The sequence below is a fragment of the Gordonia sp. J1A genome, from assembly GCF_055393515.1.
Map to the genome: position 1 here is coordinate 3,714,275 of NZ_AP041607.1, position 54,390 is coordinate 3,768,664.

At 67.8% G+C, this 54,390-nt stretch carries 60 protein-coding genes (2 of these 60 only partly in view); 36 read left to right on the top strand and 24 right to left on the bottom strand.

Annotation, left to right across the window (positions count from 1 at the left end; all coding sequences use genetic code 11):
* Positions 1–348, bottom strand: the 5' end (the start) of a protein-coding gene (locus ACZ5QD_RS17260; protein WP_464366968.1) for an oxygenase MpaB family protein. Its footprint begins 534 nt before the window's first position; 348 of the gene's 882 nt are visible here — the first part of the coding sequence; its start codon is at positions 346–348; its stop codon lies off the left edge, out of view.
* Between the two features lie 91 nt (positions 349–439).
* Here ACZ5QD_RS17260 and ACZ5QD_RS17265 point away from each other — a divergent pair, with 91 nt between their 5' ends.
* On the top strand, positions 440–1,024 hold the full coding sequence (locus ACZ5QD_RS17265) for a TetR/AcrR family transcriptional regulator (RefSeq protein WP_062366235.1): 585 nt from the start codon (positions 440–442) through the stop codon (positions 1,022–1,024).
* Between the two features lie 19 nt (positions 1,025–1,043).
* On the opposite strand, the gene ACZ5QD_RS17270 is transcribed toward ACZ5QD_RS17265, so the two are convergent.
* Entirely contained in the window at positions 1,044–1,700 is a 657-nt protein-coding gene (locus ACZ5QD_RS17270) for a GNAT family N-acetyltransferase (RefSeq protein ID WP_006894206.1), read from the bottom strand.
* Between the two features lie 189 nt (positions 1,701–1,889).
* Between ACZ5QD_RS17270 and fadD8 the strand changes: the two genes are divergently transcribed.
* Together fadD8 and ACZ5QD_RS17280 are read left to right on the top strand one after the other, a co-directional pair.
* Positions 1,890–3,494, top strand: coding sequence for a fatty-acid--CoA ligase FadD8 (fadD8, locus tag ACZ5QD_RS17275; protein ID WP_464367283.1), 1,605 nt, complete (start codon positions 1,890–1,892; stop codon positions 3,492–3,494).
* 122 nt (positions 3,495–3,616) lie between these two features.
* A complete protein-coding gene (locus ACZ5QD_RS17280) occupies positions 3,617–4,741 on the top strand; it encodes a lactonase family protein (RefSeq protein WP_464366969.1) in 1,125 nt (374 codons plus the stop codon).
* A gap of 4 nt (positions 4,742–4,745) precedes the next feature.
* Here ACZ5QD_RS17280 and ACZ5QD_RS17285 read toward each other — a convergent pair whose 3' ends face one another.
* Positions 4,746–5,225, bottom strand: coding sequence for a nitroreductase family deazaflavin-dependent oxidoreductase (locus ACZ5QD_RS17285; protein WP_346076615.1), 480 nt, complete (start codon positions 5,223–5,225; stop codon positions 4,746–4,748).
* A 1-nt stretch (position 5,226) separates the two neighbouring features.
* Positions 5,227–6,390 (bottom strand): steroid 3-ketoacyl-CoA thiolase, encoded by a 1,164-nt coding sequence (locus ACZ5QD_RS17290; RefSeq protein ID WP_045537556.1) that lies wholly within the window; start codon positions 6,388–6,390, stop codon positions 5,227–5,229.
* A 200-nt stretch (positions 6,391–6,590) separates the two neighbouring features.
* Between ACZ5QD_RS17290 and ACZ5QD_RS17295 the strand changes: the two genes are divergently transcribed.
* The gene (locus tag ACZ5QD_RS17295) at positions 6,591–7,817 is read left to right on the top strand and encodes a cytochrome P450 (RefSeq protein WP_081598037.1); all 1,227 of its coding nucleotides are present in this window, start codon (positions 6,591–6,593) and stop codon (positions 7,815–7,817) included.
* Positions 7,814–8,263 carry a nuclear transport factor 2 family protein gene (locus ACZ5QD_RS17300; protein WP_006894212.1) on the top strand — a complete coding sequence of 150 codons (450 nt, stop codon included), beginning with the start codon at positions 7,814–7,816 and terminating at the stop codon, positions 8,261–8,263. The genes ACZ5QD_RS17295 and ACZ5QD_RS17300 overlap by 4 nt, the downstream gene beginning before the upstream one ends.
* Before the next feature lie 471 nt (positions 8,264–8,734).
* Here the strand turns inward: ACZ5QD_RS17300 and ACZ5QD_RS17305 are convergent, their stop codons facing one another.
* A complete protein-coding gene (locus tag ACZ5QD_RS17305) occupies positions 8,735–9,187 on the bottom strand; it encodes a DoxX family protein (protein WP_062366242.1) in 453 nt (150 codons plus the stop codon).
* Between the two features lie 116 nt (positions 9,188–9,303).
* On the opposite strand from ACZ5QD_RS17305, the gene ACZ5QD_RS17310 reads away from it, so the two are divergent.
* Positions 9,304–9,639: a winged helix-turn-helix transcriptional regulator gene (locus ACZ5QD_RS17310; RefSeq protein ID WP_006894215.1), complete on the top strand. Its 336-nt coding sequence runs from the start codon at positions 9,304–9,306 to the stop codon at positions 9,637–9,639.
* A gap of 16 nt (positions 9,640–9,655) precedes the next feature.
* Here ACZ5QD_RS17310 and ACZ5QD_RS17315 read toward each other — a convergent pair whose 3' ends face one another.
* From ACZ5QD_RS17315 to ACZ5QD_RS17325, 3 genes are read right to left on the bottom strand one after another with little or no spacing between them, the layout of a single operon-like run.
* Entirely contained in the window at positions 9,656–10,825 is a 1,170-nt protein-coding gene (locus ACZ5QD_RS17315; protein ID WP_006894216.1) for a thiolase domain-containing protein, read from the bottom strand.
* Entirely contained in the window at positions 10,825–11,868 is a 1,044-nt protein-coding gene (locus tag ACZ5QD_RS17320; RefSeq protein WP_062366244.1) for a thiolase domain-containing protein, read from the bottom strand. Before ACZ5QD_RS17320 ends, ACZ5QD_RS17315 begins: the two co-directional genes overlap by 1 nt.
* Positions 11,869–11,887: 19 nt before the next feature.
* A complete protein-coding gene (locus ACZ5QD_RS17325; RefSeq protein ID WP_006894220.1) occupies positions 11,888–12,904 on the bottom strand; it encodes a Zn-ribbon domain-containing OB-fold protein in 1,017 nt (338 codons plus the stop codon).
* A gap of 55 nt (positions 12,905–12,959) precedes the next feature.
* Here ACZ5QD_RS17325 and ACZ5QD_RS17330 point away from each other — a divergent pair, with 55 nt between their 5' ends.
* Positions 12,960–13,994, top strand: coding sequence for an LLM class F420-dependent oxidoreductase (locus ACZ5QD_RS17330; RefSeq protein WP_006894221.1), 1,035 nt, complete (start codon positions 12,960–12,962; stop codon positions 13,992–13,994).
* A gap of 19 nt (positions 13,995–14,013) precedes the next feature.
* Here ACZ5QD_RS17330 and ACZ5QD_RS17335 read toward each other — a convergent pair whose 3' ends face one another.
* The 3 genes from ACZ5QD_RS17335 to ACZ5QD_RS17345 form a co-directional block, all read right to left on the bottom strand.
* Positions 14,014–14,505 (bottom strand): hypothetical protein, encoded by a 492-nt coding sequence (locus tag ACZ5QD_RS17335; RefSeq protein WP_045537561.1) that lies wholly within the window; start codon positions 14,503–14,505, stop codon positions 14,014–14,016.
* A 102-nt stretch (positions 14,506–14,607) separates the two neighbouring features.
* On the bottom strand, positions 14,608–15,495 hold the full coding sequence (locus tag ACZ5QD_RS17340; protein ID WP_062366248.1) for a class I SAM-dependent methyltransferase: 888 nt from the start codon (positions 15,493–15,495) through the stop codon (positions 14,608–14,610).
* Between the two features lie 47 nt (positions 15,496–15,542).
* Positions 15,543–16,361, bottom strand: a complete 819-nt coding sequence (locus ACZ5QD_RS17345) for a crotonase/enoyl-CoA hydratase family protein (protein ID WP_006894224.1) — start codon at positions 16,359–16,361, stop codon at positions 15,543–15,545.
* Between the two features lie 60 nt (positions 16,362–16,421).
* Here ACZ5QD_RS17345 and ACZ5QD_RS17350 point away from each other — a divergent pair, with 60 nt between their 5' ends.
* Both ACZ5QD_RS17350 and ACZ5QD_RS17355 read left to right on the top strand, forming a co-directional pair.
* Positions 16,422–18,053, top strand: coding sequence for an acyl-CoA synthetase (locus ACZ5QD_RS17350; protein WP_062366251.1), 1,632 nt, complete (start codon positions 16,422–16,424; stop codon positions 18,051–18,053).
* Positions 18,054–18,134: 81 nt separating this feature from the next.
* Positions 18,135–19,268 carry an NAD(P)H-dependent flavin oxidoreductase gene (locus tag ACZ5QD_RS17355; protein ID WP_006894226.1) on the top strand — a complete coding sequence of 378 codons (1,134 nt, stop codon included), beginning with the start codon at positions 18,135–18,137 and terminating at the stop codon, positions 19,266–19,268.
* A 15-nt stretch (positions 19,269–19,283) separates the two neighbouring features.
* On the opposite strand, the gene ACZ5QD_RS17360 is transcribed toward ACZ5QD_RS17355, so the two are convergent.
* Both ACZ5QD_RS17360 and mrf read right to left on the bottom strand, forming a co-directional pair.
* Entirely contained in the window at positions 19,284–19,526 is a 243-nt protein-coding gene (locus tag ACZ5QD_RS17360) for a type B 50S ribosomal protein L31 (RefSeq protein WP_062366254.1), read from the bottom strand.
* Entirely contained in the window at positions 19,523–20,812 is a 1,290-nt protein-coding gene (gene mrf / locus ACZ5QD_RS17365; protein WP_464366970.1) for a ribosome hibernation factor-recruiting GTPase MRF, read from the bottom strand. The genes ACZ5QD_RS17360 and mrf overlap by 4 nt, the downstream gene beginning before the upstream one ends.
* Positions 20,813–20,912: 100 nt before the next feature.
* Between mrf and rpmB the strand changes: the two genes are divergently transcribed.
* From rpmB to rpsR, 4 genes are read left to right on the top strand one after another with little or no spacing between them, the layout of a single operon-like run.
* Positions 20,913–21,149 carry a 50S ribosomal protein L28 gene (rpmB, locus tag ACZ5QD_RS17370; RefSeq protein ID WP_006894229.1) on the top strand — a complete coding sequence of 79 codons (237 nt, stop codon included), beginning with the start codon at positions 20,913–20,915 and terminating at the stop codon, positions 21,147–21,149.
* Positions 21,149–21,316 (top strand): 50S ribosomal protein L33, encoded by a 168-nt coding sequence (rpmG, locus tag ACZ5QD_RS17375; protein ID WP_006894231.1) that lies wholly within the window; start codon positions 21,149–21,151, stop codon positions 21,314–21,316. Before rpmB ends, rpmG begins: the two co-directional genes overlap by 1 nt.
* On the top strand, positions 21,316–21,621 hold the full coding sequence (gene rpsN / locus ACZ5QD_RS17380) for a 30S ribosomal protein S14 (RefSeq protein ID WP_006894232.1): 306 nt from the start codon (positions 21,316–21,318) through the stop codon (positions 21,619–21,621). The genes rpmG and rpsN overlap by 1 nt, the downstream gene beginning before the upstream one ends.
* Positions 21,621–21,812: a 30S ribosomal protein S18 gene (gene rpsR, locus ACZ5QD_RS17385; RefSeq protein ID WP_006894234.1), complete on the top strand. Its 192-nt coding sequence runs from the start codon at positions 21,621–21,623 to the stop codon at positions 21,810–21,812. Before rpsN ends, rpsR begins: the two co-directional genes overlap by 1 nt.
* Positions 21,813–21,815: 3 nt before the next feature.
* On the opposite strand, the gene ACZ5QD_RS17390 is transcribed toward rpsR, so the two are convergent.
* The 3 genes from ACZ5QD_RS17390 to ACZ5QD_RS17400 are packed head-to-tail and all read right to left on the bottom strand — an operon-like array spanning position 21,816 to position 25,657.
* Positions 21,816–23,330, bottom strand: coding sequence for an AMP-binding protein (locus ACZ5QD_RS17390; protein WP_006894235.1), 1,515 nt, complete (start codon positions 23,328–23,330; stop codon positions 21,816–21,818).
* 4 nt (positions 23,331–23,334) lie between these two features.
* On the bottom strand, positions 23,335–24,447 hold the full coding sequence (locus ACZ5QD_RS17395) for an acyl-CoA dehydrogenase family protein (protein ID WP_222110949.1): 1,113 nt from the start codon (positions 24,445–24,447) through the stop codon (positions 23,335–23,337).
* Positions 24,448–24,475: 28 nt separating this feature from the next.
* Positions 24,476–25,657, bottom strand: coding sequence for an acyl-CoA dehydrogenase family protein (locus ACZ5QD_RS17400; protein WP_464367284.1), 1,182 nt, complete (start codon positions 25,655–25,657; stop codon positions 24,476–24,478).
* Between the two features lie 123 nt (positions 25,658–25,780).
* Between ACZ5QD_RS17400 and ACZ5QD_RS17405 the strand changes: the two genes are divergently transcribed.
* The 12 genes from ACZ5QD_RS17405 to ACZ5QD_RS17460 all read left to right on the top strand — a co-directional run bounded on the left by ACZ5QD_RS17405 (position 25,781) and on the right by ACZ5QD_RS17460 (position 37,445).
* Positions 25,781–25,975, top strand: coding sequence for a ferredoxin (locus ACZ5QD_RS17405; protein ID WP_006894238.1), 195 nt, complete (start codon positions 25,781–25,783; stop codon positions 25,973–25,975).
* Positions 25,976–26,057: 82 nt separating this feature from the next.
* A complete protein-coding gene (locus ACZ5QD_RS17410) occupies positions 26,058–26,948 on the top strand; it encodes a 3-oxoacyl-ACP reductase (RefSeq protein WP_006894240.1) in 891 nt (296 codons plus the stop codon).
* A gap of 95 nt (positions 26,949–27,043) precedes the next feature.
* The gene (locus ACZ5QD_RS17415) at positions 27,044–27,808 is read left to right on the top strand and encodes an MlaE family ABC transporter permease (RefSeq protein ID WP_006894241.1); all 765 of its coding nucleotides are present in this window, start codon (positions 27,044–27,046) and stop codon (positions 27,806–27,808) included.
* 3 nt (positions 27,809–27,811) lie between these two features.
* The gene (locus ACZ5QD_RS17420) at positions 27,812–28,663 is read left to right on the top strand and encodes an MlaE family ABC transporter permease (RefSeq protein WP_045536831.1); all 852 of its coding nucleotides are present in this window, start codon (positions 27,812–27,814) and stop codon (positions 28,661–28,663) included.
* Positions 28,664–28,667: 4 nt separating this feature from the next.
* Positions 28,668–29,852 carry an MCE family protein gene (locus ACZ5QD_RS17425; protein ID WP_464366971.1) on the top strand — a complete coding sequence of 395 codons (1,185 nt, stop codon included), beginning with the start codon at positions 28,668–28,670 and terminating at the stop codon, positions 29,850–29,852.
* A complete protein-coding gene (locus tag ACZ5QD_RS17430; protein ID WP_006894244.1) occupies positions 29,845–30,900 on the top strand; it encodes an MCE family protein in 1,056 nt (351 codons plus the stop codon). The genes ACZ5QD_RS17425 and ACZ5QD_RS17430 overlap by 8 nt, the downstream gene beginning before the upstream one ends.
* Complete coding sequence (locus ACZ5QD_RS17435) at positions 30,897–32,168, top strand: MCE family protein (RefSeq protein ID WP_464366972.1); 1,272 nt, start codon at positions 30,897–30,899, stop codon at positions 32,166–32,168. Before ACZ5QD_RS17430 ends, ACZ5QD_RS17435 begins: the two co-directional genes overlap by 4 nt.
* A gap of 1 nt (position 32,169) precedes the next feature.
* Positions 32,170–33,426: an MCE family protein gene (locus tag ACZ5QD_RS17440; protein WP_464366973.1), complete on the top strand. Its 1,257-nt coding sequence runs from the start codon at positions 32,170–32,172 to the stop codon at positions 33,424–33,426.
* On the top strand, positions 33,426–34,679 hold the full coding sequence (locus tag ACZ5QD_RS17445; RefSeq protein WP_464366974.1) for an MCE family protein: 1,254 nt from the start codon (positions 33,426–33,428) through the stop codon (positions 34,677–34,679). The genes ACZ5QD_RS17440 and ACZ5QD_RS17445 overlap by 1 nt, the downstream gene beginning before the upstream one ends.
* Positions 34,679–36,103 carry an MCE family protein gene (locus ACZ5QD_RS17450; protein ID WP_006894248.1) on the top strand — a complete coding sequence of 475 codons (1,425 nt, stop codon included), beginning with the start codon at positions 34,679–34,681 and terminating at the stop codon, positions 36,101–36,103. Before ACZ5QD_RS17445 ends, ACZ5QD_RS17450 begins: the two co-directional genes overlap by 1 nt.
* Complete coding sequence (locus ACZ5QD_RS17455; RefSeq protein ID WP_464366975.1) at positions 36,067–36,843, top strand: YfgM family protein; 777 nt, start codon at positions 36,067–36,069, stop codon at positions 36,841–36,843. The genes ACZ5QD_RS17450 and ACZ5QD_RS17455 overlap by 37 nt, the downstream gene beginning before the upstream one ends.
* Positions 36,843–37,445, top strand: a complete 603-nt coding sequence (locus tag ACZ5QD_RS17460; RefSeq protein ID WP_006894251.1) for a hypothetical protein — start codon at positions 36,843–36,845, stop codon at positions 37,443–37,445. The genes ACZ5QD_RS17455 and ACZ5QD_RS17460 overlap by 1 nt, the downstream gene beginning before the upstream one ends.
* 303 nt (positions 37,446–37,748) lie before the next feature.
* Here the strand turns inward: ACZ5QD_RS17460 and ACZ5QD_RS17465 are convergent, their stop codons facing one another.
* Entirely contained in the window at positions 37,749–38,465 is a 717-nt protein-coding gene (locus tag ACZ5QD_RS17465) for a hypothetical protein (protein ID WP_039866630.1), read from the bottom strand.
* Between the two features lie 116 nt (positions 38,466–38,581).
* Here ACZ5QD_RS17465 and ACZ5QD_RS17470 point away from each other — a divergent pair, with 116 nt between their 5' ends.
* Positions 38,582–39,178: a TetR/AcrR family transcriptional regulator gene (locus tag ACZ5QD_RS17470; RefSeq protein ID WP_464366976.1), complete on the top strand. Its 597-nt coding sequence runs from the start codon at positions 38,582–38,584 to the stop codon at positions 39,176–39,178.
* A gap of 75 nt (positions 39,179–39,253) precedes the next feature.
* Here the strand turns inward: ACZ5QD_RS17470 and ACZ5QD_RS17475 are convergent, their stop codons facing one another.
* Positions 39,254–40,708: an aldehyde dehydrogenase gene (locus tag ACZ5QD_RS17475; RefSeq protein ID WP_464366977.1), complete on the bottom strand. Its 1,455-nt coding sequence runs from the start codon at positions 40,706–40,708 to the stop codon at positions 39,254–39,256.
* A gap of 100 nt (positions 40,709–40,808) precedes the next feature.
* Positions 40,809–41,114 carry an antibiotic biosynthesis monooxygenase family protein gene (locus ACZ5QD_RS17480; RefSeq protein WP_464366978.1) on the bottom strand — a complete coding sequence of 102 codons (306 nt, stop codon included), beginning with the start codon at positions 41,112–41,114 and terminating at the stop codon, positions 40,809–40,811.
* A 48-nt stretch (positions 41,115–41,162) separates the two neighbouring features.
* Here ACZ5QD_RS17480 and ACZ5QD_RS17485 point away from each other — a divergent pair, with 48 nt between their 5' ends.
* Positions 41,163–41,957 (top strand): alpha/beta fold hydrolase, encoded by a 795-nt coding sequence (locus ACZ5QD_RS17485; protein ID WP_045536844.1) that lies wholly within the window; start codon positions 41,163–41,165, stop codon positions 41,955–41,957.
* Here the strand turns inward: ACZ5QD_RS17485 and ACZ5QD_RS17490 are convergent.
* Positions 41,940–42,818 (bottom strand): HhH-GPD family protein, encoded by an 879-nt coding sequence (locus ACZ5QD_RS17490; RefSeq protein WP_039866569.1) that lies wholly within the window; start codon positions 42,816–42,818, stop codon positions 41,940–41,942. The genes ACZ5QD_RS17485 and ACZ5QD_RS17490 overlap by 18 nt on opposite strands.
* On the opposite strand from ACZ5QD_RS17490, the gene ACZ5QD_RS17495 reads away from it, so the two are divergent.
* The gene (locus ACZ5QD_RS17495) at positions 42,817–43,434 is read left to right on the top strand and encodes a carbonic anhydrase (protein ID WP_006894259.1); all 618 of its coding nucleotides are present in this window, start codon (positions 42,817–42,819) and stop codon (positions 43,432–43,434) included. The two genes, ACZ5QD_RS17490 and ACZ5QD_RS17495, sit on opposite strands and share 2 nt — an antisense overlap.
* Before the next feature lie 78 nt (positions 43,435–43,512).
* Positions 43,513–44,268, top strand: coding sequence for a hypothetical protein (locus ACZ5QD_RS17500; RefSeq protein ID WP_006894260.1), 756 nt, complete (start codon positions 43,513–43,515; stop codon positions 44,266–44,268).
* A gap of 10 nt (positions 44,269–44,278) precedes the next feature.
* Here the strand turns inward: ACZ5QD_RS17500 and disA are convergent, their stop codons facing one another.
* The gene (disA, locus tag ACZ5QD_RS17505; protein ID WP_006894261.1) at positions 44,279–45,376 is read right to left on the bottom strand and encodes a DNA integrity scanning diadenylate cyclase DisA; all 1,098 of its coding nucleotides are present in this window, start codon (positions 45,374–45,376) and stop codon (positions 44,279–44,281) included.
* Between the two features lie 20 nt (positions 45,377–45,396).
* Here disA and ACZ5QD_RS17510 point away from each other — a divergent pair, with 20 nt between their 5' ends.
* The gene (locus tag ACZ5QD_RS17510; protein WP_006894262.1) at positions 45,397–45,936 is read left to right on the top strand and encodes a PaaI family thioesterase; all 540 of its coding nucleotides are present in this window, start codon (positions 45,397–45,399) and stop codon (positions 45,934–45,936) included.
* Here the strand turns inward: ACZ5QD_RS17510 and radA are convergent.
* Together radA and ACZ5QD_RS17520 are read right to left on the bottom strand one after the other, a co-directional pair.
* Complete coding sequence (gene radA / locus ACZ5QD_RS17515) at positions 45,921–47,309, bottom strand: DNA repair protein RadA (protein ID WP_464366979.1); 1,389 nt, start codon at positions 47,307–47,309, stop codon at positions 45,921–45,923. The two genes, ACZ5QD_RS17510 and radA, sit on opposite strands and share 16 nt — an antisense overlap.
* Before the next feature lie 132 nt (positions 47,310–47,441).
* The gene (locus ACZ5QD_RS17520; RefSeq protein ID WP_062366282.1) at positions 47,442–48,131 is read right to left on the bottom strand and encodes a copper chaperone PCu(A)C domain-containing protein; all 690 of its coding nucleotides are present in this window, start codon (positions 48,129–48,131) and stop codon (positions 47,442–47,444) included.
* A 280-nt stretch (positions 48,132–48,411) separates the two neighbouring features.
* Between ACZ5QD_RS17520 and ACZ5QD_RS17525 the strand changes: the two genes are divergently transcribed.
* The 6 genes from ACZ5QD_RS17525 (at position 48,412) to ACZ5QD_RS17550 (ending at position 53,937) form a co-directional block, all read left to right on the top strand.
* On the top strand, positions 48,412–48,900 hold the full coding sequence (locus ACZ5QD_RS17525; RefSeq protein WP_006894267.1) for a CarD family transcriptional regulator: 489 nt from the start codon (positions 48,412–48,414) through the stop codon (positions 48,898–48,900).
* Positions 48,897–49,568 (top strand): 2-C-methyl-D-erythritol 4-phosphate cytidylyltransferase, encoded by a 672-nt coding sequence (ispD, locus tag ACZ5QD_RS17530; RefSeq protein ID WP_464367285.1) that lies wholly within the window; start codon positions 48,897–48,899, stop codon positions 49,566–49,568. Before ACZ5QD_RS17525 ends, ispD begins: the two co-directional genes overlap by 4 nt.
* A gap of 15 nt (positions 49,569–49,583) precedes the next feature.
* Positions 49,584–50,048 carry a 2-C-methyl-D-erythritol 2,4-cyclodiphosphate synthase gene (gene ispF, locus ACZ5QD_RS17535; RefSeq protein WP_062366353.1) on the top strand — a complete coding sequence of 155 codons (465 nt, stop codon included), beginning with the start codon at positions 49,584–49,586 and terminating at the stop codon, positions 50,046–50,048.
* Between the two features lie 11 nt (positions 50,049–50,059).
* Positions 50,060–51,454, top strand: coding sequence for a cysteine--tRNA ligase (gene cysS, locus ACZ5QD_RS17540; protein ID WP_464366980.1), 1,395 nt, complete (start codon positions 50,060–50,062; stop codon positions 51,452–51,454).
* Positions 51,454–52,407 carry a 23S rRNA (guanosine(2251)-2'-O)-methyltransferase RlmB gene (gene rlmB / locus ACZ5QD_RS17545; protein ID WP_006894272.1) on the top strand — a complete coding sequence of 318 codons (954 nt, stop codon included), beginning with the start codon at positions 51,454–51,456 and terminating at the stop codon, positions 52,405–52,407. The genes cysS and rlmB overlap by 1 nt, the downstream gene beginning before the upstream one ends.
* 90 nt (positions 52,408–52,497) lie before the next feature.
* Positions 52,498–53,937: a phosphatase PAP2 family protein gene (locus ACZ5QD_RS17550; RefSeq protein WP_233500115.1), complete on the top strand. Its 1,440-nt coding sequence runs from the start codon at positions 52,498–52,500 to the stop codon at positions 53,935–53,937.
* Here ACZ5QD_RS17550 and rarD read toward each other — a convergent pair.
* On the bottom strand, positions 53,897–54,390 hold the 3' portion of the coding sequence (gene rarD, locus ACZ5QD_RS17555; RefSeq protein ID WP_464366981.1) for an EamA family transporter RarD. 427 nt of this gene lie beyond the right edge of the window; 494 of the gene's 921 nt are visible here — the last part of the coding sequence; its start codon lies off the right edge, out of view — the gene reads right to left on this strand; its stop codon occupies positions 53,897–53,899. The genes ACZ5QD_RS17550 and rarD overlap by 41 nt on opposite strands.

Here is a 54,390-nt window from a genome sequence, read left to right on the forward strand (position 1 = left end):
GTACCGCATGTCGTCGTTGCTGATCTCGAACATCTTGTGCATCTGGTTGATCCGGCGAATCGCGGCCCTGCCGTCGGTGCTGTCGAAGCCTTTCAGGAGCGGCACCTCGAGCAGGACGGCGGTGTCGTCGTACCGCTTCTGCGGTCGGTCGCGGAACTCGCCGGTCCGGTCGAGGAGGTCGCCGATGCTCGGGACCGCGTACGTCCGGAACAGCGCGAAGCTCAGCGCTTGATTGATGTCCCAGGGGAACTCGTACGTGGCCAGGGCACGGTAGATCTCGTGGAACTCGGTCTCCGGATCCATGCCCGCGGTCCGGGACGGTGTCTGGACCAGCGTCTTGAGTGTCATCGGTCGGCTCCTGCCTGTCGGTGAGCTCACTGTAAGTTGAGTTATAGTTTTGTGCAAGGGGTCACGTCGCAGGTGAGGGAGGTGGGTTCGCATGGTGAAGAAGCAATCGGTGCCGTCCGAGCATGCGCGCAGGCGGTTTCTGGACGCGGGCCTGGAGGTGCTGGGGGAACACGGGCACGCGGGTCTCAAACTGGCGCAGGTCTGCCGGGTCGCCGGCACGACGACGGGCAGCTTCTATCACGCCTTCGCGGACTGGGCCGAGTACAAGTCGGCGCTGATCGACTACTGGCGAGAGGAACACAGCCGCAGACCGATCGGAGACGCGATCGCCGTCGACGACCCCAGGGAGCGGATCGACTTCCTGATCGGCGTCGGCCTCGGGCTCGACCGTGCCTCCGAAGCGGCGATCCGGGTCTGGTCGACCCACGATTCCGGGGTGCTGGCGCACTTGGCGGAGGTCGACCGGGAGCGCGCGGAGGTGATTCGCGAGACGTCGGCCGAGGTCATCGGTGACGCCGACAGGGCGGAGAAGTTCGCGCAGGTGGCCATGTACCTGCTCATCGGCTACCAGATGGGGACGGTCGATTCGCTGGACGCGCTGCGGTTCGGCTTCGAGTCCATGCTGGCCGGCGCAATGGGCGACGGGCCCGGTCCGTCGTGGACCGGGCCCGCCTGAGGGTCTGCAGGGTGCCGCGTCAGGCGCTGGGGGCCCGCACCACCATCGGGACGCCAGGGAACAGCGCTGCCATCTCCGAGCGCGACTTGCGCAGCGCCGCAGTGCCGTAGCCGCGCTTGCGTGATTCCGGGCGAATCCAGATGCGGACGTCGACCTCTCCGTCGTTCAGTTCGCCGAAGACGATGCCCACCTTCTGGTCGCCTTCCACGGCCACCAGCCAGACGGCGTCTTCGGCGTCGACGCGGTCGACGCCCTTGGTGATCTCGTCTGCGACGTCCCCGGCCGGCGCGCCCGACCCGTCGCCTGCGACACCCTGTTCGGCGGTGCGTTCGGCGAACAGATCGGCGTCGTCGTCGGCGGAGAAGGGACGGAGGTCGAGGCTGTCGCCCGAACTCGCCGGCCGCTCGGCGAGCGTGAAGGTGATCTCCTCGTTGAGATTGTCGAGTTCGGCCTGGTTGTGGCGCCGCTCGGTCTTGGTGAGCTGGTAGAAGGACATGTTCAGGACCGCTTCGGCGCCCAGTTTCGACTTGCCGAGAAGGTCTGCGATCGCAGTCGCCGCGGCATCGCGATCCTCTGCGTCGACGATCGCGTCGAGTACCTCGTGCCGCCGCTCCATCGCGGTCAACAGCGCGTCGGTGATGTCTCGTCGGGTTGCTGCCTGGTCCAGATCCGTCATATCTCGATACTAGGTCCGATCCCGGCCGAACGGTTGGACTTCTTTTCGCCGGTCGCGATCTCGGCGCTCTTTTCGTGACGGGATCCCGAATCGGAGACGTCTCGAGAGAGTCTGTGCGGCAACAGTTTTCGATCGGGTGCTTCCAGTCAGCTAGAACACGTTCTAGTATTTGCGCACATGGGATCCGAAATGACTGCGGCCGACGCGCTGCGCAACCCCGTCCACCTCGGCGACCTGATGGTCGCGGCCCTGCGCCGTCACCGGGACAAGCCGGTTCTGAAGCTCGGCGACGCCGAACTCACCGGCGGTGAGATGGCCGACCAGATCAGTCGCTACATCCAGGCCTTCGAGGCGGCCGGTGCAGGCACGGGAACCGCCGTCGGGCTGCTCGCACTGAACCGCCCCGAGGTGCTGTTCGTGATCGGAGCGGGCCAGACGCAGGGCTGGCGCCGAACGGCGCTGCACCCGCTCGGGTCGCTCGACGATCACGCCTACGTCCTCTCGGACGCGGGCGTGTCGACGCTGGTCATCGATCCGAATCCGATGTTCGTCGAGCGAGCGGTGGAACTGGTGAAGCGGGTCGACGGGCTCACCCGGGTCCTCACCCTCGGCCCGGTACCCGCTGAGCTCACCGACATCGGCGTGGACATCGTCGCCGCCGCTCAGAGGTACCCCGTCCGAGAACTGACCGCCGCGGTGCTCGATCCCGACCACGTCGTCTCGATCACCTACACCGGCGGCACCACCGGAAAGCCCAAGGGCGTCATCGGGACCGCCCGCGCGATGTCGACGATGACGCAGATCCAGCTGGCCGAGTGGGAATGGCCCGAGCGGCCGAAGTTCCTGATGTGCACTCCGCTCTCGCATGCGGGCGCGGCCTTCTTCGTGCCCACCCTCATCAAGGGCGGCACGATGCTGGTCCTGAGCAAGTTCGATCCGGCGCTGGTCCTCGAGACCATCGAGCGGGAGCGGATCACCGCCACCATGCTCGTGCCGTCGATGCTGTACGCCCTGATGGACCACCCGGACTCCCGCACCCGCGATCTCTCGTCCCTTGAAACCGTCTATTACGGCGCGTCGCCGATGAATCCGGTCCGGCTGGCGGAGGCGATCGAGCGGTTCGGGCCGATCTTCGCGCAGTACTACGGCCAGTCCGAGGCGCCGATGGTCATCAGCTACCTGCGCAAAGACGAACACGACAAGGCCCGCCTCGGCAGTTGCGGACGCCCGTCGGCGTTCCTGCGCACGGCCCTGCTCGATTCGGAGGGCAACCGCGTGGCGCGGGGTGAGCCGGGTGAGATCTGCGTGTCCGGTCCGCTGCTGGCCGGCGGTTATCTCGGGCTGCCCGAGCAGACCGCCGAGACCTTCGTCGACGGCTGGCTGCACACCGGCGACGTCGCCCGCGAGGACGAGGACGGCTTCTGGTTCATCGTCGACCGCACCAAGGACATGATCGTCTCCGGCGGATTCAACGTGTTCCCCCGCGAGGTGGAGGACGTGGTCGCCGAGCATCCCGCGGTCGCACAGGTCGGGGTGATCGGCGTGCCGGATGAGAAATGGGGAGAGGCGGTGACCGCGGTGGTGGTCCTGCGCCCCGACGCCGATGCCGGGGACGCGGCGCAGACGCAGATCGCCGCGGACATCCAGGCCGCGGTCAAGGAACGCAAGGGTGCGGTGCAGGCGCCCAAACAGGTCGTGTTCGCCGAATCGCTGCCGTTGACGGCGCTCGGCAAGCCGGACAAGAAGGCGCTGCGCGCGCAGTTCTGGGAGGGTGCCGGCCGCGCCGTCGGATAGTTCGGCGGGAGAGGAGCCGGACGAGTGTGCAGGAATCGTGACAGTTCCGGCGTCGCCGGCCGGGAGACGATGAGCCCGAACCGGCCTCGCCTCTCGGGGCCACCGACAGCGAAAGTCCTGACATGGCTATTCTCCCGAACGGTGTCCGCGTCCGGCTGACGGCTCTTCTCACCGGCCTCGTCCTGCTGACCGCCGGGGTGCCGGGCACGGCACACGCCGGCACCCCGCATCCGCGCTTCCTGCTGACCGCTGGTACTGCGTCCCAGGGGATCAGCGTCCTGCGCGTCCACGACGACGGTGCACTCACGCCGGTCCCGGGCAGCCCCTTCGCCACCGGTCTCGGGGTGCTGTCGCTCGTGGTGAGTCCGGATGGAGAGAAGGTCTACGTTCCGCACGCACTCGACGGCGGGGTCAGCGGTTACCGGATCTCCGGCAGCGGCCGGCTCACTCCGATCCCGGGTGCCGATGTGAAGGTGGGCGGCGCGCCGACGGCCGCCCGGCTCACGCCCGACGGCAAGTATCTGTACGTGGTTCTCGGCGGCGTCCCCGGCCGGGTGACATCGTATCGCGTCACCGGCAGCGGCGCGCTGATCGCGACGGGGAAGCCGACCGCGCCGGTCGACGGGTTCAGCATGGTCGGTATGGGCGGCATCGACCCGAGCGGCACCCGGATGCGCGTGGTCAGCTACATCGGCAACACGATGACGAATTACGCCCTCGGCCCGGGCGGCGGCATCCGCCGTCTCGGTGTGACGCGGGTGGGTCTCGGGCCGGTCGCGCCCGGTTACTCGCCCGACGGTCGGTTCCTGTACGTCAGCGACGAGTTCTCCTTGGGACTGTCGGGATTCCGTATCGGCGACGACGGCTCCGTGACACCGACCCCGGGGTCTCCGTACCCCACCGGAGGCGTCCCGCACGGCATCGTCATGACACCGGACGGCAAGCGCCTGTACGTCCCGAACGCAGTCGGCACATCGATCGCCGCATACAACGCTCACGCCGACGGGCGGCTGACGCCGATCGCGGGCTCGCCCTACCCGGGGCCGGCCGGAACCCTCCCCGGGCAGGTGCTCCTACACCCGAACGGGCGCTACCTGTACGACATCGACGTGCTGACCGCACGGCTGACCTCGAGGGTGACCACCTATCGGATCGGGGCCGACGGGTCGCTCTCCCGGACGTCCCGACCGGAGGTGGACACCGGCGTGATCATGTCCGACGGCCCGATCGCCGCGATGACGCCGTGAGCGATCACACCGGTTCGCAGATCACGACCGGGATCTCGCGGTCGGTCCACGCGGCGTACGTGTCGAAGTCCGCGTACATCTCGACCAGCCGCGGCCAGAGTTCGGCGCGTTCGGCGTCGCCCGCGATTCGCGCCAGATAGTTGCGCTCTTCCCGGCCGATCTGGATCCGGACGGTCGGCTCATCGCGCACGTTGTAGTACCAGGCCGGATTGTTCGGCAGTCCGCCCTGCGAGGCGACGAGCACGATCGACTCGCCGTCGCGCAGGAACAGGAGCGGAACGGTGCGCTCCTGTCCCGACTTGCGCCCCGTCGTGGTGAGCAGGCAGACGGGTGTGGGGCGGCGCAGCGCGGCACCGACTCGCCAGGTCCCGCCCAGCCGTCCGCGCGTGAGCCGGTACAGCCGGGTGTTGAGCCGTGAACCGATCCTGATGATCCGCGCGACCACCGGCGAATCGAGTTGGGCCGGTCGGGAGCTCGCCTCCAAATCAGATCCGTTCGATGATGGTCGCGGTCGCCAGCGCGCCGCCGGCGCACATCGTGACGAGCGCGGTCTGCTTGTCGCTGCGCTCGAGTTCGTGCAACGCGGTGGTGAGCAGCCGGGAGCCGGTGCTTCCCACGGGGTGCCCGAGGGCGATGGCGCCGCCGTTGACGTTCACCTTGTCCATGTCGGCACCGTGCACCTGGGCCCAGCTGAGGACGACGGAGGCGAAGGCCTCGTTGATCTCGACCAGATCGATGTCGTTGAGATTCATCCCCGAGCGGGAGAGGACTCGTTCGGTGGCCTGAACGGGTCCGTCGAGGTGGTAGTACGGTTCGGCTCCGACGAGGGCCTGGCTCACCAGCCGGGCGCGCGGACGCAGGCCGAGGGCCTTGGCCTTGTCCTCGTCCATCAGCAGCACGGCCGCCGCGCCGTCGGAGATCTGCGACGAGTTGCCGGCGGTGTGGATGCCGCCCTCGATCACCGCCTTGAGTCCGTTCAGCGACTCGGCCGTGGTGTCGCGCAGACCCTGATCGCGGTTCACCTCGAGGATCTGACCGGTCAGCTCGCCCTCCTTGGTGCGCTCGGGCGCCTTGACCGTGAGGACCTCGCGGTCGAAGCGGCCCTCGTCCCACGCACGCTTGGCCTTGGTCTGCGAGGCGAGCCCGAGTGCGTCGACGTCGGCGCGGGTGATGCCCCGGCGCTTGGCGATCCGCTCGGCGGCGTCGAACTGGTTGGGCATGTCGATGTCCCATGATTCGGGGCGGCGGGGGCCCGCATCCGTGCCGACGTTGGCGCCGAGCGGCACGTGTGACATGCATTCGACGCCGCAAGCGATGCCGATGTCGATGGTGCCGGTGGCGATCAGGCCGGCGACCATGTGATTGGCCTGCTGTGCGGATCCGCACTGGCAGTCGATGGTGGTGGCGCCGGTCTGCCACGGCAGGCCCGAGTGCAGCCACGCGGTGCGCGTGACATTGTTGCCCTGCTCGCCGACCTGCATGACGCAGCCGCCGACCACCTGCTCCACCAGGCCCGGATCGATTCCCGCGCGTTCGACGACGCCGCGCTGCGCCGCACCGAGGATCTCCGCCGCATGCAGGCCCGACAGCCAGCCGTTGCGCTTGCCGATCGGAGTACGGACCGCTTCGACGATCACCGGTACACCCATGCCAACTCCTTGTTCGAGAAACGTTTCTCCGTCAAAACTAGAACAAGTTCTTGTTCGCGTCTATCCAGTGTGGCAGAGTGTGAGTTACGCAAATTGTAACGGGTTCTCGTTCCGATCGAGACCGGAGAACATGGCCAGAGAATTGAGGTGATGACGTGACTCAGGCGCAGAGCGTTGAAGCGTCCGGCACGTGTCCGTTCATGCATCAGGAGGGGTGGGATTTCACGAACCCGGACCTCCTGGTCGAGGGTATTCCCGTCAAGGAGTTCGCCGAGCTCCGCAAGACCGCGCCGGTGTGGTGGAACGCTCAGCTGCCCGGCAAGGGCGGCGGCTTCCATGACGGCGGCTACTGGGCCGTCACCAAGCACGAGCACATCCGTGAGATCTCGAAGAACGCCGACGACTGGTCGGCGAACGAGAACGGCGTGATCATCCGCTTCGAGGACGACATGGACCCGGAGCAGCTCGAGGTCACGAAGACCCTGCTGATCAACCACGATCCGCCCGAGCACACGCGCCTGCGCAAGGTGGTCTCCCGTGCGTTCACGCCGAAGGCGGTCCACGCGCTGGAGGAGAAGCTCGACGCCGCCGCGCGAGAGATCGTTCAGAAGGCCGCAGACGAGGGCAAGGGCGACTTCGTCCACCAGGTCGCCGTCGACCTGCCGCTGCTGGCGATCGCCGATCTGCTCGGCGTGCCCGAAGTGGACCGGATGAAGCTCTTCGACTGGTCGAACTCGATGATGAACGCCGATGACCCGGAGTTCACCACGGACCCGCTCACCGCGAACATGGAGATCCTCGGCTACGGCTACAACATGGCCGAGGAGCGCAAGAAGTGCCCGGCCGACGACATCGTCACGCAGCTGATCGAGGCCGACATCGACGGTCACGGTCTCACCGAGGCGGAGTTCGGCTTCTTCTTCATCCTGCTGACGGTCGCGGGCAACGAGACCACCCGCAACGCCATCACGCACGGTATGAACGCCTTCCTGGACAACCCGGATCAGTGGGAGCTGTTCAAGAAGGAGCGTCCGGCCACGGCGGTGGACGAGATCGTCCGGTGGGCGACTCCGGTCAACGTCTTCCAGCGCACGGCCAAGCACGACACCCAGGTCGGCGGCGTCGACATCAAGGCCGGTCAGCGCGTGGGCATGTTCTACGGTTCGGCGAACTACGACGAGGACGTCTTCGAGGATCCGTTCACGTTCAACATCCTGCGCGATCCGAACCCGCACGTCGGCTTCGGTGGCAACGGCACGCACTTCTGCATCGGCGCCAACCTGGCTCGCATGGAGATCAACCTGATGTTCAACGCGCTCGCCGACCTGGTGCCCGACATCACCAAGCTCGAGCAGCCGCGCCGGCTGCGTCACGGCTGGATCAACGGCATCAAGGAACTGCAGGTCGATTACGGGACGAAGTCTTGACCGACACCCAGAACTCTCCCGCGTATCTGAACATCGACCGCGCGAACCATCCGGCGGTACTCGCCGGGCGGCGCTCGCGGGAGGCCGTCGAAGCTCGTGACAAGGCGGCATGGCTGGCGAACTTCGCCGCGAACGGATCCGTCGAGGATCCGGTCGGCCCGTCGATGTTCGACGAGGAAGGGCGGGGTCATCGGGGCGCCGACGGGCTGTCGGCGTTCTGGGACAAGGCGATCGCACCGACCGAGAGCATCGACTTCCAGTTCGAGAAGGAGATCATCTGTGGTCGCGAGGTGGCCTACATCGGCACCATCGTCACCCGGATCGGCGGCCACATCTCCGAGGCCGAAGGCGTGTTCACCTACAAGGCGGACGAGAACGGAGACCTGGAGGCGCTCCGCGCGTTCTGGGAGGTCGAGGCGACGATGAAGTCGTTCCGGCCCCAGTAGGTCTGCGGATGCAGTAACGGGCGAAGAAGTCCCGGCGACCGAGATGGTCGCCGGGACTTCTTCATGTTGAGCCTCGCGGCTGCGCCCGACGGACCCGCGTTCGCCTCGATGCGCTCCGTCGCTTCGCTCCTGCGCTTACTCGACTGGCCCTGAGCGGTGCCCCAGGGCAGTCGAGTAGGACGAGGCGCTAGCCGAGGCCGTATCGAGGCTGACGCCCGTCTCGATGCGCTCCGTCGCTCCGCTCCTGCGCTTACTCGACTGCCCTGGCGGAACGGCCCGCTTACTCGGCTGGCTTGACGGAACGGTCCGCTTACTCGGCTGGCTTGACGGAACGGCCCGCTTACTCGACTGCCCCGGCGGAACGGCCCGCTTGCTCGACGACCCTGAGCGGGTGCCCCAGGGCAGCCGAGTAGGACGAGGCGCTAGCCGAGGACGTATCGAGGCCGCCTCGCTGCTGGAATCAACGGCCGTTCAGCTGTCGGCGCCGACCTTCTCGGGGGCCTTGTCCGCGGAGACCGCCTTGAGGAGGTGGGTGTCGACGGCCAGCACTCCCTGCTTGACGAAACCGACGGCCAGCAGGCCGGCGATCAGGGCCAGGACCAGTTCGTAACCGCCGTCCGAGGCCCAGAAACCCGCGTCGATGTGGGCGATGAAGATCGCGCCGATCATGTCGACGATCAGGATCACCGACACCACCGGAACCGCGAGGCCCACGATCAGCAGGCCGCCTCCGATCAATTCGGCCAGCGCGGCGAGCCAGGCGCTCACACCGGGGACCGGCGCGCCCATCATCTCGAAGTTGGCCTTGACTCCGTCCATGCCGAACGTGAAGAACTTCTGCCAGCCGTGGGCGAAGAAGATGACGCCGAGGATGATCCGGGCGATGCTGACGGCCAGGCCCTGGCCCTGCTTGAAGTAGGTCATGGTCGAGGTGACTCCTTGTGGGATCGTTCTGTTCTCGCCCACCGAGATGTGTGGGGTCACCGGAATTCAATCACTTACTTTTCGTAAGCGCAAAAGGTCAGGGCTAGTATCGAGGTATGATCCCGTTCGACGTCTTCGCGAAGCAGTGCCCGTCCCGGGAGGTGTTCTCGCACGTCACCGGCCGCTGGGGAGCTCTCGTGCTGGGCAAGCTGAAGACCGTTCCGCAGCGTTTCTGTGAATTGCGTGAGCAGGTGGAGGGCATCAGCGACCGGATGCTGACGCAGACGTTGAAGACGCTGACGAACGACGGCCTCGTCGTGCGGACGATGTCCGACGAGAGGCCGTCGCACCCGGAGTACTCGCTGACCGACTCCGGGGTGGAGGTGGCGCGCGCGGTGCGCGCCCTGGTGGAGGCTGTTCAGAACAACATGCCCGCGCAGGCGTACGTCTGACGCCCGCGCGGCGCGGCTAGGGCTTGTCCGCGCCGAGAAGCCACATCGAGAAGTACTGTGAGCCGCCGCCATAGGCGTGGCCGAAGGCCTTGCGGACATCGGGCACCTGGTGATCGCCGCCCTTGCCCATCACCTGGATCGCAGCCTCAGCGCACCGGATCATGCCCGAGGCGCCGATCGGGTTCGACGACAGCACGCCGCCGGACGCGTTGACGGGGAGCTTCCCGCCGATCTCGGTCTCTCCCGCCTCGGTGAGCTTCCAGCCCTCGTACTCCGGCATGAAGCCGAGGTTCTCCAGCCACATCGGCTCGAACCAGGAGAAGGGCACGTAGATCTCGGCCGTGTCCACCTCTTCCAGCGGATTGGTGATCCCGGCGGCCTTCCACAGCGCGGCCGAGGCGTCGCGTCCGGCCTGCGGGCTGACCACATTGCGGTGCGAGTACGAGAGCGGCTCGGTGCGCATGGCGGTCGCGTGCACCCACGCCACGGGGCGTCCTTCGGCGATCGCATCGTCCGCGGATCGCTCGTCGCCGAGCACCACCGCGCACGCTCCGTCGGACGACGGGCACGTCTCGTCGAAACGGATCGGATCCCACAGCATCTGCGAGGCCATCACCTTCTCGACGGTGATATCGGGCTGGTGCAGATGCGCGAGCGGATTCTTCGCGCCGTTGCGGCGGTCCTTGGCGGCGACCATCGCGCCGATGTGCGCCGGCGCCTTCGAATTGTTGATGTAGGCGCGCACGTGCGGGGCGAAGAATCCGCCCGCGCCGGCACCGACCGGCATCGTGAACGGCACCGGGATCGAGAGCGCCCACATGGCGTTCGACTCCGACTGCTTCTCCCAGGAGACGGCCAGCACGCGTCCGTGGACGCCGCTGCTGACCAGGGAGGAGCCCACGATCGCGGTGGACGCTCCCACCGAGCCCGCGGTGTGCACGCGGATCAGTCGTTTGCCGACCGCGCCGATGGCCTCGGCCATCGCCAGCTCCGGCATCATCGAGCCCTCGAAGAGATCGGGTGCCTTGCCGATCACGATGGCGTCGATGTCGTCGATCGAGACGTGGGCGTCGGCGAGTGCACGGTCGATCGCCTCGCGGACCATGCCCGCCATCGTCACGTCGGTGCGCTTGGCGACGTACTTGGTCTGGCCGGTTCCGAGGACGGCGACGCGATTGCGGCCCATCAGTTCTCTCCTCCTGCGAGTGTGACGACCATGTTCTGCTGCAACAGCGGTCCGCTGGTCGCGTGAGCGACCGCGGTGCGCGCGTTGCCCGCGAGGATCTCGTGCGCGGCGTAGCCGATGCGCTGAAGACCCACGGAGAACAGGGCGTTTCCGGTCAGGGCGCCGCCCGACGGGTTGATTCTGGTGCGGGCGCCGAGCCCGAGTTCGCGCGCGACGATCAGTTCCTGATGCGTGTAGGTGGCGTGGATCTCGGCGACGTCCACATCGCGCGAGCGGTCGCCGAACGCGGTGTTCGCGGCGAGTTCGGTGGACGGCGACCGCGTCAGGTCGCGTGCACCGAAATTGGGTGTGTCGATGCGGTGATCCCAGCCGGTCACCCACGCCGGGTTCGCGACCAGCTCACGGGCGCGGGCCTCGGAGGCCAACACCACGGCGGCACCGGCATCGGCGTACGGCGCGATGTCGTGAGCGCGTAGCGGATCGGCGACGTAGTCGGCGGCCAGCAGTTCCTCGACCGAGGCTCCGGTGGTGCGCGCGGCGACCGCCGCCATGTCGGCCTCGGTCCAGGCGCCCGACTCCAGGCCTGCGCGAGCCTGCAGGCCCGCGAGCGACCGGGCGTCCGGCCACAGCGGAGCCACCGTGTAGGGGTCGGTCTGCATCGCGAGCGTACGGTCGGAGTCGCCGGCCGAGGCCTTGCCGAATCCGTAGGCCAGTGCGATGTCGACCTCGCCGGTCGCGATCTTGACCCACGCCTCGTACAGAGCCCAGGCTCCGTCCATCTCGACGTGCGACTCGTTGATCGGCGGAACGGCGCCGATGGCGTCGATCGCGGAGATGAAGGAGAACGCGCGGCCGGCCAGGTAGTCCGACGATCCACTGCACCAGAAGTCGATGTCGGTGCGGCTGATGCCCAGATCGGCGTACAGCTTCTGGAAACAGGGGATCAGCATCTCGACGCCGTTGGTGGTGCCGGTCGATGCGGGGTCGTTGGTACTGTGCGCGAATCCCACGACTGCGATGCGCGGGAGTGTGCTGTTGCTCATGTGAATAGCTCCTTCCCGCTCAGAGGTGATTCCGGTACGCGTCGAAGTCGGCGTCCGGTTCGCCGCTCGGGGCGAAGTGGCTGATATTGCGCATGGTGTAGTCCCATTCGGCCTCGGGACGCCATACGGCCTTGACCCGCATGCCCATGCGTACCTCTTCCGCGGGGCAGTCGAGGATCAGGTGCAGGAACGGGATGTCGGCGCCGTCGAGCAGAACGTAGGCGGCGACGTAGGGCGGCTTGATCTGCTGCCCCAGGAAGGGCACGTTCACGATGCAGAAAGTGGTGACGGTGCCGGTGTCGGGCAGCTCCACCCGCTCGACGGTCGGGCTGCCGTCGGCCGGGCTCACGTACCGGGGTGGGAAGTACACCTCGCCGGTACGCACCCGACCGCCGATGAGACGGCCTGCCTTGAGGCCCTCGAGGTACCAGCTCTCGGACTCCGCGGCCGAATGCATGATGTCGGTGGTGATCGGCGTGGTGATGATGACGTCGCCCGCGTCGTCGACGATCATCTCGCCGGTCGCCTCCGGTGCGGTCTCCGGTGTCTCACCCAGGCTGAAGTGGGCGATGTCGGTGATCGCTCCGCTGCGCGCCGCATGCCACACGGCGTGGACGCGTGCGCCGACGCTCATCTGCGACGGCTCGTCGGCGTCCACCACGTGCAGCAGCGCGGTGTCGGCGCCGTCGAGCCTGATGAGGGCGAAGGCGAACGGCCGGTCGAGGATCTGGCCGTCGAGCGGCTCCGGCTGCCAGGACCAGCTCTCGACCGTGCCGACCGGCGCGACCTCCACAAGCGAGGTCGTCGGCTCCCCGGAGGAGGGGTCGAACTCGGCGGGAGGAACCGTGACGCGGCCGTCGGAGCCGCGGCTTCCGACGATGCGGCCGTCGCGCAGGGCGAGGGCGAACTGCGACAGGACCGGTCCGAGCGAGCGTGTGTAGGCGAAGGTGTTGGTCAGCTTCGCGGACAGGATTCGTGACTCGGGTGCGGGGACCTGCACCTCGGGAGTCGGGTGGGTTGCACTATTGGACACCACCAAAGTAGAACACGTTCTAGTATGTGTCGCAAGGGTTCGACGGAAGGGTTCTCGCGTGAAACTTGGCCTACAACTGGGGTATTGGAGTGCGCAACCGCCGCTGGGCGTCCCGGAGATGTTGGTGGCCGCGGAGGAGTCGGGATTCGACTCGGTGTTCACCGCGGAGTCCTGGGGATCGGATGCGTACACCCCGCTGGCCTGGTGGGGAGCGACCACCGAGACCCTGCGGCTCGGCACGGCGGTGGCCCAGCTGTCGGCGCGGCCGCCCACCACCCTGGCCATGGCGGCCTTGACCCTCGACCATCTCTCGGGCGGCAGGCACATCATCGGTCTCGGCGTCTCCGGGCCGCAGGTGGTGGAGGGCTGGTACGGGCAGTCGTTCGGCAAGCCGTTGGCGCGCACCCGCGAATACGTGCGGATCGTCCGCGACGTGCTGGCGCGCGAGGGCGCCGTGGTCAGCGACGGACCCCACTACCCGCTGCCGCGGCGGGAGGGCGAGGGGGTCACCGGTCTGGGGAAGCCGCTCAAGCCGATCACCCATCCGCTGCGCGCGGACATCCCGATCTGGCTGGGAGCCGAAGGTCCCAAGAACGTCGCGCAGACCGCCGAGATCGCCGACGGCTGGCTCGCGATCTTCTACACGCCGCGGCTCGCGGGCATGTACGACGAGTGGCTCGACGAGGGCTTCGCCCGTCCCGGCGCGCGCCGATCGCGTGCCGACTTCGAGATCTCGGCGACCGTTCAGTGTGTGATCACCGACGACGTCGCCGCGGCGATCGACCGCTATCGGCCGTCGACCGCGCTCTACGTCGGCGGGATGGGGGCGGCGGAGAAGAACTTTCACGCCGACCTCTATCGGCGCATGGGGTACGGCCAGGCGGTCGACGACATCGGCCGGCTGTTCCGGTCCGGCCGCAAGGAGGAGGCTCTGGCCGCGGTGCCCGACGAGATGGTCCGCGAGACGATGCTGGTCGGCACCGCCGACGAGGTGCGCGAACAGATCGGGTTGTGGGAGGCCGCAGGGGTCACCACGCTGATGGTGACCGCGCGCGATGTGCAGACCGTGCGAGCACTCGGCGAACTGGTCTAGCGACGCAGCGGCGAGCGGTTCAGGGCGCGACCACCACGCCGCCGCAGCTGCGCGCGGGTATCGCCCAGAGTGCGTTGCGGTTCACCGTGCTCAGCCGCAACTGCACTCTGCCGGGCCCGAAGGTGCTGCGGGGGAGGCTGAAGTTGTGCACCCCGGTGTTCGGCGGCCGCACCTGGCTGTGGTCGATCATCGTGCCCTTCCGCCCGGTCTGCAGGTTGTGCCAGTCCAGGCGGGCCACCGAGTCGTATCCGACCCCGATCCAGAGGCTGCCGTAGTCGATCTGGATATACGTGGTCCCGGCGTACTCGGCGACGATCGCGCGGAAGGGCCGGTAGGGCATGTCGACGATGTTCGGACTGACGTTGAGGCAGCCGTGGAGCGGGTACTCGCGTGTCACGGCGCCGGCGCTTCCCGCTCCGGCGAGAAGCGACGAGACGACGGCAGCGGCGGCGACCGCCGCGGCGAGGACACGGGTCCGGAGTGAACGACGATGTGTCGGCAGGGTGGGCATGAGCTTCTCCTCGGCGGGCTCGTCGCGTGGCTTCGTACCCGGTATGTCGACGCCGAGGGGGCGATCTGTTAGCCGGATCACAGAATCGGTGAGCCCCGGGCGTCAGGTCTCGCGGTCGGACGGGAACGAGACCTCGGCCACCACGACGTGGCCGTTCGCCAGTCTGCGCGGGTGCCGAGTCCGGACGCCGACGTCGTCGGCGATCGATTTCAGATCGCGATCGGAGACGACGGTGAACCCGAAATCCTCCAGCAGGTCGCGCATCGCCGCCGGTCTCCAGGCCGAGACATGGCGTTCCTCGCCCATCGGATCGGGCCGCCCGGCGATCGCGAAGACCGTCTTGAGCGCATAGTGCGCCGGACGGCTCACCGTGTGGCGTTGCGGATAGGTCGCTATCAGCTGAGATCCCGGAGCCGAGCGTTCGGCGACGTCCGCGAGGGTGGCACGGACCTGGTCCGTCGTGAGATACGGCAGCACGCCCTCCCAGATCCACGTGGTGGGGAGTTCGGAGCGATGGCCGGCTGATTCCAGGGCGCCGGTGAGACTGTCGGTGCCGAACTCGACCGGGACGAAGGTGAGTTCCTCGGTGACCGGCTCCAGATTCCGGACGCGCCTGCGCTTGTCGGCCTGCGATGCGGGGCGGTCCACCTCGAAGACGGTGGTCTGCGGCAGCTTTCGCATCCGCCAGGCCCGGGCGTCCAGGCCCGCTCCGAGGACGACGAGTTGGCTGTGCCGCCGCTGGCGCACGGCGTCGTCGATCGCGACGGTGCGCGCCGCCAGGATCTCCACGGTCGCCGTCAGCAGTTCATAGGCCGGACGGTCGCGCCAGTGTCTCGGGGCCGGCCCGCGTGCCGTCTCGACCTCTCTGCGCTCGTCGTCGTCGAGCAGGTCGATGGCGATGGGATCGCTGAACCGTCCGATCGCGATGCGCCCGTCCGCGACGGCGCGCGCCTGGCAGACCAGGACGGCGGTGCGGCTCGCTTTCGGCATGGCAACGACCGTAGGCCGGGACGGACCGATGGGCAACGCAGCCGCTCCTACTCGCCGGTGAACACCGGCTTCTCGCGGTTGGCGAAGGCGCGCGGGCCGATCTTGGCGTCCTTGGACGCGAAGACCTTGGCGCCGAGTTCGGCGTCGATCTTGAAGGCCTCCTCCTCGTGCAGGCCCTCGCTGTCGCGAATGGTCTTGAGGATGGCCTGGACTGCGAGCGGGCCGTTGGCCGCGATCTGGTCGGCGATCTCGAGAGCCTTGTCCAGCGCCGTGCCGTCCGGAACCACGTGGCCCACGAGTCCGTACTCCTTGGCCTCGGCGGCGGTGATGTGACGGCCGGTCAGGAGGATGTCGGCCGCCACGGTGTAGGGGATCTGGCGGACCAGCCGGACGGCGCTGCCGCCGAGCGGGAACAGGCCCCACTTGGCTTCGGAGACGCCGAACTTCGCGCTCTCGGCGGCGACGCGGATGTCGGTGCCCTGGAGGATCTCGGTTCCGCCGGCGATCGCCGGGCCCTCGACCGCGGCGATCAACGGCTTCGACAGCCGACGTCCCTTGAGCAGTGCGGGGAGCCGCGTGAGGTCCCATCCGCCTTTCGCGAAGGAGTCGCCCGGTGCCGACTGGTTCATGGCCTTGAGGTCGGCGCCCGCGCAGAAGTAGCCGCCCGCTCCGGTCAGGATCGCGACCCGGATGTCCGGATCGTCGTCCACCTGGTCCCACGCCTGCTCCATGATCCGCATCATCGGACCCGACAGTGCGTTGCGCGCCTCGGGTCGGTTCATCGTCACGATCAGCACGTGGCCGCGCTTCTCGACGAGGCACTCCGGTGCGGCGGCGGTGGTGGCGGCAGCGCTTTCTGGGGACATGTTTCCTCCTGGCCCGACGTTTTCCTTGCCGCGAACAGTAACACGTTCTAGTTTTGATGCATGGCCTTCACTGTCGCGGACCTCTTCGAGCACGCCGTGGACCTCATGCCCGACCGCGTGGCGCTGGAATCGGGCGACCGCTCGCTGACCTACGCCGAGCTCGATCGCCGGGCCAACGCGCTGGCGCACCGGCTGCGGTCGCTCGGCGTGGCACCCGGCGACGCGGTGGGCCTGTACAGCAGAAACACCATCGAAGCAGTCGAGTCGATGATCGCGATCTTCAAGGCGCGGGCAGTGATGGTGAACGTCAACTACCGCTACGTGGAGAACGAGCTGAAGCACATCTTCACCGATTCGCAGATGACGGTGCTGATCCATGAGCGCCAGTACGCCGCGAAGGTCTGCAACGTGTTATCGAATGCGACCACCGACATCACCGCGCGCATCGTCGTCGAAGACGGATCCGACGCGCCTGCCGAGTGTTCGGACGCGGCCGGCGTCGCGGTCGTCGGATACGAGGCGGCGATCGCCGAGTCGTCGTCGGAACGGGACTTCGAGGAGCGGTCGGACGACGATCTCTACCTGCTCTACACGGGCGGCACGACGGGAAAGCCGAAGGGCGTCGTCTGGCGTCAGGAGGACGTGTGGCGGGTGCTCGGGGGCGGGATCGACTGGTACACCGGACGGCCTGTCGAGGACGAATGGGAGCACGCGCGGACCGGATCGCAGGGCGGCCAGCTGGTGCGCTTCCCGATTCCGCCGTTCATCCACGGCGGCAGCCAGTGGGCGGTGTTCCAGTCCCTGTTCGCCGGCGGGAAGGCGGTGGTCTACCCGGATTTCGACGCCGCCGAGGTGTGGAAGGCGGTGCAACGGCACGGTGTGAACGTCGTGTTCATCACCGGTGACGCGATGGGCCGGCCGATGATCGAAGAACTCGAGAAGGGTGGCTACGACACCTCGACGGTGGTGTCGGTGGCCTCGTCCGCGGCCCTGTTCTCGGCGTCGATCAAGGACCGCTACCTGGAGCGTCTGCCGAACGCGGTCATCGTCGACGCGATCGGATCGTCGGAGACCGGCTTCGGCGGCATGGGAGTGGCGGTGAAGGGTCAGAGCCGGGTCGGTGCGCCGACGGTGAAGGCCGACCCGAGCGCTCACGTCCTCGCCGAGGACGGTCGCCGTCTGGAGCCGGGCAGCGGAGAGGTGGGGCGCCTGGCGCGGTCGGGTCACATTCCGCTGCGCTACCACAACGATCCGGTCAAATCGGCCGAGACCTTCGTCGTCTACGACGGTGTCCGCTACTCCATGCCGGGCGACTTCGCGACCATCGAGGCCGACGGCACGATCACGATGCTCGGCCGCGGGTCGATGTCGATCAACACCGGCGGCGAGAAGGTCTTCCCCGAGGAGGTCGAGGCCGCGCTCAAGGGTCATCCGGACGTCTTCGACGCAGTCGTGGTGGGCGTGGCGGACGATCGCTTCGGTCAGCGGGTCGCGGCCGTGCTGCAGACCCGCGACGGGGTCCGGCCGGACCTGGTGACCCTCAACGAGGCCGTCCGCGCCGAACTCGCGGGGTACAAGTGCCCGCGGAGCGTCTGGTTCGTCGACGAGGTGAAGCGCTCACCCGCGGGCAAACCCGACTATCGGTGGGCGCGCGAGGTGACCGGCTCCCGCGAAGCCGACCACGCTCTCTGAACCCGTGACTCCCATCCCTTCTACGACCATCGCCTCTACGACCATCTCCTTTACACAATCTCTTCTACGACAAGGACATCGATGAAAACCCCATTGTGCGAGCGGTTCGGGATCGAATACCCGATCTTCGGCTTCACCCCCAGCGAGGAGGTGGCCGCCGCGATCAGCCGCGCGGGCGGCCTCGGCGTCCTGGGATGCGTGCGGTTCAACGAGCCGGATGAACTCGACGCGGTCCTGGAATGGATGCACGAGAACACCGACGGGAAGCCCTTCGGCGTCGACGTCGTGATGCCCGCCAAGATCCCCACCGAGGGATCCAAGATGGACCTCGACGCGATGATCCCGCCCGAGCACCGTGCGTTCGTCGAGCGGACGCTCGACGATCTCGGAGTGCCGCAGCTGCCGGACGGCGGCGATCGGGTGAACACCGGCGTGCTCGGCTGGCTGCACTCGGTCGCACGCTCGCATGTCGACATCGCGATGGAGCACACGCGCAAGTACGGGCAGATCAAGCTGATCGCCAATGCGCTCGGCTCGCCTCCCGAGGACGTCATCGGCATCGCGCACGACAACGGTGTGGCGGTCGCGGCGCTCGCGGGAGCGCGGGAGCATGCGCTGCACCACCTCGACGCCGGCGTCGACATCGTCATCGCGCAGGGCTATGAGGGCGGCGGGCACACCGGCGAGGTCACGTCGATGGTCCTCTGGCCGGAGTTGGTCGACGCCGCCGGTGAGGCTCCGGTGCTCGCCGCGGGCGGTGTGGGCAGCGGCAGGCAGATCGCCGCCGCCATCGCGCTCGGTGCGCAGGGCGTGTGGATGGGCACCTATTGGCTCACCGCCGCCGAGTACAACCTCGGCGCGCACAAGCCGGGCGAACCGTCGACCGTTCAGCAGGCACTGCTGGCCGCGACCTCGCGCGACACCGTCCGGCGTCGGATCTACTCGGGCAAGCCGGCGCGCCTGCTCAAGACGGCGTGGACCGACGCGTGGGACGCTCCCGGCGCCCCGGAACCGCTGCCGATGCCGCTGCAGAATCTCCTGGTGGGCGAGGCGCACGCGCGGATCTCGGCATCCGACGACCCGAAGGTGGTGGCGATGCCGGCCGGACAGATCGTCGGGCGCTGCAACGAGATCACCCCGGTGGAGAAACTGATCGACGGACTGGTCTCGGAGTACCGCGAAGCGGTCGCGAGGATGAACGCCACCCTGGACTGAGCGTCCGGGTCGGCTCTACAGCCCGTACCGCCGCTTGAACCGTTCGACGCGGCCCTCGGCGTCCACCAGACGCTGGGTGCCGGTCCAGAACGGATGGGAATCGCTCGTCACATCGACGGTGATCAGCGGGTAGACCTCGCCGTCCTCCCACTCGACGGTCGCGTCCGAGGCGGCCGTCGATCGGGTGAGGAAACTCGTGCCGGTGGTCGCGTCGCGGAATACGACGTGGCGGTACTCGGGGTGGATTCCGGGCTTCATCGGTTCTCTCCTTCGGTCTGGTCCACGGTGGCGGACCGGTCGGTGGTCTCGAGGTCGTCGCACGGGTCGCGATGGTCGGTGCCGAACGGGGACGGCAGGTTCGCCAGGGCCCGCGGCCCAGCGGCCAGTTCGTCATCGGTGACGAGCGCCGCGTCGAAGGCGGCGCGGATCTCGTCGGGCGCGGCCCGATGGCACAGGACGACGATGCTGGTGTGGCGATCACCGTGCACGTCGTCCCAGTAGAACGCCGCCGTCGCGGACTGCTGCGGATCCGCGGCGGCCGCGGGATCGGTGGCCAGCCAGGTGCCGACGCGGCGGATGCCCAGGGCGCCGCCGGCCGAGTCGAGCCACAGCACGTCGTTCGGATTCGCCGCGATCCACAGCCGACCCTGCGCGGTCACGACGCCGTCGAGCAAAGCGTCGAGCGCCACGTGCAGCCGCTCCGGGTGGAACGGGCGCGTCGCTTCGATCGTCATCAGCTCCACGCCGCAGTCGGCGGTGAGGTCCGGTCGTCCCGACAGCAGGGGATCGAACGGGCGGCGCGGGCGTCCGTGAGGTGACTCCGCCGTGCCGGAGGCGAGCGCCCGCGCCATCAGTGCGGCGTCGAGCGGCTGCCTGCTGTTGAGCGTGCGCATTCCCGCGGCCGGCGCCAACCGGACGAGCACGGCGTGCAGCCGTGCGAGCTCCCATGCACCCGCGGCCGAGTCGGCGCGCTCCACGATCACGGTGTCGGCGAATCGCACCTGCCCGACCGCCACCTGTGCGAGGGTGCGCTCGTCCTCGGCGGCCGAGAGTCCCGCCTCAGCGAGCGTGAGATCGCCGGTGGCGTCGGCGAGCCACCGTGCCGCGTCGACGCCGCAGACGGTGTGGCTCAGGCACACGTCGTCGCCCGCGGGGGCGGGTGGCAGCCCCGGCACGTGCACGACCGTCTGGTTGACCTCGAGCGCGACGTTCTCCGGTTCCACCACCGGATCGAGAACCACCACGATCCGGGACACCTGCGTCTCGCGGTGCAGGGTGCGCAGGAGCGGGAGGAGATCGAGGCGGAGTGTGCACGACACGCATCCGTGTTCCAGGTCGATGTCGTCGAGACTGAACTCGTCGTGGCCGTCGGTGTCGATCCGATGCACGGTTCGCGTGACGCGGCCGCGCTCGACGTCACGCAGATCGTGGCTCACCACCGCGGTCCTGGGAGTGGCCAGGGTGTGGGCGATTCTGGCGGAGATAGTGCGATCGAGGCCGGTGACCAGGGTCAACGGTGTTCTGTGCGAACGTTCCTGCGGCATCTCGACTCATTCCTTACTTGTAATGGTTTTCATTAATTTCGGATTTCACTGTACCGTCATCGGCGAAGTTAATGCGAATCGTTGTCAGTAAGGAGGCTTCATGTCAGCGAGATGCCAGGTGACGGGGGCAGTACCCGGATTCGGGAAGTCGGTGTCGCACTCGCACCGTCGGACGTCGCGTCAATGGCGGCCCAATCTGTTCCGGAAGACGTACTGGGTGCCCAGTCTGGGTCGCCGGGTGACGTTGCGGGTCAGCGCCAAGGGGATCAAGGAGATCGATCGGGACGGGATCGATGCGGTCGTCGGTCGCATCCGGCGGCGAGGGGAGCGGGTCTGATGGCGAGCAGCACTGATCTGCGGCCGGTGATCAAGCTCCGGTCGACGGCCGGTACCGGATACACGTACGTGACGCGCAAGAACCGCAGGAACGACCCCGATCGTCTCGTCCTGCGCAAATACGACCCGATCGTGCGGCGGCACGTGGATTTCAAGGAGGACCGCTGATGGCGAAGAAGTCGAAGATCGTCCGTGACGGGCAGCGGCGCGCGCTGGTCGAGCGGTACGCCGAGCGGCGGGCCGAGCTGAAGCGGATCGTCGTCGATGCGAGCGCCGAGCCCGCGGCCCGCCGGGCGGCTCAGGCGGAGTTGTCGAAGCAGCCGCGCGACGCCAGCGCCACCCGGCTGCGCAATCGTGACGCGGTCGACGGCCGGCCGCGCGGTTACCTCCGCAAAGCGGGAGTGTCGCGCATCAGATTCCGTGAGATGGCGCACCGCGGCGAGCTGCCCGGGATTCAGAAGGCGAGCTGGTGATGCGTGAGGTGAAACGGCGTACCGCCGATCCGAACCTGACCTTCGACTACAAGGACACGCAGACGCTCAGGCGCTTCCTGACCGACCGCGGCCGCATCCGGAAGCGATCGGTCACCGGCTTGTCCGTGCAGCAGCAACGCCGCCTCGCGGTCGCGGTGCGGAATGCGCGGGAGATGGCGCTGCTGCCCTGACGCTCAGCCGGCCAGGCGCCAGGTCGGCTCGCCGAGCGATGCGGCGAGGGCGGCGCGGGCGGTCTTGAAGGTCGCGGTCTCGGGCTGCGAATCGGTGAGCCAGACCAGGGTCGGCCACTGCTTCGGCCCGAGATCGGTCTGCGCCTTCAAGAACTCCACCAGCGACTCCCGCGTCAGTCCCGGTGCCACCAGCACGGCACCGACGGCGTCGCCGATGTCGTCGGGGACGCCCAGCACGGTGGCGTCGGCTATCAACCGATGGCGCAGCAGGATCTGCTCGATGGGACGGGTACCGAGATTCTCGCCGTCCACCCGCAGCCAGTCGCCGAGACGGCCGGCGAAGTGCACGTACCCGTCGTCATCCACCCATCCCAGATCTCCGGTGCGGTACACGCCGCCGCGCAGGCGCTGCGCCGTCGCCTCCTCATCGCCGTAATAGCCGTCGAAGAGTCCGGCACCGGCGGTGTTGACGATCTCGCCGATCCGTCCGGCGGCGACGGGTTCGAGTGTGTCCGGGTCGACGACGGCGTTCGGGGCGGTGAGCGGCCCGAGCGCATCGTCCGGGGTGTCCGCGGTGCGGGTGATCGAGACACCGCCCTCGGTGGACCCGAAACCGTCGACCACGCGCGCGCCGAACCGGCGCGCGAACTCGGTGCGATCGGCGGCCCCGGCCTCGTTTCCGTACACCAGGCGGAGGGTGCTGCGGGCGTCGTCGTCGCGCTCGGGCGTGGCCAGGACATAGCGCAGCGGCTTGCCGACGTAGTTCGCGTAGGTGACGCCGTACCGACGCACGTCCTCGCAGAACCCGGTCGCCGAGAACTTCCTGCGAAGGACGATCGACGCGCCGGCGGCCACCGCCACCGACCATCCGGCGATCAGCGAATTGGAGTGGAACATCGGCATCGACAGGTAGGCGACGTCGTCGGGTCCGAGTCCGAAACGCTGCGCCAGCATCACTCCCGGCGCACCGAACTTGCGCTGACTGCAGCGCACGGCCTTGGGGTCGCCCGTAGTGCCGGAGGTGAAGATGAGCATCACCAGATCGTCGGGTCGCACGGGCGCCGGTGCGAACCCGTCGGACGACGCCGCGGAGACCGTCTCGGCCCACTCGGCGCCGTCGACGTTGAGCACCGGGACCGGGAGATCCGCCGGAATCAGCTCGGCCGTCTCGTCCGAGACGATCACGATCTGGCAGTCCGCCCGGGCCACGTCCGCGGCCAGCGCCGCACCCCGGCGCGTGCTGTTGAGCCCGACGAGGACGAACGCGCCCAGTGCGGCCGCTCCGAACAGGAAGCTGAACTCGGGGACGTTCGGCAGCAGCACGCCGACGTGCGGAGGACGGACGGGATCGAGTCGTTCGCGCAGCGCCGCAGCACGTTTCCTGCTCGCAGTGAAGTGATCGCGCCACGGGGTGAACCCGCCCTCGAAATGCATCCCGCGGTCGGTGACCTCCGACAGCGAGGCGTAGAGGTCCGACAGGCAGCGGGCGTCGGTGACGGCAGCGGGCGGCGCGGTCATCGAATCACCGCGTCGCCGTCAGCAGGTCGCCGAGTTCGGCGAGCACCACCGGGGCGCTGCCCAGCGTGAATTCGTTCTGCTTGGCGCGCAGGAAGTACCGGTGCACCGGGTGGCTGGTGTCCAGACCGACGCCACCGTGCACGTGAACCGTGGTGTGGGCGACGCGGTGTCCGGCTTCGGCCGCCCAGAACTTGGCGGTGTCGACCGCGGCGGTGGCCCCGTCGGCGTCGGTGTCGGCGAGTCCCGACAGCAGCCACGCGGCCTGCAGCACGCTCAGCGTGAGTGCCTGGACATCGATGTAACCGTCGGCGAGCCGCGCGGCCACGGCCTGGAACGAACCGATCGGCCTTCCGAACTGCTCTCGTTCGCGTGCGTAACGGGCGGTGGCGTCGAGGGCTCCGGCGATCACGCCGGCCTGGTCCGCGCTGACGGCCAGTCGCAGCAGGTCGAGTGCTCGATCGACGGTGCCGGCGCCGCCGTCGAGGATCTCGTCGGCCGCCACCTCCACCGCGTCGAATTCGACGAGATAGGTCGGGGTGAGGCCGGTCGCGACGGTCTCGGTGATGCGCACGCCGGACCGGTCCGCGGGTACGACGGCGATCAGCGGCCCGCCCGCGCTCGCGGCGGTGACGAGGAGGGTGTCCGCGGCCGCCGCGTAGGGGACGTTGACTTTGGAACCGGTGAGGGCCGAGCCGTCGAATGCGGTGAGCCCGTCGACGGGTCCGTAGGCGCCGTCCTCCTCGACCGCGGCGGTCAGCACCTGCTCGCCGGAGACGGCCCGCGGCAGCAATTCGGATCGGAGCCGGTCGCTCGCGTGCGCGCAGAGCAGCGGAACGCCGGCCACCGCGTGCGGACCGAACGGCACTCGGGCCAGGGCGCGGCCCAGTTCGGTGGCCACCGCGGTGGTCTCCAACGTGGTGAGACCGGCGCCGTCGACGGCCTCGGGTGCGGCCAGGCCGAGGAGGCCGGCCGCGGCGATCTCGGTCCAGAGCCGCCGGTCGATCGGCGCGCGACCGCTCTCGAGTTCGGCGACCCGCTCGGCGGGGCTGAGTCGGTCGACGATGTCGGACGTCAGCTTGGCGAGGTCGGTCGCAGCTTCGGTGGGGTTGAAGTCCATGGGTTCGTCCTTTGAGTACGGCGGCGGTTCAGCGGCGGGCCGGCGGGAGCTTCAATGCGAGCATGCCGATGATGTCGCGCTGGATCTCGTTGGTGCCGCCACCGAAGGTGAGGATCAGGGAGGTGCGCGCGAAGCGCTCCAGCCGGCCGAGCAGATGAGCTCCCGGACTGCCCTGCCGCAGAGTGGCGGCGGGTCCGACCACCTCCATCAGCAACCGGTAGGCCTCAGTGGCGAACTCGGTGCCGAACACCTTCGTCGCCGAGGCGTCGGCGGGCGACGGCGAGCCGCCCGAGGCGGCGATCGACGCGATCTTCCAGTTCACGAGCTTGAGGAACTCGACCTTGGCGTGGACACGTGCGAGGTTGGCCCGGACCCAGGCTTGATCGGCCGGCCGCCGACCGTCGGTCTCCGCGGTGGCGAACGCCAGCGTCTCCCGCAGTGCGGTCTGGATGGGGGCGGCACTGCACAGCGCCACCCGCTCATGGTTGAGCTGGTTGGTCACCAGGCTCCATCCGCCGCCCTCTTCGCCGACGCGATTCGTGACCGGAACGCGTACGTCCTGGTAGTAGGTGGCGCTGGTGTCGACGCCCGCCATCGTGTGGACCGGGGTGTACGAGAAGCCCTCGGCGGTGGTCGGCACGATCACCATCGAGATCCCCTTGTGCTTGCTCGCCTCCGGATCGGTGCGGCAGGCCAGCCAGACGCAATCGGCGTAGGGGATCAGCGAGGTCCACATCTTCTGCCCGTTGATGACGTACTCGTCGCCGTCCCGGACCGCGGTGGTGCGCAGCGCTGCCAGGTCGGTGCCCGCACCGGGCTCGGAGTAGCCGATCGAGAAGTGCAGGTCGCCGGCCGCGATCTTCGGCAGAAAGAACTTCTTCTGTTCGTCGGTGCCGAAGTGCATGATCGTCGGCGCCACCGAATTGATCGTCAAGAACGGGACGGGGGCGCCCGCGATTGCCGCTTCGTCGGTGAAGATCAGCTGATCCATCATCGAGCGGTCGGCTCCGCCGTACTCGGTGGGCCAGCCCAGCGCGAGCCAGCCGTCCCGCCCCATCTGGCGGACGACGTCCCGGTAGGCATCGCCTTCTCCGAGTTCTCCGTCACCGCCGGTGAGTGCGGCTCGGCGCTCCGGCGTCATCAAGGCGTCGAAGTAGGCGCGAAGTTCGCTCCTGAGCTGCTCTTGTTCCTGCGTGTAGGCGATCCGCATGGCTCTCCCGCCGTTGCTGTTTCCCAATCGGGGCGCAATACTGCTTCCCTAGTATTGAAACACGTTCTAACGTGTAGGACGCGAGCCCGTCAACTGTTCGGGCTGCAAGCGGAGGAGGAATAGATGCACATCAAATGCGACTTCGATCTGTGCGAGTCGAACGCTGTCTGCGTCGGTATGGCACCCGACGTCTTCGAGCTCGACGACAACGACTACCTGGTGATTCTGCAGGACGACGTGGCCGAGACCCGGCGCGAGGAGATGCGTCAGGTGGTCGCCAGCTGCCCCCGCTCGGCACTGTCCATCGTCGACGACTGACAACACTCATTTCCCGATCGAGTGGATGCTCGCAGGGATCTGTGGTAGAACAAGTTCTAGTTTTCGCGTCGAAGGGATAGAAGTGAGTCAGTCGTTGGACGGTCGGGTAGCAGTCGTCACCGGTGCGGGTGCGGGTCTGGGGCGTGCGGAGGCGATCGGTCTCGCGCGCGACGGGGCCACCGTCATCGTGAACGACCTTCAGTCGGCGCTCGACTCCAGCGACGTCTTCGACGAGATCGCCGGTGTGGGCGGCAAGGCGGTTCCGGTGGCAGGCGACATCGCCGACTCGGCCACCGCGGCCGAGATCATGCGTGTCGCGACGCAGGACCTCGGCGGTCTGCACGTCGTCATGAACAACGCGGGCATCACCCGCGACGCCATGCTCTTCAACATGACCGATGAGCAGTGGGATCTGGTGCAGCGCGTCCACCTGCGGGGTCACTTCCTGCTCAACCGGAACGCCGCCGCACACTGGCGCGCCGAGTCCAAAGCCTCCGGTGCGCCCGTGTACGGCCGCCTGATCAACACATCGTCGGAAGCGGCGCTCCTCGGTGGCGCCGGCCAGGCGAACTACTCCGCGGCGAAGGCCGGCATCTCGATGCTGACGGTCTCCGCGAGCCGCGCACTGGCCCGCTACGGCGCCACCGCCAATGCGATCTGTCCCCGTGCGCGCACGGCGATGACCGCGGACGTCTTCGGTGCAGCCCCCGAGGACGCCGTCGACCCGCTGTCGCCCGAGCATGTGGTGACCCTGGTCCGCTACCTCGCCGGTCCCTCGGCGCAGAATGTCTCCGGACAGGTCTTCGTGGTCTACGGCCCCAAGGTCAGTCTGATGGCCGCTCCCAAAGTGCAAGAGGTCTTCGCCGCGGACGGCGACCAGTGGTCGCCCGAGGCGCTCGGCGACGTCGTCTCGGCGTACTTCGCCGAGCCGGAGAAGGTCGGCACATTCTCGGCCTCGGATTTGATGGACTAGCACACCTCTCTTTAGAGTGTGTCGGCTCGGCTTGTAACGCAGAGCACAATTTTCGTACGTGATAGGTTGCCAGCATCGGAGCGGGAGGAGGGGCCTTGACGAGCAGACTCGCTGCCCCGATGAACGGCGTGGGAGAGTTCGTCTCCCTGGGTGTGGAATCCGCCCGTGAGCTTTTTCGACGTCCTTTTCAGTGGCGTGAGACCGTCGAGCAGTCGTGGGCCATCGCCCGCGTCTCACTCGTGCCCACCCTGCTGGTCGCGATCCCGTTCACGGTGCTGGTGAGCTTCACGCTCAACATCCTGCTCCGGGAGATCGGTGCGCAGGACCTCTCCGGCGCCGGTGCCGCGCTCGGAACGATCACCCAGATCGGCCCGATCGTCACGGTGCTCATCGTCGCCGGTGCCGGCGCCACCGCGATCTGCGCCGACCTCGGTGCGCGCACGATCCGTGAGGAGATCGACGCGCTCGAGGTGCTCGGCATCAACCCCGTCCACCGGCTGGTGGTGCCGCGCATCATCGCCTCGACCGGGGTGGCGCTGCTGCTCAACAGCCTGGTGTGCACCATCGGCATCGCGGGCGGCTTCATCTTCTCCGTATATCTGCAGGACGTGAATCCCGGCGCCTTCATCGCCAACCTCACGCTGCTCACCGGTCTCGGGGAACTGGTGATCTCCATGATCAAGGCCGCGCTCTTCGGCCTGTTCGCCGGACTGGTGGGCTGCTACCGCGGCCTCAACGTCAAGGGCGGAGCGAAGGGCGTCGGTGACGCCGTCAATGAGACCGTCGTCTACTCGTTCATGGCGCTGTTCGTCGTGAACGTGGTCGTCACCGCGGTCGGTCTCAAGGCGACGATGGGATAATTGATGGTTCTGCCAGGTACTACCCGTCTGCTCACTGCCCGTGTCGCGCTCAAGCGCGCCGGCGAGGACTGGAACAAGATCGGTGATCAGGCCCTCTTCTACTGGGACGCGATCGCCTCGATTCCGCGTGCCATCCGGCTCTACAAGAAGGAGACGCTCCGCCTCATCGCGGAGATCTCCATGGGTACCGGTGCGCTCGCGATGATCGGCGGCACGGTGGTCGTGGTCGGCTTCCTGACCCTGTTCACCGGCGGCACGATCGCCGTCCAGGGATACAACTCGCTCGCGAACATCGGCGTCGAGGCCCTCACCGGCTTCTTCTCCGCGTTCATCAACGTGCGAATCGCCGTCCCGGTGATCGCCGGCATCGCCCTGGCGGCCACGATCGGCGCGGGGGCCACCGCTCAGCTCGGCGCGATGCGAGTGTCCGAGGAGATCGACGCCCTGGAAGTGATGGCGATCGCGTCCGTGCCCTACCTGGTGAGCACGCGCATCGTCGCGGGACTGGTCGCGATCATTCCGCTGTACTCCCTCGCGGCGCTGGCGTCGTTCCTGGCCAGCCGGTTCGCGACCGTGGTGCTCTACGGCCAGTCCTCCGGCGTGTACGACCACTACTTCTCCACCTTCCTGATCCCGTCGGACATCCTGTGGTCGTTCGTACAGGCGATCTGCATGGCCGTCGCGGTCATGCTCATCCACACCTATTACGGATTCAACGCGTCCGGCGGTCCGGTCGGCGTCGGTGTGGCGGTCGGTAACGCGGTCCGCGCCTCGCTGGTCGTGGTCGTGGTCATCACCCTTCTGACGTCGCTCGCGATCTACGGCGCCGACGGCAAGTTCAATCTGGCGGGCTGAACGGATGGCGAAGAAGAACAGCAGAGGCTACAGCGACCGCACCCGGAAGCTCGCAGCCGTCATCATGGTCGGCGTGCTCGCCGGCATCGTCGCGCTGGCGTCCGGGCAGTTCCTCGGATGGTTCGCCAGCACCGAGACGGTCACCCTCTTCGCGCCGCGCGCGGGACTGGTGATGAATCCCGACGCGAAGGTCAAGCTCCGCGGGGTGGAGGTCGGGCGCGTCGCATCGGTGACCACCATCGGTGACCGGGCCGAACTCAAGCTCGACATGGCCTCCGACCAGATCGGCATGGTTCCGGCCAACGTCAAGGCCGACATCAAGTCGAACACGATCTTCGGGGCCAAGGCCGTGAACCTCGTGGTGCCGGAGTCCGGACCGGAGGGACAGCTGCGGGCGGGCTCGGTCATCACCGCCGACCACGTGGTCGTGGAGCTGAACACGGTGTACCAGCAGTTGGTCAACGTGCTCGCCGAGCTGCAGCCGGACAAGCTCAACGTCACCATCGGCGCCGTCGACGAGGCACTCTCGGGACGCGGCAAGCAGATCGGCGACGCGCTGGTCCAGCTCACGGACGTGCTCGGCAAGACCAACCCGCACCTGCCCGAGCTCAACCGGCTGCTCCGCGAGGGTGCAGGCGCCACCAACGTCTACGCCGACGCGATGCCCGATCTGATGCGCGTGCTCGACAACGCGACCGTCGTCGGGAACACCCTGGTCGACAACGCGGCGAACCTCGACGCGCTGCTCATCAACGTCACCGGCATGACCAACACCGTCAACGGCGTGCTGACGGCGTCGAAGAAGAACCTCATCTCCACTCTGACCGATCTCAACCCGGTCAGCCGGCTGCTCGGCAGGCAGGCTCCGGGACTGCGGTGCTTCATCACCGCGGCGTCGGACGCCACCGACATCGCCACGCCGCTGCTCGGCGGCCGCAACGGCATGCTGCTGCTCGACGCCGGACTGATCCCCGGCCAGGACCCGTACCGCTACCCGCAGGACCTGCCCGAGGTCCACGGCGACGGCCCGCCGACCTGCCAGGCCGGACTGACCGATGTGCAGTCCAAGGAACACATCCCGTTCTACGTCATCGACAACGCGCCGCAGCCGTATCAGCCGCGCACCACCCCGAAGGTGGAGTCGCGCAAGCTCTTCCAGTTGCTATTCGGAGGTACCCCCCGTGGATAGTCGCGCACGCGCATTCCGTGCGACCGTCATCAAGCTCGGCGCCTTCGCCCTCGCCATGATCCTGGTGCTCGTCGGCCTGGTGCTGGTGTTCAGCCGTTACCAGGGCGGAAGCAGTGACAAGTACAGCGCCGTCTTCGCCAGCGCCTCCGCCATGAAGTCCGGCAGCGTCGTCAAGATCGCGGGCGTCGACGTGGGTGCCGTGAGTTCGGTGGAACTCAATCGCGACAACCAGGCCGAGGTCACGTTCACGGTCAACGACAACTACCGGCTGCCGAAGTCGGTGCAGGCCCGGATCCGGTACCAGAATCTGACCGGCGACCGCTATCTGGAGCTGCAGCCGGGCACCGGCGACATGAGCCAGACGCTGTCGGCGGGCGATCAGATCCCGCTGAAGCAGACCGAGCCCGCTCTGGACCTCGACAACCTGCTCGGCGGATTCAAGCCGCTGTTCCGGACGCTGGACCCCGATGAGGTCAATCAGCTGACCTCCTCGCTGATCGCGATCTTCCAGGGGCAGGGCGCGGGACTGAACACGCTGCTGGCCAGCACCTCGGAGTTCACGAACAAGATCGCCGACCGCGACCAGCTGATCGGCAGCGTCATCGACAACCTCAACAAGACGCTCTCCACGCTCGAGGCCGACCACAAGGGCCTGGACCAGAGCGTGGACCGGATGCAGAAGCTGATCTCCGGACTCGCCCAGGACCGCGGTGTGTACGGCGAGGCGATCAGCCAGGCGAGCCAGGCCACCACCGGATTGGCGAGCCTGATGAACGCCACCCGCCCGGATCTCAAGGAGACGGTGTCGGCGCTCGGGCGGACCAGCGAGCAGGCGCTCAAGGCCGAGCCCTTCATCCGCAATCTGCTCGGTCGCCTGCCCGGCGACTTCAAGATGCTCTCCAACCTCGGCAGTTACGGGGCCTGGCTGCAGATCTACTTCTGCCGTATCCGGCTGCTGCTGCCCGGTCCGGGCAACACCCAGTACTACTTCACGGCGATCGACGCGATGGGCGATCAGACCAGAGCGGGCGGGAGGTGCGCGAGTTGAGTGAGAACGTGAATCCCGAACCCGCCGAGTCGCAGGATCCGGACGTCGACGTCACACAGGCCGAGACCAAGCCCTTCCACCGTGCGGGGCGGCCCAAGTATCAGGTCGGAATCATCGGCGCACTCATCACCGCGATGGTCGTGATCATGGCCATGCAGATGGACCGGCTGCCGTACCTCTCGCAGATCAGCACCTACGACGTCTACTTCGACGACGCGGGCGGTCTGGTCACCGGGGACGTGGTGCTGGTGGCCGGCGTCAACGTCGGCACCGTCGAGGGCATCAGCCTGGCCGAGACCGACCAGGGACTCAAGGCCAAGATCAGGTTCCGGCTCAACGACACGGTCGTCATGGGCGATCGCAGCCGCGCGGCGATCAAGACCGAGACCGTCCTGGGACGGCGCAATCTGACGATCACACCGATCGGCACCGGCCGGATCAAGCCCGGCGGGTCGATCCCGGTGGACTCGACCGTGTCGCCGTACTCGCTGTCGGACGCTCTGGAGGATGCGACCTCCACCCTGGCGACCACCGACACCGATCAGCTCAACAAGGCGCTCGAAACCCTCACCGAGACGTTCTCGAAGACACCGGCCAATGTCAGCGGGGCCGTCGAGGGGGTGAGCCGGCTGTCGAAGGCGATCGCCGATCGCGACAACGCGCTCAGCGACCTGCTGCGGCAGGCCCGCGGGGTGACCCAGATCGTCGGTCAGCGCAGCAACCAGATCCGCGACATGTTGATCGACGCCAATGCACTGCTCGGCGAGCTCAACATCCGCCGCGAAGCGCTGCGTCAGGTGATCAAGGGGACCAAGGACGTCACCGCCGAGATCACCGGGTTCGTCGAAGACAACAACGCTCAGCTGAAGCCGGTGCTCGACAAGTTCAACGGCGTGCTCGACATCCTCAACGACAACGAGGAGAACTTCGGCAAGGCGATCGACAACCTCGGTCCGTACGCCAACATCCTCGGTGAGGCGGTCAGCTCGGGACCGTACTTCTCCTCGCTCGTCGGACTGCCGACGTGGGGCGACTACTTCGGCACGTTCCTGAAGGTCCTGCAGCGCAAGTACCCCGAGGCGGCGAAGTACTTCTACCAGTACTCGGGTAACCCGCTGTTCCCGAAGAACTGGAACCAGGGGCCGGATGCGGGCGCCCCGGACGTGGGACGTCCCTCGCCCAAGCGTCAGTACCCGACGCCCATCCCGCAGCAACCGCAGAACAACAATGACCTGAACCCCAGCCAGCGTCACGGAACGGGAGGCTGACGTGGGCATCTCGAAACGAGTGTGGGCGATCATCGCCGGAGTCGTCGTACTGGCGCTGCTGGCCGTCGGGGTGTTCCTCGGCGTCCAGAAGGCGACCACGCGGACCATCACCGCCTATTTCCCGTCGGTGAGCGGCCTCTACAGCGGCGACCCGGTGCGCGTGATCGGCGTCAAAATCGGCAAGGTCTCGTCCATCGAGACCCGTCGCGGCGACGTCAAGGTCACGATGCGCATCGACGACGACACCCCGATCCCGGCCGATGCGCGTGCCGTGATCGTCGCGCAGTCACTCGTGTCCGGCCGGTTCATCCAGCTGACTCCGGTGTACGACAAGGGCGCGAAGCTGCAGGACGGCGACTCCATCCCGATGGAGCGGACGGCCGTGCCGATGGAGTGGGACGACGTCAAGAAGCAACTCGACGAGCTCACCAAGGCCGTCGGCCCGCACGGCGCCGAGCCGGGCACCGCCGCCGACGCCATCAACGTGATGGATAAGAACCTGTCGGGCAACGGCCAGGCGATCGCCGACTCGATCAAGCAGATGTCGACGGTCATGGGCACGCTGTCGGACAACCGCGACGATGTCTTCGCCACCGTCAAGAGCCTGCAGAAGCTGACCGACGCACTCTCGACGAGCCACGAGCAGTTGGTACAGTTCAACGGGCGGATGGCCAGCGTCAGCAGCGTGCTCGAAGGCAGCAGCGACGATCTCGGCGATGCGATGACGAATCTGAACGAGGCGGTCGGTGAGCTCGAGGGCTTCCTCGGGACCAACAGCGGCGTCGTCACCTCCACGATGAGCAAGTTGGCGCAGCTGACCGGCACGCTCAAGCGCAAGGACGAGCAACTGCGCGGCCTGCTGCACTCCGCACCCAACCAGCTCGCCAACTTCTTCAACATCTACAACCCGCTGACCGGGTCGCTCGACGGCGTCTTCGGTCTCGGCATGGGCAACAACCTGATCACGCTGCTGTGCGGATCGATGGCCTCCACCGCTCGTCCCGGCGACACCGAGAAGGACATCGAGCAGTGCGTCGACATCATCGGTCCGGTGATGAAGGACGTCGTAGTCAACTACCCGCCCTTCATGGCGAACCCGGTGATCGGGCGTACGGCGAATCCGGACCAGATCACCTACCAGAACGAGAGCGTGAAGCAGCGCGCCCAGGCCGGCGTGCGTGAGCGCGATGCGGCCAGCCGCAACGCCAATCCCGATCCGCTGGGGAAGCTGCTGGTGCCGTTCGGAGGTGAGGGCTGATGGGGTCGAAGAAGTTGGTCGCCGCCGTGGCGTGTGCGGGCCTCATCGTCGTCCCCGTCATGGCGGGCTGCAGCAGCGGCACCATCTCCACGGTGTCGGCCGTCGGTGCCGCGGGAACGGGTTCGGACGCCTACCGGATCACCGCTCGCATCCCGTCGGCCGCGGGCCTGGTGCGCAACGCGCCGGTGATGATGAACGACGCGACCGTCGGCAGCGTCGGCGACATCACGATCGACGACTGGACCGCGAAGGTGACGCTCCGACTGAACGGGGACGTCAAGGTGCCGGTCGGTTCGCACGCGATGATCGGGATGACCAGCGTGCTCGGCTCGTCGCACATCGCGATCGTTCCGCCCGACCACCCGAGCGGGCAGTATCTCCGTGAAGGTGGCTCGTTGGCGCTGCCGAACTGCCCGGAGCAGCAGAACCTGGCCCAGACCGATCCCAAGAAGATCCCCGACATCACCTCGGCGCAGACGGTCGATCCGTGCATGTATCCGACCACCGAACAGGTGCTGAGCTCGCTGTCGGTGGTCCTCAACGGCGGCGGACTGTCGCAGATGGGCGACGTGGTCCACGAATTGGACCAGATCGTCGGAGGTAACGAGGGGACGCTCAAGAGCCTCATCCCGCGGCTGAACACCCTGGTCTCCGACTTGAACACGCAGACGGACAACATCATCGACGCCATGTCCGGCCTCGATCGGCTGGCGGAGACGATCAACCGCCAGACGCCGACCGTCCAGCGTGCGCTGGAGAGCGGCCCGAGGATTCTGCAACTGCTCGTGGATCAGCGCAAGAATCTGACCAGCGCGATGGACGGGGTCGGCAAGCTCTCGGCCACCGCCAACGAGGTGCTCCGCGAGAACAGCGACGACATCAAGACGATCGTGCCGAATGTGCGCGAGTTGCTCGATCAGCTGTCGATGACGGGTCCGGCGCTCACCAACTCACTGCGGATCCTGCTGACCTTCCCGTTCGTCGAGGATCTGATTCCGACGATCGTGAAGGGCGACTACGTCAACTCCGATCTCGTGCTCGACCTGACCTGGAACCGACTGGGCAAGACGATGGTCGCCTCGGTGACCGCGGCCGGGCCGGAGACCGTCGTCGGCAAGCCGGCGGGTGGGGCCAAGCAGGGTGCGAATCCGTACTCGGCGCCCTTGAAGAAGGGGCCGACAGAGCGTAAGCAGCAGAATTCGGCGAATCCCTCGCCGCTCGACCTGCTTCCGAAGATCCAGGGCGGCAACTGATGAAGATCACGCATTTCGTCCGTGTGCAGCTGATCATCTTCAGCATCGTCACGGTCATCTCGATGGTCGCGATGGCGGTGTTCTACATCCGGCTCCCGCAGATGTTCGGGATCGGCACCTACACGATGACGCTGGAACTGCCGTCGACCGGTGGCCTCTACGAGAACGCCAACGTCAGCTACCGCGGCGTGGACGTCGGCAAGGTCACCGGCGTCCGTCTGACGCCGACGGGCGTCTCGGCGACGCTGACGATCGACTCCGGCACCGACATCCCCGCGAACTCCGCGGCCTCGGTCCGCAGCGTCTCCGCGGTCGGCGAGCAGTTCGTCAACTTCGAGCCGCCCAAGAACCCGTCGAGCGACAACCTGGGCAACGGGGCGACGGTCACGAGCAGCGATGTCCCGGTGGAGATCTCCTCGATGCTCGACCAAGCCGACGCGCTGCTCAACCAGGTCAGCGACACCAAGCTCCGCTCGGTGATGGACGAGGCTTTCACCGCGTTCAACGGCACCGGCGAGGATCTTCAGCGGTTGATGGACTCGATGGTGCTCTTCGTCGGCGCGTTGAACAAGAACGTGGACGCCACCATCGATCTGGTCGACCAGGCCGGGCCGATACTGGCGACCCAGAACCGCACCGCCGACCAGATCCGCTCGTGGACCAAGGATCTGACGAAGGTGACCGATCAGCTCCGCGCCAGCCGCCCGGACATCACCGACATCCTCGCCAAGGGACCCGGTGTGGCGTCGCAGGCGCAGAAACTGTTCGAGGACATGAGTGACTCGTTCCCTCTGGCGATCTCGAATCTGTCGGTGGCCGCGCACACGCAGGCGGTGTATCTGCCGAATCTGCGGCAGACGATCGTGTTGTATCCGCGCGTGCTCTCCGCGCTGATCACCGCGATCAACTCCGGCTCCAACCGGCACGGTCCCAACGTGAACTTCACGCTCGGCTTCCAGGATCCGCCGACCTGTACTGTCGGGTTCATGCCGACCGACCAATGGCGTTTCCCGTCAGAGCAGGATGCCCGCGACCTGCCGCCGGGCCTGCTCTGCCGGCTTCCGCAAGACGCTCAGGCCGCGGTCCGAGGCGCACGCAACTTCCCGTGCGTCGAGTATCCGGGCCGCCGTGCTCCGACACCCGAGGAGTGCAAGACCGGTTTCGTTCCCTCCAAGCGCGACAACGTCGCCTTCCCGAACGGCCTGCCGGGCACCGACCTGCCGAAGCAGCCGGCCGGGCGCGTGGTGCCGGGAACCCCGAGCGACTACGATCCGTCGCCGGCGGTCTACGCCACCACCTACGATCCGCAGACGGGACAATTCATCGGACCCGACGGAAAGACCTACGTGACCGCTGAGAATCAGCAGGCGCAGGGCAAGAAGCAGAAATGGTACGACCTGATCACGAAGACGGTGGAGTCCTGAACTCGCCCGAAGACGACGTTGTCCGCCGCTCCAGTCCGCTGAGCCGACGACGCAAGAAGCCGAAGAAGTCCGAGGCCGAACCGGCCGTGGAGACCGAGACCGAGCAGCCGGCCGAGCCGGTCGACGAGGCCCCGGCCGCCGAACCGGAACCGGAGCCCGACCCCGAAGAGGTGGAGCGCAGCGCCGGATACCGTGAGCGTCGGCGCAGCCGCGGTGTGGTGCGCAAGTCCACGCGGCAGAAGGCCGGCGACGGCTCGAAGCTGATGATCGTCGCGGTGGTGCTCACGTCGCTCGTCCTGGTGATCGGCGCGGTGCTGTCGGGCGTGTTCGGCTACCAGTACCACCAGATCGAGCAGCAGCGGCAGTGGCGGGCCGAATACTCCACCTTCGCCCAGCAGATGGTGGTGTCGATGACCACGCTCGACCCGCAGAACGCCGACCAGATGTACAAGAACGCGATCGACAAGACCAGTGGCCGCGCGAAGCAGATGTTCCAGGAGAACATGAAGCAGGTCGCGGACATGGTCCGCAAGGGTGACCTGGTCACCAAGACGACGATCCTCGCCGACGCGGTGTCGAAGGCCGACGAGGACGAGGGCTCGGTGCTCATCGTGTACGGCTGGGAGGGCCACCCGAAGGACGACCCGAAGAGCAGCGAGTCGACGACATTCCGCGCCCGCGTGGACATGACACGCATCAACGGTGAGCTGAAGATGACGTACTTCGATTGGGTGGCGTGATGAGTCGAGTGCAGCGCTGGCTGCTGCCGGTACTGGGATTGATCGTGGTGATCGTCGTCGGCGTGACGATCGCGCTGGGCATCGTCTACGCGAACGCGGCCGCGCAGGAGCGGGCGCGTGACTCTGCGCTGTCGGCTGCGCAGACGTACGTCGTGGACATGTTCTCGTGGAACTCCAAGACCGTCGACGCGCACATCAACACCACGATGGGCCGGCTCACGGGCGGGGCACAGAAGGACTATCAGAAGCACATCGTCGAGTCGAAGGTGGCCGAGGGCGTCAAGCAGGAGGGGGTCTCGACCGTCGTGACGGTTCAGGACTCCGGCGTCATGGAGAACACCCGCGACACCGCGAAGGTGCTGCTGTTCATCAACCAGTCGTCGACCCGGAACAACGCCGAGGACGTTCAGGTCGACAAGAGCCGCCTGATCTTCGGCATGGAGAAGCAGGGCGACGACTGGAAGATCAACGAGATCGACATCCTCACCGACGACAGTCTGCAGAAGAACGTGCAGTCCGGTGGCGAGACGCCGCCGTCGAACGCCGTGCCCATTCCGAGCGCCCCGAGCTCTCCGGCACCGCAGTCGACGCCCGCGGGCTGAGCCTCGCGCCGCTCTCCGAGCGGCTCCGGTCTGGTTGAAGCCCTCGGCAGGCTGGTCCCAGGCTGGTTGAGCGGGTCCATCCCAGGCTGGTCCAGTGGCTCTTCCCAGGCTGGTCCAGTGGCCCTTTCCAGGCTGGTCCAGTGGCCCTTTCCAGGCTGGTTGAGCGAGCGCAGCGAGTCGAAACCGCGTGACACCCGCTGGGCCGCGTACGGCCTGCCCGCTCGACACGATGTCCGTACGGACAGTGCCAGTGTCTTCGAGCGCCGCGGCCACCGCGGCACTCACTCGAGCCCGTCCAACCGGTCAGGCGGAGAAGGCTCCTTCGATCCAATTGCTGAACTCGCACGCGAGATGCCAGCGGTGTTCTTTCACCATCTGAGGTGCCATGAGTTTCGGGAACTCCACGCACGCGCGGAGGTGAAAGCCGTACCTGTCGTCGCGAAGCTGATGACGTACGCCGCCGACTGCCGTATCCGCGCCGGTCCGAGCGACTCCGGCGAGTTCGAGTGCGAACGCCGGATCCCGCGCGGTGGTCAGCCGGGAGGTGTCGTCGTAGTCGACGAAGAACCGGGTTGCGAAGGGACTGCCACCGGTCGTCTCGATCACCTCCTGCCTGCCGTCCGCCGTGCTGTCGATGATGAAGTGGTCCGGACTCGCGACGACCATGCTCCACGCATAATCGTCGCGGCCCGCATCCGAGAACCAGTCCACGAACCCCTGAGCGTCCCCGCCCTCTACATACAGATCACAGACGCTGGTGGCTCTGCGACCTCCCGACAGCCCGCCGGTGACGCGTGCGACCGCATCCGACAGTCGGATGTCGCGGGCCAGGCGGCGCCGGATCTCATCGACCCCCAGCTCGAACTTGCCATCGCAGAACGCGCGCCGCATATCTTCGACCGGACCCGAGGGAGCCTTCATGCCGAGTTTCCTTGAGGCTCGCGGGATCCGGCGCGCCTCCCAGGCGAGCACTTCGTCGCGGCCGACTCTGCGGCCATCGATCACGGCTGTGATCGTCACATCGTTCTCGTTCACTCGAAAGCTCCGTCCGTCGGTCGCCAATGGAATTTAAAGCAACTATAGTTGCGTTTGTCCGGAGGTGCGACGAGTGCGGCGATGAAAGGGGCTGAGCGGAGATGACCGGCGATGCGGTATCCGAACGTCGACGTCCGGGCGGTCGTTCCGCCCGGGTGGTCGCAGCGGTTCACCAGGCGACGCTCGAGATCCTCGCGGAAGTCGGGTACGCGGGACTGCAACTCACCGACGTCGCGGATCGCGCTGGTGTCAACAAGACGACCGTCTACCGCCGATGGTCGACGAAAGCGGCACTCATCGGCGACATCCTGACTCGGTTCGCTCGCACGAACGTCGCGACGCCCGACACCGGCTCGTTGCGAGGCGACCTCGAACTGCTCCTGTCGGGCATCGTCGAGGCGCTGGGGGACCGCGCGATTCGCGCGGTCGTGCAGGCAGCGGTGACGGTGGACGTCGCAGAGGACGACGTACGCCGCGCTCGCGCCGCCTTCTGGGATGAGCGGTTCCTGCGCAGCGGTGTCATCGTCGAGCGCGCTGTCGCTCGAGGGGAACTCCCGTCGACTACCGATGTGCGGGAGTTTCTGGAGACCGCCGCGAGTCCGCTCTACTTCCGGGTCCTGATGACTGGCGACGTCGCCGATGCCGCGTACGTCGCGGCTGTGGCGGAGCGGACTGTCCGGGCATTCGCCGGGGTGTGAGCCGCAGGCGCTGAATGAAATGGCGCCCGCCTCCGGGGTGATTCGGAGGCGGGCGCCGGCTCTTGGGAGGGAGCGCTACGAGGTGTAACCCATCGGCATGAGGATGGCCTTGTGCTCGAGGTAGCTCTCGAGTCCTTCGCGGCCGTTCTCTCGGCCGATGCCGGACTTCTTGTAGCCGCCGAAGGGCGACGACGGGTCGATCGCGTACCAGTTGATGCCCATCGTTCCGGTGCGGATCTGCTTGGCGACCTCGACACCCTTGTCGATGTCGGTGGTCCAGACCGAGCCCGCGAGGCCGTAGTCGGAGTCGTTGGCGATGGCGATGGCCTCGTCGAGATCGTCGTAGGCGATCACGCTGATCACCGGACCGAAGATCTCTTCGCGGGCGATCGTCATGTCGTTGGTGACGCCGGTGAAGATGGTGGGACCGACGAAGTTGCCGGTGCCGATCTCCGGTGCGGGCACCTCGAGAACGGCGGTGGCCCCCTCCGACTTGCCCTTGGCGATGTAGCCGGTGACCTTGGCGTGCTGCTTGTCGTTGATGATCGGGCCGACCTTCGTCTCCGGGTCGTCGGGCAGTCCCGGGGTGAAGGTGGAGGCAACCGCGACCATCGCGTCGACCACCTCGTCGTGCTTGCTGCGGGGGACCAGCACGCGCGTCTGTGCGACGCAGGCCTGGCCGGAGTTCAGGATGCCCGAGAAGACGAGCATCGGCGCGCTGGCGGCGATGTCGGCGTCTTCGAGGACGATGGCCGCGGACTTGCCTCCAAGTTCCAGCGAGCAGCGCTTGAGCTGGTCACCGCAGCGTCCGGCGATGGCGCGGCCCGCCGCGGTGGAGCCGGTGAACGTGATCTTGTCGACGTCGGGGTGATCGACGAGCGCCTGGCCGGTCTCGATGCCGCCGGGTACCACGGAGATCACGCCCTCCGGAATGCCCGCCTCGGTGAAGATCTCAGCCAGGAGATTCGCGTTCAGTGGCGTCTCGGGGGCGGGCTTGAGCACGATGGAGCAGCCGGCCGCCAGAGCGGGGCCGAACTTGTTGCAGAAAAGGAACAGCGGGACGTTCCACGCGATGATCGCACCGACCACCCCGACGGGCTCGCGGACCACGAGGCTCTCGCCGAACAGGCCGCTCCGCTTCTCCTCCCATTCGTATGCGTCGGCGGCGTCCGCATAGGCGTTCAGGACCCCGGTCCCGGCCAGCTGCTGCAGGGTCGCGACGTCGCCGGGCGTGGCACCCATCTCGGCCGAGACGAGGGCGCCGATCTCGCCGCCGCGCTCGTTGATCAACTCCGCTGCCCGACGGATCACCGCAGCTCGCTGGGCCGGCGGCGTGTTGCGCCACACGCCGGAGTCGAACGCTTCGCGGGCGGCGCGGACGGCGTTGTCGACGTCGACCTCGTCGGCCAGCGGGACCGAGCCCACCTTCTCGCCGGTGGCGGGCGAGAACACCTCGAGAATCTGCGAGGAATGCGGTGCGACCCACTTCCCGCCGATGTAGAGCTGGGTGGTCTCGATGGGCTCGGTCATACGTGCTCCTAGTATCGGGAAACCTTATTTCCTCGATACTAGAACACGTTCTAAATCACTGCCAGCGTCTTGGTGCGAAACACGTGTGCGTGATGATCCGTCAGGACTTCGGCTCGACGTCGATCACGACCTCGAACTCGAGGAGGTCGGCTCCGGTGGCGACGGGTTTGCGGTCGCTCTTGTGCGCGGCGCGGGCATCGCCACCGGCCCACGCCTGGTAGCTCGCGTCGTCCTTCCAATGCGTGACGACGAAGTACCGCTCCTCGCCCTTGACCGGACGCAGCAGCTGGAAACCGAGGAATCCCTCGGCCTCGTCCACCACTCCCGCACGCGCGGCGAAGCGCTTCTCCAGTTCGGGGCCGGCGCCTTCGGGGATCTTGATCGCGTTGATCTTCACTATTGCCATGCCGTCCAGCCTACTGACGAACCGCCCGCCGGATTAGGGTCGAGAGTCGTGAATGGACTCCTTGACTACGGTGGCCTCGACAGGGACGAGGGCGGGCTCGGGGCGATCGTTCTGCTGCACGGACTGATGGGCCGCGGACGCACCTGGAGCCGTCAGATTCCCTGGCTGCGCCGCTACGGACGAGTGTTCACCTTCGACGCCGCCTACCATCAGGGCCGGTTCGACGATTCGCGCCCGCCCGCGCCCGAGGACATCGCCACCGAGCGGTTCGTCGCGGACGTCGGAGAGGTGATCACCTGGATCGACCGCGGACCCGCGGTACTCGTGGGTCACTCGATGGGCGGGCTGCACGCGTGGTGCGCGGCAGCCGAGTTCCCCGAACTGGTGAGCGCGATCGTGGTCGAGGACATGGCGCCGGATTTCCGCGGCCGCACCACCGGCGACTGGGCCCCGTGGTTCGACAGCTGGCCCGAACGATTCGCCGGGCTCGACGAGGCGGTCGCGATGTTCGGAGACGTCGCCGGCCGGTACTTCTACGAGGCCTTCGACGACGGTCGCCTCCACGGCAGCATCCCCGTCTGGGCGGCGATAGCCGAGGAGTGGGGCACCAGAGACTTCTGGGCGCAGTGGGAGGCGGTCGACGTGCCCGCGCTGCTGGTGGAGGCGGAGCACTCCGTGACGCCGCCCGGGCAGATGGCAGACATGGCCGTCCGCGGCGGTCAGGCGCGGTACCCGCAGTCGGCCTATCTGCGAGTTCCCGGCGCCGGGCACCTGGTTCACGACGACCGCCCCGGCGTGTACCGGGGCGCGGTGGAGGCCTTCCTGTCAGGCCTCGCCGGCTAGGCAGAACAATCCGTCGTCGTTGACCTCGATGAGCCCGTCGACGAGCAGTGAGTCGAGCGCGCGGTCGCGCTGGGCGGGGTCGGCGGTCCACGCGAGGTCGAGGTGGGCTCGTTCGACGGGGCCGCGACCGCTGCGCAGCACATCGAGGAGCCGTCCGCGGGCCTGGCGGTCGGTGCCCTCGAACTTCTGGGTGCGACGCGGGGGACCGTCGTGGGCGGGTCGTCCGCGCGCCACCCAGCGGCAGCTGCCGAGCAGGGGGCATTCCTCGCACCGCGGGTTGCGCGCAGTGCACACGAGCGCCCCGAGCTCCATCACCGCGGCCGAGAACGTCGGCGCGGTGCCGTCGTCGGGCAACAGTGCCGCGGCCTCCGCCAGATCGCGCTTGGCGGGATTTCCGGCCTGCGCCCGGCCGTGCACCGCGCGGGCTATCACCCTGCGCACGTTGGTGTCGACCACCGGGACCGATCGGCCGTAGGCGAAGCACGCGACGGCGCGGGCCGTGTAGTCGCCGATCCCCGGCAGCGCGAGCAGGGTGTCGACGTCGTCGGGGACCACGTCGCCGTGCTCGGCGGCCAGGACGCCCGCGCATTCGTGGAGCCGCATCGCGCGCCGGGGATACCCCAGCCGGCCCCACGCGCGGACCACTTCTCCGGTGGTCTCGGCGGCCATCGCGGACGGAACCGGCCACCGCCGCACCCATTCCTGCCAGGGCTCGAGGACGCGCGCGACTGGAGTCTGCTGGAGCATGATCTCGCTGATCAGGATGTGCCAGCCGGGTATGCCCGGTTCGCGCCACGGCAGCGGTCGACGGGCACGGGTGAACCAATCGAGTACATCGCGCGGTGGCATACTTGCGCTCATGGAGAACTTAACCCCCGCGCAAGCATGGCAGGTCATCAAAGAAGGCAACGAGCGTTTCGTCGGTGGGGGGTCGATTCATCCGAACCAGAGTAGCGACCAGCGGGCCGCTCTGGTCTCCGGCCAGAAGCCGCACGTGGTTCTGTTCGGCTGCGGCGACTCGCGGCTGGCCGCGGAGATCATCTTCGACCAGGGGCTCGGGGACATGTTCGTGGTCCGCACCGCCGGCCATGTGCTCGACGAAGCGGTTCTCGGAACCATCGAGTTCGGCCCCGACGTTCTGAATGTTCCGCTGATCGTGGTGCTCGGCCACAGCAGCTGCGGTGCCGTCGGCTCGACGCTCGAGTCCCTCGACAACAACACCCTCCCGAACGGCTACGTGCGGACGATCGTCGAGAAGGTGATGCCGAGCATTCTGGCCGGACGCGCCGAGGGCATCGACGACTACTACGGGTTCATCGGCAGGCACGTGAAGGAGACGGTGCATCTGCTGATGGACCGCAGCCAGATCATCGCCGACCGGGTCGAGAAGGGGACGCTCGCCGTCGTCGGCCTCACGTACCGTCTCGAAGACGGTCAGGTCGAGATGGTCGAGGTGATCGGCGACATCGGCGAGTGAGCCCTCGGTCGGCGGAATCGACGACACGCCGGACGGCCTCGCTGCTCTTGACAGGGGAGCGGCGATACCGTTGAGGGCGTGATTGAACCGCAAGGACCACTGCCGCCCGAGGTGTATTGGCGCCGGCGCCTCGTCGCCGGCGTCGGGGCGGTCGTCGCGATCGTTGTGGTCATCCTCCTGATCGTCTGGCTCAGCGGCGGTTCCGACAGCACCCCCGACTCGAAGAACGCCGCGGCGAAGTCCTCGACCGAGCTCGCGGCGCCGTCGACCGCAGTGCAGAGCGCCCCGCCGAGCAGTGAGGCGCCCAGCGGCGGAGGCGAGCACGGCCAGGGCGGCGATCCGAGTGCCACGCCCTCGGCTCCCGCCCCCGCGCCCGCGCAGCAGTCCGACGCACCCGCCGCGGACGCGGGTGCTCCCGGATGCTCCGACCAGAGCCTGTCGGTGGTGCTCTACACGGACAAGCCCACATACACCGTCGGCGACCAGCCGGTCTTCACGATCGTCACCACCAACGGCGGACTCGCCGCCTGTTCGCGCGACGTGGGCAAGGCCGCCCAGAACGTCATCGTCCGCACGCTGGACGGAAGCCGGACGCTGTGGTCGGCGCAGGACTGCGCGCCGGACAAGGGCGTGAACATCCAGGTTCTTGCGCCGGGCCAGCAGGTCACCGACACCATCACCTGGTCGGGCACCACCAGCAATCCCGGATGCACCAAGAAGCGCGTCCAGGTGGCGGCGGGCGGCTACCAGGCCACCGCGAAGCTGGCCGAGCGTGAGTCGGCGCCGATCACGTTCAACTTCGTCGCTCCGGCGCAGGCACCCGCACAGCAGTAGCGATCCGACGTCAGTCGAACCGTTCGAGGCTGCTCTCGGCGAGCCGCGAGAGTCCCTCCCGGATGTGCCGGGCCCAGATGCTCCCGATGCCCTCGACCGACTGAAGATCGGCGGCGCTGCTCGCGAGCAGCGACTGCAGGGTGCCGAAATGACGGACGAGCCGGTCGATGTGGCCGAACTGCAGGCGGGAGATGCGGGCCAGTAGACGGTAGCCGCGGGGGCTCATCGCGGTGTCCTGGGCCTCGAGCGAGGTCGGGTAGCCGAAGGCCCCGGCCACCATCGTCAGATCGAGCAGATCGGCGTCCGAGAGCGACTCCACCGCTTCGAGTATCTGGCGCACCTGTTCGGTGCTGGCCGGCTCCGGGCTCGCGTGGTAGTCGCGCACCAGCAGTTCGCGCATCGTGTCGTTGTCGTTGATCAACTCCTCCAACTGCAGCGATACCTGCCTGCCGTTGACTCCGAGTTCGAGGACGTACTCGTCGATCTCGACCGAGACGCGTCGGACCATCTCCATCCGCTGGGCGGCACTCATCGCATCGCGCAGCAGCACGTAGTCCTCGATCTCCGCGCGCGAGAGCTGGCTGCTGACCTCGTCGAGGCGAGACTTGTATCGTTCGAGCGTGGTGAGCGCGACGTTGGCGCGCGAGAGGATGGCGTCCGGGTTCTCGACGACGCGACGCTGTCCGCCCACGTACACGCTCACGATCGACATCGACGCACTCACCGAGATCACCGGGACCCCGGTCTGGATGGCGGTCCGCTCGGCGGCGCGGTGCCGTGTGCCCGACTCTTCAGTGGGGATGGTGGGATCTGGCATCAGCTGGACGTTGGCGCGCACGATCCGTTTGCCGTCGTCGGAGAGCACCACGGCGCCGTCCATCTTCGACAGTTCGCGCAGACGGGTGGGGGCGAACTCGATGTCGAGGTGGAAACCGCCGTCGCAGAGCCGCTCGGTGTCGTCGTCGTATCCGAGGACGATCAGCGCGCCGGTGCCGCCGCGGAGGATGCGTTCGAGTCCGTCGCGAAGCCCGGTCCCCGGAGCCACGCGGCGGAGCGCGGAACGGATCTGCTCGGCGCGGCTGGACTCGGGGATAACGGTGTCGGTCACCTGAACTAGGGTAGCGGTACGTGAAGACCTCATTCGTGCTGCCCGCAGACATCGAGCCACTGTCCCGCGACCCGAAGGCGACGTCGCCCGGCCGTCGAATCAACCTGCATCACAGCATGTGTTTCGGATGCGGCGCCGACGCGCCGGTGGGCCTGCGGATCGACGTGATCGCGGGCGAGGGGCTCACGGTGTCCGCATCGATGAAGGTGGAGGACTGGATGCAGGGCGGTCCCGGCGTGATCCACGGCGGACTCCTCTCCACAGCCTTCGACGAGGTGATGGGAACCTCGCCGCTACTGCTCCGCATGCCGGTGGTGACCGGGCACCTGGAGATCGACTACGCCAAGCCGATTCCGCTGGGCTCCACCGTGCAGTTCACCGGTGAGATCCTCGGAGGCGTGCGCCGCAAGGTCTACACGCGCGCCGTCGCCCATCTCGGCGATCCCCAGGAGCCCGTCGCCGCGGCGCACGGGCTGTTCATCGCCATCGATCTCGAGAAGCACTTCGCCGGATACCGCGATCGCGCGGTGCATCCCTCAGGGCATCAGAACGGGGCCTGAGCGTAGTCCGATCGCGCCGTCGCCGCCGACTGTGCCTCCAGGAGGTTGTTGACCCGGCTGATGCGGATTCCGCGCGGCAGATCCTCATCCTGCGTTCCGGCGGGAATGATCGCGTGCCCGAACCCGAGCCGTTTGGCCTCGGCGACTCGGCGGCCCACCGACGACACACGTCGGACCTCGCCGGCGAGGCCGACCTCGCCGATCGCGACGGTCGACGACGGTACCGCGACGTTGTGGTGCGACGAGTAGAGCGCCAGGAAGATCGCCAGGTCGGCGGCCGGCTCGGTGACTTTCATCCCGCCGACGGTGGAGGCGTAGACCTCCTTGGTGCTGGCCTTGATGCCCGCGTGCTTCTCGGCGACGGCGAGCATCATCGCCACACGCGCCGAGTCCAGACCGGAGACCGCGCGCCTGGGCGAGGTCATCTGGGTGTCGTTGAGCAGCGCCTGGATCTGGCCGACGAGGGCGCGGCGGCCGTCCATCGCGACCAGGGCGGCGCTGCCCGCGACATCGGACTCGTGGTGGTGTACGAAGATGCCCGACGGGTCGCTGACCTGATGGATGCCGTCGGACCGCTGCTCGAAGCAGCCGACTTCGTCGGAGGGGCCGAATCGGTTCTTGATGCCCCGGATCATCCTCAGCGACGAGTGGCGGTCGCCTTCGAAGGCCAGCACCACGTCCACCAGATGCTCCAGTGAGCGGGGACCGGCCACGGTGCCGTCCTTGGTGACGTGACCGACCAGGATCACGGCGATTCCGCTCGTCTTGGCGAGCGAGACCAGTGCGGTGGTGACCGCCCGGATCTGCGTGACACCGCCGGTGACGCCGTCGGTGCCCGTCGCGACCATCGTCTGCACGGAGTCGACGATCAGCAGGGTGGGCGCCACCGCCTCGACGTGTCCGAGCACCGTCGCGAGGTCGGTCTCCGACGCCAGGTAGATGTTCTCGTGCACCGCGTCGGTGCGTTCGGCGCGAAGCCGGACCTGGCCGGCCGACTCCTCCCCGGTGACGTACAGTGCCGTCTTGCCTTGCGCCGCCCAGTGTTTCACGGTTTCGAGCAGGAGTGTCGATTTGCCGACCCCGGGCTCGCCCGCGAGCAGGATCACCGAACCGGGGACCACTCCGCGGCCGAGCACGCGGTCGAACTCGGCGATGCCGGTGGGGCATGAGCCCACCGCTCCGGAGACCACCTCGGTGATGCGGACGGCCGGACTGGACGGTGCCACCGACGCGGTGCCGGTGCGTGCGGCGGCGGCCGCCGGCGCCGATTCGGCGATGGTTCCCCATTCGCCGCACTCGGGGCATCTGCCGAACCACTTCGCCACCTGGTGACCGCATGCGGAGCAGCGGAACACCGATCGGGTCTTAGCCATGTCTTCCCCTGTCCGCCGACGCGCTCGTCACCCGGTCCGTCCGGCCACGCAGACACTGTAGGCGACCGGTACGACAAGAGCGGCGCCCCGGGTCGAGTGACCGGGGCGCCGCTGTGAGGAGTTCGGTGCGGCTCAGTGCTCGCTCTCGCCCTGCACGTCGCGGACGACGTCCTGGCGCTCGTTGAGCGTGCCGCCGTCGACCGGGGTGTCGACGGTGGTCGACACGGTCTCGACCTGCTTGCCGCCCAGGTCGTAGACGGCGAAGTTGAAGGTGATCGGGACGGTCAGACCGGCGGCGACGGTGTCGCCGGCGTTGGTGAGCTCCACCGTCCACCGGCTGTCCGCTCCGGCGGCCAGATCCGGATCCGAGCCGGACGGCTGTCCGGCCAGCAGGGCCTTTCCGGGGGCGATGGAGGCGGGGTCGCCGCCGGTGGTCGAGGTCGGAGGCGTCAGCTTGATGTTGCCGGTCTTCGCCGAGACGCTCTGCAGCTTGACCACGCGAGTGGGGCTGTCGTTGGCGATGTTGAACGCGAGGGCGAACGGTCCGCCGTCGCCGAAGATCTGGTCGGCCTTCGAGACCGGGTACAGCACATGCGCATTGCGGATCGCGATCGATCCGTTCGACATCTCCTGGCCGTCGTACTCGGACGGGGTCAGAGTGATGGATCCGCTCGCGCCGTTGACGGCCGGCTCCTGATTCGCGGTCTGCGAGATCTTTCCCGCACCGCAGGCCGTGGTGCCGAGGGCGATCGCGATGCCGAGCGCGCCGACTGCGGCGGCCGAGGCCAGACGGCGGGTGGACCGATTGAGCACTGACACCATTTCCTCCGGGGTGGTCGTCGCGTTGTCCGCCGGTGATGCGAACTCTCACTACGCAGCGTAGTTGGCGAGGCCGGGAAAAGTTCGCCCGGGTCGCCAGATTGTCCCGATGATATTAGCGCCGGGCCGTTCGGTTCAGGCGTGCAACTGTGCTTCCCGAAGGTGGCAGGCGGGGCGCAAATACCGTCGTTCACCTGCTTGCACCTCGGTTGACCTGCACCGTTGGAGAAGGCTGTCGGCCCTCGCGTGTTAGACTGGTTACATTCGAAAGGGGCAGTGGACATTGAATTTCAAAGTTGGCGACACCGTTGTATACCCCCATCACGGTGCTGCTCGAGTCGAAGACATCGTCATTCGGACCATCAAGGGTGAAGAGATCGAGTACCTGGTCCTGAAGGTTGCCGACGGTGACATGACAGTTCAGATCCCGTCCAGCAAGCTCGATTACGTCGGTGTGCGCGACGTGGTCGGCCAGGAGGGTCTGGATCAGGTCTTTCAGGTGCTGCGCGCACCGCACACGGAGGAGCCCACCAACTGGGCCCGCCGATTCAAAGCCAATCAGGAGAAGCTGATCTCCGGCGACATCATCAAGGTGGCCGAGATCGTCCGCGATCTGTGGCGCCGCGAGCAGGACCGCGGTCTGTCGGCAGGCGAGAAGCGCATGCTGACCCGGGCCCGGCGCGTGCTGGTCGACGAGCTCTCGCTCGCACAGCACACCAACGACGCCAAGGCCGACAGCATGCTCGACGAGATCCTGGCTGCGGCGTCCTGACAGCAGGCAGTGGCCCGGTAGCCGCACTGATCCCGGCAGCGGGAAGAGGTACGCGTCTCGGTGAGACCGTGCCGAAGGCGTTCGTCGAGCTCGACGGCGTCACGCTGCTCGAGCTGAGCGCCTCGGCGGCACGCAGGTCCGGCGTCGTCGACGTCATCGTCGTGGCCGCACCTCCGGAACTGCTCGACCGCGCCGCGGCGCTCGTCCCGGACGCCGTCGTGGTGCCGGGCGGAGCCGAGCGGAGCGATTCGGTCCGGGCCGGTCTGGCGGCCGTGCCCGACGCGGAACTGATCCTGGTGCACGATGCGGCCCGGGCTCTAACCCCGCCGGCACTCTTCGCCTCGGTGGTCACCGCGCTCCGGGGCGGCGCCGACGCGGTGGTCCCGGGAATCGCGGTCGCCGACACCCTCAAACGGGTCGACGCCGACGGCTTGGTGCGGGAAACTCCCGACCGGTCGGAGTTGCGTGCCGTGCAGACCCCGCAGGGTTTCACCGCACAGGTACTGCGCCGGGCGCACGACGCACAGGCAGACGCCACCGACGACGCCGGACTGGTCGAAGCCCTGGGCATCCCGGTTCGAGTGATCCAGGGTGACGCGATGGCGTTCAAGGTGACCACCCAGTTCGACCTGGCACTGGCCAGGCTCATCACCGCACAGGAGCACTGAGTGTCTGCGATGGACATGCGCGTCGGCGTCGGGACCGACGTCCACCCGATCGAGGCCGGCCGACCCTGCTGGATGCTGGGGCTGCTCTTCGACGACGCCGACGGCTGCTCGGGGCACTCCGACGGCGACGTCGGCGTTCACGCACTCTGCGACGCACTGCTCTCGGCCGCCGGGCTGGGCGATGTCGGCGCGGTCTTCGGCGTGGGGCGACCGGAGTGGTCCGGGGTCACCGGCGCGGCGATGCTCGGCCACGTCCGCGGCCTTCTCGACGAGGCGGGCTTCGCTCCGGTGAACGCCTCGGTGCAGATCATCGGGGAGCGGCCGAAGGTCGGGCCGCGTCGTGCGGAGGCCCAGCGGGTGCTGTCCGATCTGCTGGGGGCACCGGTCTCGGTCTCCGGCACCACCAGCGACGGACTGGGTCTGACGGGACGCGGCGAGGGCATCGCGGCGGTGGCCACCGCACTGCTGGCCCTCAAGTAGAATCGCAGGCCGTGACTCTACGCCTCTACGACTCGGCTGCCCGCGAGGTTCGCGACTTCGTTCCCCTTCGTCCCGGAACGGCATCGGTGTACCTGTGCGGTGCGACGGTTCAGGGCGTTCCCCACATCGGTCACGTCCGGAGCGGCATCGCGTTCGACGTGCTGCGGCGGTGGCTCGCCTACCGCGGGTTGGACGTGCTCTTCGTCCGCAACGTCACCGACATCGACGACAAGATCTTGAACAAGGCCGCCGAAGCGGGCCGTCCGTGGTGGGAATGGGCGGCCACGCACGAGAGGGAGTTCACCCGGGCCTACGACGCCCTCGGTGTGCTGCCGCCCTCGGCGGAGCCGCGTGCCACGGGCTTCATCACCCAGATGGTGCAGTACATGGAGCGTCTCATCGAGCGCGGTCACGCGTACGCCGCCGACGGCAACGTCTACTTCGACGTGCGCAGTCTGCCCGACTACGGAAGCCTCTCCGGCCACCGGCTCGAGGACGTACACCAGGGTGAGAGCGCGGGCACCGGCAAGCGCGATCCCCGTGACTTCACGCTGTGGAAGGCCACCAAGCCCGGGGAGCCGTCGTGGCCGACGCCGTGGGGCGACGGGCGTCCCGGCTGGCACCTCGAGTGCTCGGCGATGGCGACCTCGCTGCTCGGTGCCGAGTTCGACATTCATTGCGGCGGAATGGATTTGATCTTTCCGCATCACGAGAACGAGATCGCTCAGAGCCACGGTGCCGGCGACGGCTTCGCTCGGTACTGGCTGCACAACGGCTGGGTCACGATGAGCGGCGAGAAGATGAGCAAATCGCTCGGCAACGTGGTCGCCATCCCGGCGATGCTGGAGCGGGCCCGGGCCGTGGAACTGCGCTACTACCTCGGGAGCGCGCACTACCGGTCCATGCTCGAGTACTCCGACGGCGCGCTGGCCGAGGCCGCGGCCGGCTATCGGCGTATCGAGTCGTTCGTGCATCGCGTCGCCGAACGCGTCGGCGACGTCGAGGTCGGCGAGGTGAACGACGACTTCGCCGCCGCCCTCGACGACGACCTCGGAGTTCCGGCCGCGCTCGCGGCCGTGCACAACGCCGTCCGCGAGGGCAACACCGCCCTGGAGTCGGGCGACGGTGGCCGCGCGAGGCAGATCGCGGCGCAGGTGAGGGCCATGACCGCGGTCCTCGGGACCGATCCGCTCGACCCGCACTGGGCCGCCGAGGGCGTCGATGACGACGCTCACGCTGCGCTCGACGTGCTCGTCAAGGCAGAATTGGAGCGGCGGGCGCAGGCCCGCGCCGCTAAGGACTGGACCACCGCGGACGAGGTCCGCGACCGGCTCGCCGCAGCCGGCGTCGAAGTGACCGACACCCCCGACGGCGCCCAGTGGGCGCTCAAATCGAAGGAACACTGATGGCCGGAAACTCACAGCGTCGCGGGGCGACCAGGAAGGCCGGAAGCAAGAAGGGCCAGGTCGTCGGATCCGGCGGGCAGCGCCGGCGCGGTCTCGAAGGCCGCGGAGCCACTCCGAAGGCCGTCGACCGCACCTACCACCCCGCTCACAAGAAGGCGAAGGCCGCGGCCAAGGCCGCGGGGCGTCGCAATCACCGCAAGTCCGAGGACGGCGGTCCCGAGTACGTCGTGGGCCGCAACCCGGTCGTCGAATGTCTGCGTGCCGGGGTGCCCGCCACCGCGCTGTATGTGATGACGACAGTGGACGCCGACGAGCGCGTCAAGGAGGCGGTGCACACCGCGGGAGACCGCGGGATCTCGATCCTCGAGGTCGCGAAGCCGGAACTGGACCGGATGTCGCCGAACGGGCTGCATCAGGGGCTCGCACTGCAGGTGCCGGAGTACCAGTACGCGCACCCGGACGATCTCATGGCGGATGCCCTCGCCGCGCCGCAGGCGCCGTTGCTGGTGGCGCTCGACAACATCACCGACCCGCGCAACCTCGGTGCGGTGATCCGCAGTGTGGCCGCGTTCGGCGGACACGGTGTGGTGATCCCGCAGCGGCGCAGCGCGGGGATGACCGCCGTCGCGTGGCGCACCAGCGCGGGTGCTGCGGCCCGGATGCCGGTGGCGGCCACGCCGAATCTGAACCGCACCCTGCTCGACTGGGCCAAGAAGGGCGCCCAGATCGTCGGACTCGACGCGGGCGGCGATGTCTCGCTCGACGACTACGACGGCACGGGCCCCACGGTGATCGTCGTCGGGTCGGAGGGCAAGGGGCTGTCGCGTCTGGTTCGCGAGAACTGCGACTCGATCCTGTCGATTCCGATCGCGGGCGAGGTGGAGAGCCTCAACGCCTCGGTCGCGGCAGGTGTGGTCCTGGCGGAGTTCGCCAGGCAACGCCGCGTCGGCTGAGTGCTGCGGGTCACGTCGTTCGTTCGGTTGAATGACGATTGCGTCACTCTGATTCCTACTGTTAAGTATTCGTTTACTAACGTGTAAGGAATGTTTGCTGAGGATTCCTTGCGGTCGATGTGGGCGCAGCTGCGTTCGGGGCGCCGTCTCGAGTTCTCGGGCCGTGTCTGGGCGCTCATCGTCGGAATCCTGGTCGGGTTCGTCATCCTGATCGAGGTCGTCGCTCGGGTGAACCACCTGCGCGGACCGCTGGATCTCCTCGCCACCGATCTGGTGGGACGGCCGCAGATCGGTGAGATCAAGATCGCGGGCATGCTGCTCGCGCTCGTGTGCATGCCGTCGCGGATGCGACTGCCCGTGGTGGGCGCGGCCGTCGCACTCGAACTCGCCTGGAACACGCAGCGTCTGATCGTCGGCAACGCCCCGACCGTCGGGAACGGCATCCTGTTCGCGTTGATCGGCACGGCCGCCTTCGCGGGATGGCGACTGCACGGGCGCGAGCGGGCCGGAACTCTCAAGGCGGTGGGCCTCGGGCTGCTGTTGATCGTGATGGGTCGCGTCGGCGACGTGTGGCTGGTGCTGTCGAGCCGGGCCAACCCGAACGTGCTCGACGAATACGTCGAACTCGCCGACCGGGCCCTCGGCAGCCCGTCGTGGGCGATCGGCTCGGTGGTCTCCGGTACCCCGTGGCTCACCGAGGTCCTCAGCAAGGTCTACGTGTACCTGCCGGTGGCCGCGGCGGTGATCGCCTTCTTCCAACTCCGCAACAGCGCCCGCGACGGCTTCCCGCGGCATCACATCGTGCGGACCTTCCTGCTGATCGGGCTGATCGGTCCGGTGATCTACTTCCTGTTCCCCGTCGTCGGCCCCACCTACGCCTTCGGTCATGAGCTGCTGGGCGCGGACTGGCAGGACGTGTGGCCGCAGCAGTTGCCGGTGATCGGCGATCCCGCGGCGCACTACTACAACCAGAGCGTGGCACGGAACTGCATGCCGAGCCTGCACACCGCATGGGCGATGTGCATCTTCCTGCACGGATGGCGGGGTCCGGTGCTGTCGAAGGTGTTCGGCACGTTCTGGTTGATCTGCACCACCGGCGCGACCCTCGGCTTCGGCTTCCACTACGCGATCGACGTCCTCGCCGGAGCGATCTTCACCCTCACGCTCGAGGCGGCGCTCACCCGCCCCGAACTGGGCTGGTCGCGTCACCGGCTCGCGGTGGTCGTCTTCGGCACTGCGGCCTTCTCCGGGCTGCTTCTGGCCACGCGGTACCTGGCCGTCGAGATGTCCGACAGCGGCGTGCTCGGCGGGCTCGCGCTGATCGCCACCGTGCTCGCGGTGGCGGCGGCCTTCCTCACCGTGGAGATGCACCCCGGTCGCGATCGGATCCCGGCCGGCGAGATCCCCGCCGAGGCCGGCCCGATGGTGCGGAGGGGACGCGAATGGGCCGCCGCGGCGCGGACCTGGGGAAGCGAGGCCTGGTCCTCGATCACGCGCGAGGCGAAGAAGGCCGGTTCCACCAAGCTCTGAGGACACTGTCGGTCGCCAGCAGCGCCAGCGCCACCCACACGATCGCGAATCCGATCCAGCGTTCGGGCGGCAGGTGTTCGTCGAGGATCAGCACCGCGCACAGCAGCTGCATGATCGGTGTGACGAACTGGAACAGCCCGACGGTCACCAGCGGGATGCGACGGGCGGCAGCGGCGAACAGCAGCAGCGGCGCCGCGGTCGCGACGCCGGAGAACACCAGCAGGCCGGTGTGCCCGACGCCGTCACCGAACGTGAGACCGGCCGGAGTGAATGCGACGACCACCAGGATGACCGCCGCGGCCGGCGCCAGTATCGCCGTCTCCAAGGTGAGTCCGTGAAGCGCGGGCAGGGTGTCGCCGACCTTCTTCTTGACCAGCCCGTACAGGGCGAACGACGCTGCCAGGGCCAGCGCCGTGGTCGGAAACACGCCCGCGGCGAAGGTGAGATAGCCGC

Coding starts and splice junctions, on each gene's coding strand:
- ACZ5QD_RS17265 (WP_062366235.1), top strand. CDS start 440: ATGGTGAAGAAGCAATCGGTGCCGTCCGAGCATGCGCGCAGGCGGTTT.
- ACZ5QD_RS17270 (WP_006894206.1), bottom strand. CDS start 1,700: ATGACGGATCTGGACCAGGCAGCAACCCGACGAGACATCACCGACGCG.
- fadD8 (WP_464367283.1), top strand. CDS start 1,890: ATGACTGCGGCCGACGCGCTGCGCAACCCCGTCCACCTCGGCGACCTG.
- ACZ5QD_RS17280 (WP_464366969.1), top strand. CDS start 3,617: ATGGCTATTCTCCCGAACGGTGTCCGCGTCCGGCTGACGGCTCTTCTC.
- ACZ5QD_RS17290 (WP_045537556.1), bottom strand. CDS start 6,390: ATGGGTGTACCGGTGATCGTCGAAGCGGTCCGTACTCCGATCGGCAAG.
- ACZ5QD_RS17295 (WP_081598037.1), top strand. CDS start 6,591: ATGCATCAGGAGGGGTGGGATTTCACGAACCCGGACCTCCTGGTCGAG.
- ACZ5QD_RS17305 (WP_062366242.1), bottom strand. CDS start 9,187: ATGACCTACTTCAAGCAGGGCCAGGGCCTGGCCGTCAGCATCGCCCGG.
- ACZ5QD_RS17310 (WP_006894215.1), top strand. CDS start 9,304: ATGATCCCGTTCGACGTCTTCGCGAAGCAGTGCCCGTCCCGGGAGGTG.
- ACZ5QD_RS17315 (WP_006894216.1), bottom strand. CDS start 10,825: ATGGGCCGCAATCGCGTCGCCGTCCTCGGAACCGGCCAGACCAAGTAC.
- ACZ5QD_RS17320 (WP_062366244.1), bottom strand. CDS start 11,868: ATGAGCAACAGCACACTCCCGCGCATCGCAGTCGTGGGATTCGCGCAC.
- ACZ5QD_RS17335 (WP_045537561.1), bottom strand. CDS start 14,505: ATGCCCACCCTGCCGACACATCGTCGTTCACTCCGGACCCGTGTCCTC.
- ACZ5QD_RS17340 (WP_062366248.1), bottom strand. CDS start 15,495: ATGCCGAAAGCGAGCCGCACCGCCGTCCTGGTCTGCCAGGCGCGCGCC.
- ACZ5QD_RS17345 (WP_006894224.1), bottom strand. CDS start 16,361: ATGTCCCCAGAAAGCGCTGCCGCCACCACCGCCGCCGCACCGGAGTGC.
- ACZ5QD_RS17350 (WP_062366251.1), top strand. CDS start 16,422: ATGGCCTTCACTGTCGCGGACCTCTTCGAGCACGCCGTGGACCTCATG.
- ACZ5QD_RS17355 (WP_006894226.1), top strand. CDS start 18,135: ATGAAAACCCCATTGTGCGAGCGGTTCGGGATCGAATACCCGATCTTC.
- ACZ5QD_RS17360 (WP_062366254.1), bottom strand. CDS start 19,526: ATGAAGCCCGGAATCCACCCCGAGTACCGCCACGTCGTATTCCGCGAC.
- mrf (WP_464366970.1), bottom strand. CDS start 20,812: ATGCCGCAGGAACGTTCGCACAGAACACCGTTGACCCTGGTCACCGGC.
- rpmB (WP_006894229.1), top strand. CDS start 20,913: ATGTCAGCGAGATGCCAGGTGACGGGGGCAGTACCCGGATTCGGGAAG.
- rpmG (WP_006894231.1), top strand. CDS start 21,149: ATGGCGAGCAGCACTGATCTGCGGCCGGTGATCAAGCTCCGGTCGACG.
- rpsN (WP_006894232.1), top strand. CDS start 21,316: ATGGCGAAGAAGTCGAAGATCGTCCGTGACGGGCAGCGGCGCGCGCTG.
- rpsR (WP_006894234.1), top strand. CDS start 21,621: ATGCGTGAGGTGAAACGGCGTACCGCCGATCCGAACCTGACCTTCGAC.
- ACZ5QD_RS17390 (WP_006894235.1), bottom strand. CDS start 23,330: ATGACCGCGCCGCCCGCTGCCGTCACCGACGCCCGCTGCCTGTCGGAC.
- ACZ5QD_RS17395 (WP_222110949.1), bottom strand. CDS start 24,447: ATGGACTTCAACCCCACCGAAGCTGCGACCGACCTCGCCAAGCTGACG.
- ACZ5QD_RS17400 (WP_464367284.1), bottom strand. CDS start 25,657: ATGCGGATCGCCTACACGCAGGAACAAGAGCAGCTCAGGAGCGAACTT.
- ACZ5QD_RS17405 (WP_006894238.1), top strand. CDS start 25,781: ATGCACATCAAATGCGACTTCGATCTGTGCGAGTCGAACGCTGTCTGC.
- ACZ5QD_RS17420 (WP_045536831.1), top strand. CDS start 27,812: ATGGTTCTGCCAGGTACTACCCGTCTGCTCACTGCCCGTGTCGCGCTC.
- ACZ5QD_RS17425 (WP_464366971.1), top strand. CDS start 28,668: ATGGCGAAGAAGAACAGCAGAGGCTACAGCGACCGCACCCGGAAGCTC.
- ACZ5QD_RS17445 (WP_464366974.1), top strand. CDS start 33,426: ATGGGGTCGAAGAAGTTGGTCGCCGCCGTGGCGTGTGCGGGCCTCATC.
- ACZ5QD_RS17450 (WP_006894248.1), top strand. CDS start 34,679: ATGAAGATCACGCATTTCGTCCGTGTGCAGCTGATCATCTTCAGCATC.
- ACZ5QD_RS17455 (WP_464366975.1), top strand. CDS start 36,067: ATGGTACGACCTGATCACGAAGACGGTGGAGTCCTGAACTCGCCCGAA.
- ACZ5QD_RS17460 (WP_006894251.1), top strand. CDS start 36,843: ATGAGTCGAGTGCAGCGCTGGCTGCTGCCGGTACTGGGATTGATCGTG.
- ACZ5QD_RS17470 (WP_464366976.1), top strand. CDS start 38,582: ATGACCGGCGATGCGGTATCCGAACGTCGACGTCCGGGCGGTCGTTCC.
- ACZ5QD_RS17475 (WP_464366977.1), bottom strand. CDS start 40,708: ATGACCGAGCCCATCGAGACCACCCAGCTCTACATCGGCGGGAAGTGG.
- ACZ5QD_RS17480 (WP_464366978.1), bottom strand. CDS start 41,114: ATGGCAATAGTGAAGATCAACGCGATCAAGATCCCCGAAGGCGCCGGC.
- ACZ5QD_RS17495 (WP_006894259.1), top strand. CDS start 42,817: ATGGAGAACTTAACCCCCGCGCAAGCATGGCAGGTCATCAAAGAAGGC.
- ACZ5QD_RS17490 (WP_039866569.1), bottom strand. CDS start 42,818: ATGAGCGCAAGTATGCCACCGCGCGATGTACTCGATTGGTTCACCCGT.
- radA (WP_464366979.1), bottom strand. CDS start 47,309: ATGGCTAAGACCCGATCGGTGTTCCGCTGCTCCGCATGCGGTCACCAG.
- ACZ5QD_RS17520 (WP_062366282.1), bottom strand. CDS start 48,131: ATGGTGTCAGTGCTCAATCGGTCCACCCGCCGTCTGGCCTCGGCCGCC.
- ispF (WP_062366353.1), top strand. CDS start 49,584: ATGCGCGTCGGCGTCGGGACCGACGTCCACCCGATCGAGGCCGGCCGA.
- rlmB (WP_006894272.1), top strand. CDS start 51,454: ATGGCCGGAAACTCACAGCGTCGCGGGGCGACCAGGAAGGCCGGAAGC.
- ACZ5QD_RS17550 (WP_233500115.1), top strand. CDS start 52,498: ATGTTTGCTGAGGATTCCTTGCGGTCGATGTGGGCGCAGCTGCGTTCG.